This is a genomic window from Bacillus sp. UNC437CL72CviS29 (assembly GCF_000482345.1).
GTDB classification, from domain to species: domain Bacteria; phylum Bacillota; class Bacilli; order Bacillales; family Bacillaceae_G; genus Bacillus_A; species Bacillus_A arachidis.
The window spans coordinates 12,204-69,874 of sequence record NZ_AXVB01000021.1 but is presented as its reverse complement, the minus strand read 5'-3'; the positions used below and the strand labels follow the sequence as shown (position 1 = coordinate 69,874).

Genomic DNA, 57,671 nt, shown 5'->3' with positions numbered 1-57,671 from the left:
AATTAAGGTAGTAATTGGTGCAGGGGAATATAATAATAATCCAGGCTGGCTACATACAAATGAAGAGGAATTGAATTTATTAAAAAGGGAAGATTGGACAAAAAAGTTTGATCCTAATTCTTTAGCGGTAATTTTAGCGGAGCATGTATGGGAACATTTATCATATGAAGAAGGCATAGAAGCGGCGAAAGTATGTTATGAATTTTTAAAACATGGTGGTTATATTCGATGCGCCGTTCCTGATGCATTTTTCCCAGATGAAGAATACCAAGAGGCTGTACAAGTTGGAGGACCTGGACCTAAAGACCACCCCGCAGCTAGTCATAAAATAGTTCATAATTATGAAACTTTAAGGAAAATATTTGAAACTGTTGGATTCGAAGTGGAATTACTTGAATATTGTGATGAAGAAGGACATTTTCATTACAATGAGTGGGATGGAGCCGATGGGGTTATTTTTCGTTCAAAAAAATATGATCCACGAAATCAAGGGGATACACTTGTTTTTCCGTCGTTAATTATAGATGCAATAAAGTTTTAGTTATTAAGCTAAACAGGTGCTCTTCTTGAAGAAAAGCTTTAAAGTCGATTTCCAATAGGAGATCGGCTTTTTTAGTATCATAACTCAACAATCTTGATACCTCTTCATCATTATAAAGGTATATGCGGTTTCGTAACATATATTTATAAATCGCGTGACAGTTATATACAAGCACCCAAAATACTAAAATTGAAAGTTATATAAAACTCTCATTCTTAGGGCATTAGAAAAAATTAGCTTGATGGTCATTCCGTGAACCAGAAGAACGAAAACCTTATCCTGTCTGGCTTTATCCAAATGAAAAATGGTTTGATGCACACTATCAATATATCGATAAAAAAACACGGGGCACTATGTCAAAAAATCACTGAGCATTTACTTGCACTAATGAAACAAGCCTATTCTTCCTCCATATAAAAAGCTAGCAATTTGCTAGCTTTTTATCCCCTTTACATGCACTTTCACTCTTCAACTGTTTGTTCGAAAAGCTTTTCTATTAGTATATTGCCTTTACCTCGATATACATTCCCTTTATGCTCATTCATTATCCCAAAATATTCAGCTATTGCAACTCCAAATTCGACAAAACCATGCCCTTGTGCTGTTATAATATTTTTATAACTAACAACATTTTTATAAATAAAAGTCCCTATAGGAAAACAATCTATTTTACTATAATCCAACGTAACTGTATAAGGAATATCTTTTAATACACCAGCTGTTGCCAATACAAATGGTCCAGCACAAATAGCTGCAACTAATTTTTCTTTTTTATAGAATTGACGCACGATAGAAAACAGCTCTTTAGCATCTTTAATATGTTTGACATCCCCACCAGGAATAATCATCCACATGAACTTCAGTTAATTCCAAATGCGTTTGCACTTGCAATCCTGTTTCACTTGTGATGATATTTTTTGTTACTCCTACTGTTTCAATTTTATAGTCGTCTTTCAATAACGCTGTAGCCACGGTAACCTCGAATTCTGCAAATGTCGGATATACAAATAAAAGTATTTTCTTCATGTTCTCTTCTCCCTCACCCATTTCATAAAATACACCACTGTTTCCTCTACTGTCACTTCATCAGTATTCACATATGTAACCGAAAATTGTTTATACCACTCCCTTTCCACTTCTACCAATTCTAACTGCTCTTCAAATGAACTTCGTCTTCTCGACGTATCATTCTCTTTTCTCTCCTGCAATATCTTTTTAGAAACATCCAAATAACAAATCGCATCTGAACGACATTTCCTTAATTTATGTAATTCATCTTTTAATTCCTTTTCAATATCCCAATCCATTCCTATCAATTTTGGAAAATGTATTGTATAAAATTCAACATCTTCTGGGCCCCGATCAAATATCACAATATCTCCCATGACACTTTGAACCTGTTTAATCTTCGCTTCAATAAACATTTTTTGATTTGTAATAAATCCCTCTTTTGTGTAAATATCCAAATTTAATCTTTTTCTTTTTTCTACAATTTCATAAGGATTTTCATATATTACTTGAAAACCTCTTTGCTCTAATCTTCTTGCTAACGTTGTTTTTCCGCCTGCCATTGGTCCTTGAAGTGAAATTATATACGTCATTTTTCCCATCCTTTTCCACTAAAATAAACCTCTTTTTTACAATAAACGGAATTTTATAAACTATCAACAAAATACTTCCTACCTTGTTTCCTATTTCTATCTAGCTTATAATAAAAAATAGAGACGATTATGGACGCCTTTTGTGTAAGCTTGGATTTCCAAGCTTACATTATTTTTTGCTTTCCCTTTCATTAAAAACAGGGTATACTACAATAGAACATATGTTCTTAATGATTACATATAGTAAGGAGATAGAACAAATGGTATACGATACAAAAGTAATTTCTTGGAACGAATCTTTAAAACAACTACAACGTCGCTACACAAATCAAGCAGTAGATCGAAAACAATTTGAAGATGTTGAACTCATGGAGTTTTTCCGCGATAACGACTACATTTCTCTTCCTACACATATTAGCGGCCTATCAACAAAACGTTTTACTTCTTACTCTATTTTCACCACTGATGATAAAGATCGTAAAGTTGGAACACTCATTATTGAATATTTAGAAGATGATAATGATATATTACGTGTCGAACAACTATACTTTGTTTAATTCAGAACGCTTGGTCAAAACGGCCAAGCGTTCTTGCTTTCTATCAATCTCACTGCTTATAATACTAGTAAAAGCAAAACTGCTATCGCAAAGGGGGTATATACTTGCTTGAAGGATGGTTTAGTTGGTTTATTGTGATTTGGACCGTTATTTTACTAGGACTTATGTCTATTGGTGGATATTTCATGTTCCGAAAATTCTTAAAACGATTACCGAAAGAAGATGGCATGTCTATTTTAGATTGGGAAGAGCGTTATATTGATCAAACAAGGCACTTATGGGATGATGAGCAAAAACAATTGTTAGAAGAACTTGTAAGTCCTGTTCCTGAGCTATTTCGTGATGTTGCCAGGTCAAAAATTGCTGGTAAAATTGGAGAACTTGCATTACAAGAAAAAGCTTCAAAAATAACTGAAGATTTAATCATTAAAGGATATATTGTAGCAACTCCAAAACGAGATCATAAATTTCTCATTAAAAAATTACAAGAAAAGCAAATTGATTACTCTCGTTATCAATCACTGTTAGCCAAATAAAAAAACCTCAAGGAATCTTGAGGTTTTTTACGTTAACTTCATATCTTTCTCATTATAAAAACCATCTTCCTTTTCCATTTCCTTTTGCACTTTTGTAAATGAACGATACATAGCAATTCTCCATGATACAATCATTGCAAAAGCAAGTAAGAAGAACATACCACTTAGTTGCCCTAAATCAAGCGATTGACTTAAATATGTTTTAAAGACAATACGCACCACAAGCAAACCGATTAAAATAAATACGAAAGCTTTTGAACGTTTCAAGTAAATCTCTTGTCCACGCACTTCAAATTTAGATGTTTTAATAAGAAATATTGAGAAAAACAAACCTACACCGATCGCTTCTAACATTTCCGCTGGTGTCAGGCGAAATTCCGGAAAAATGTACATCAGTGCCCCCGTACTCATGAAAAATGGTGGGAGAATGATTTTTTTCAATGTTGCAGGTTTCTTCGCTGCTTTTAAACGAATGAACATCGCACCAACAGCCATACAAACAGCAACAATACTCGACAAAAGAACTATGTTCATACTTTCTCATCCTTTTTTGTGGCAATATGAAAATCTAGTTTCATTATATGCTTTTCTACTAGTATTTCCAACATTTTCACAGGATAATACTAAAAACCGGTGAAACCACCAAATAAACTTGAGAAATACGCAATAATTTTTGTCATCCAATTAAAGTATAAAAATATACCCATAACAATCATGATATATCCGCCTACTTTCACAAACGTTCCACTATGTCGTTTAATCCAAGACATTTTCGTAATAAAAAATGAAAGTATAAAGAACGGTATTGCAAAACCAAGTATGTAAGCAATCATATATAGCATTGCTGATTCTGGATTCGTACTAGCCAGTCCAATTACAGCTACTAAAATTGGTCCTGTACAAGGTGTCCAACCAGCAGCAAATGCCAATCCAATTAAAATAGATCCAATATAACCACTAGGACGACTTTTAAATGTAAATTTTCGATCTTGCATTAAAAACTTTGGTTTAAATACCCCCACAATTACAAGTCCGAATACAATAATGAATAGTGCCCCTAACTGTCTAATTAAATCTTTATAATCTTGAAAAAATGATCCAATAAAACTTGTACCAAAACCAATTGCGATAAAAACAATAGAAAATCCAAATAAGAAAAACGCCGTATGTATCATACTTCTTTTACGGAGCATCGCATTTTCTTCTTTTAATTCAGAAACCGACATTCCCGTTATGTAAGATAAAAATGCTGGATAAAGTGGCAAGCAACAAGGGGAAATAAATGATAAGAATCCCGCACCAAACGCTAAAAAAATATTAATATCTTGCATCGTTTCACTCCTCTCTTCTACAATATTGTAGCAAAAATGAAAGAAAATACTATGTACAATTCATGAATTCACTATTTACAACGTTTTAATAAGAAAAAATAGCTGTACACCGCTATTTTTCTAAAGCGTTTTCATTTTTCTTCTATTATAAATGTATTCTGTTATTCATTAACATATCAAAGCTTCTTTCAAACAACAAATGATTCGTCTACGATACCTCTGTATACAAGACATTCCCTATAAAAAAATATTTTTTTCAAATGATAACTTTATACAGCCCATTCCTTACCTTACAATACTTCTATAATTATAAATTTCAAGATTATGCATAAATATCATATTTTTATTATTATTCTATAAAATGTCACACTTTTCTTTCATTTGACCCTTCATTTTTAATTTTGTATACTTCCATCTAGTTATATATGTCCGTTTTAGAACAATTAAATATATAGGATGGGAGGGATTTTCATGCTTCGTTATTCTCTTTTAGTTTTATTAGGAGCATGTAGCTATGGAATTTTAGCTATCTTTGTTAAACTTGCATACGCAGAAGGTTTTTCACTTGGAGAAGTAATTGGTAGTCAATATTTGTTCGGTTGGTTTATTTTGCTTGGAATTACACTCCTATTTTCTAGGCACCGCGTTCCACTGAAACAAATGCTTATTTTATTTGTCGCTGGAACCTCTGCAAGTTTCACAGGAATTTTTTATTACGCTTCACTGAAAACTGTGCCGGCATCTATTGCCATTATACTGTTATTCCAATTCGTTTGGGTTGGTATTATCATTGAAGCTGTGGCAACAAAAACATTACCATCAAGAGAAAAAGTTATTTCTGTTCTCTTTTTACTTGCTGGTACATTCTTATCGAGCGGATTATTAGAAAAATCAGCAGGCGATTTCGATACAACTGGAATCATATTAGGTTTACTATCTGCTGTTACATTTGCAACCTACATTTTTGTAAGTGGTAGAGTTGCTGTCGAAGTACCATCATTACCACGAGGCGTTCTCTTAATGGCTGGTGCTTTAACTTTAGTAATGATAGTATTCCCACCAACATTTATTTTTAACGGGGCTATTTCACAAGGACTTTGGAAATATGGTTTAGGACTCGGAACGTTTAGTATTGTCATTCCATCCATCGCCTTCACAATCGGCATTCCAAAAATCGGTTCTGGATTAGCAACTATTCTTGGTGCAGCTGAACTACCTGTTACAACAATTATGTCTGTATTTGTTTTAAAAGAAGCGGTACTCTCTTCTCAATGGCTTGGTGTATCACTTATCTTGGTTGGTATTGCAATTCCACAAATTGCATTTGCGATGCGCGGACGATATCGAAAACATCATACACATAAGAAAGTTGCTGCATAAAAGAAAAGAGGCTTCTCATTTGAGAAACCTCTTTTTTTAGTATTTCCTATTATTTTTTAGCCCGATTCGCAATTTCTAAAGCGCGGTCTGTTTCTTTAGCTGCTTGATCTAATGCTTGTTTTACATCTGTTCCTTCTATAATACTTTCCATTGCCTTTTGTACTTTTTGACGCGATTCTGGAAATACTGTAATTAACGCGCCCTGTGTTGCAGGTGATACTTTCGAATCATGAAGTTGATTCACCGTTACTTGTAATTGTGGATATTTCTCATATTCTTTTTTAACTAATTCCTCCTCATACGCCTTTGGATTTACCGCGAAGTATCCTGTGTTTACATGCCATTCTGCTTGTATAGATGGTGTAGTCATATACTTCATAAACTCCCAAACCGCTTTTTGTTTCTCTTTCCCAATATCTTTGGCCATCCATAATGATGCGCCGCCAATAATAACACCTTCCCTTTGAACATCTTCAGGATAAGGTAGATACGCTACCCCAACTTGAAACGGTGCGCTGTTAATTATATCCTTCACACCAGCTGAAGAATCTAGGTACATTGCTGTTTTCCCCGCTAAAAAGGCAGCACGCGTATTATCCCAATCCGAACCGTAGTTACCATTAATACCTTCTTTATTAAGATTATTGACAAACTCTAAAATTCTTTGCCCCTCTTTCCCATTAAAAGTTGCTTTCGTTGCTGCTTTAGCACGACCATTATCATTATTTACATACGTTCCGCCTTGAACCGCTAACATTTCTTCAAAAAACCAAGTATCTAATAAATAAGTAAACCCGTAACGCTTTACTTGATTCCCTTCTTTTTTCGTTAATTTCTTCCCTGCTTCCTCTATTTCTTTAAATGTCTTTGGGGCTTGGTCTGGATCTAATCCCACTTCCTTAAATGCATCTTTGTTATATACCATAACAGGTGTAGAAGAGTTAAAAGGCATCGAATATTGCTTTTTATCTACTGTATAATAACTGCGAATATTTGGTTCCCATTGAGACACATCATACTTATCTTGATCGATGAACTTTTGAACCGGTTCAATTTTCCCGCTATCAATCATATATTTCGTTCCACCATCAAAAACTTGAATAACATCTGGTGCATCCTTTGTGCCTGCAATATTCTTGTACTTAATAAACGATTCATCATATGTACCTTGGAACAACGCTCTTACTTCAACTTTATCTTGAGATTGATTATACTTTTGAACAATTTGTTCTAAAACTTCTTTTGTTTTTCCACCCATTGCATGCCAAAATACAATCTCTGTCTTTCCACTGCTCATTTTTTCACTGTTCTCCTTAACTTTTGATTGCTCTTTCCCAGAAACATTTGAATTGGAGCAGGCTGTTACCAAAAACAAAATACATAATGATACAATAGTAAGAAATTTTTTCCCCACACTTCTCAACTTTCTCTCCCCCTTTTCATACAAAAAGACCATAAGTAACAATAGCGATTTTAAATCATTCTCCGCTGCGTTATACTATGGCCTCTACACGAATTTTGTATGTATTTGTGTTTACATGTTTTAGTATATCTTACATTTATGAATTTCTTGTAAATAACGATCATGTAGTGTAAAAGATACAATATTTTAATGTAAAAATTTGTTACCATTAACAAATTAAGATAGAGAAAAACCGTTAAGATTATTCTTCTTAACGGCTTTTTCATCTGTTATTACGTTAAATCGCGCTTTAAAAATACAGTATAAGAAATACCTAAAAATACAAGTAAGTAAATTAGAAGCATACAAGACGCAAATGATAATGTTACACCTTGAATGAAACTACCACCCTTTAAGATTCCATATAAATCTGTATTAGCTGGTAATAAAAACTTCATCCATTCGTACCTAGACGCTGGTATTAAAATAATTCCACCAGATAACGCCACGAATAAGGAAATACCAATTGCTCCCCCACTCGATCTCGTTAGAACAGAAATCATAAAAGCAAATGCTGCATACACAAGAGTTGGCAACCATTCTAATACATAATACTTACTCACATCAACAAATATATTTTGCTGAACGATATTACCATTTTGCATGATAAATTCCACCCATGCAGGTTGTTGAAATTTATAAATAATAAACCCGCATAAAAGTGAGAAAACCATATTAAATATAAATAATAATGCAGAGAAAATAACAATTGCAATATACTTCGCTGTTAAAATTTTAAATCGACTTGCCGGGCGAATCATTAAAAATTTATAAGTTCCCCAATTGTACTCATTCGCAAAAATTGTACTTGCATATACAAGAATAAATGGTAATAAAATTGGAAACACAATTAAACCTGTGTCCCTCATAAAAGTTAAAGGTGAATCGCCTGCTGGTGGAGTATTCGTATCTAAATGCTTCATTTTCAACTGATACTCTTTAACAAGCTCATCTCCTGATTTTTGATTCAAAATATCCTGTTTTGTACTCCCAAGTTTTTTTTCAATTTCTGCCGTTCTTTCTGTATAATCTATTTTCCAATCTCCCGATGAAGATGGAAAATATTTAACTGACACCCATCCCAAACCTATAACTAGAATTGTAATAATGGCAAATGGAATAATCGTTCGCTTCCGTTTAAAAATTTTATATATTTCATTGTAAACTAAATTAAACAATATCCTTTCCCCCTGTTAATTCTAAAAACTTCTCTTCCAGCGTTTTTCTTTCTTCATAAACACGATAAATACGAATACCTTGTTCTGTTAATGTACGAATCACATCTGGAATTTCTTCATTTTTCACAATCATAATCAATTCATTATCTTGAATCGTGACATCATGTTTTAAAAGTTCAGCCGCTTGCTTCACATCGTCCACGCGTATATGTATCATATCCATCTCTTCGTTTTCATTACGCTGAATATTTTGGGTTGCCACATATTCTCCGTGCTGAATAATAATAACTCGATCACACATCAATTCAACTTCAGATAATAAATGACTTGAAACAAGGACAGCTTTCCCTTGTTCATGAGCAATTTTCTTTATATACATACGCATTTCGTGAATCCCACTTGGATCCAGTCCATTGGTCGGTTCATCTAAAATGAGTACATCTGGATTATGTACGAGTGCTTGCGCAATTCCTAAACGCTGTCTCATACCAAGCGAATACGCTTTTACTTTACGATTAATAACCTGTCCCATACCTAATAATTGGACTACCTCGTCAATACGCTCTTCAGTAACATTACCATGCATACGTCCAAAATATGTTAAGTTTTCATACCCACTTAAAAAAGGATAAAATTCCGGATTTTCAATTACGGCACCGATTTTCATAGCTGTACCTTCAAACTCTTGTTTTACAGATTGTCCGTCAATCCATACTTCTCCTTCAGTCATACTTATCATACCGACCATCATTCGCATCAATGTTGTTTTTCCGGCACCGTTTGGTCCTAATAAACCAACAACTTCTCCCTTCTTTACTTCAAAGCTTATATTTTCTACTAATGTCTTTGAGCCGATTCGCTTTGTTAGTTGTTCTACTCTCACTATAGATTGTTTATTTACCATCCTATACAACCTTTCTCTCTAACACTTTTTTCAGTTCCTTACACTGTATCATGATTATTTTCTGCTGTAAAACGACGAAAAAGACATGATATCTCATGCCTTTCTCTCCATTTTATATACTTGTTCACATGGAAATTTCCGAATAAACTTATAACATTGCCATATGGATAATAAGATTATAATACTCACTAGCATCGTTACTACCAATAATGCGTATGATGTAATAGGTATGCTATTTATTCCATGAACTCCTGTTAGCTTTATAAAAATCACTGTAAATAACTTCAAAAATAACATTCCGTGAATTAAACCAAAAAGAATCGCTCCTCCATAAATCAAAACCTGCTCCTGAGATAACAAGCAAAAAATCGTTCTTTTTTTCATACCAGCAATTTCATACAACAGTAGTTCCTGTTTCCTATTTTTTAAGAATCTTTTTGTCATTTGGTATGTAACAGCAGTGCATACAAAAAACAACAGTACTTCCCCATAATATAACGTAGCTAGCAAAAACGGTCTATGTTGTATTTTTTCTATTACCGCTTCATTAGATCGGACAGATATAATAAAAAAATATAGCATGGTACTCATTGCTATCCATATAAATTGTTTTAATCTTTGGGCAGCGTAGTTCTGTATATTTTTCCTTGCTAACCGAAATAAAGACATAATTGATTCCCCCACCTTACTTCATAACGTCCAATCTTCTATATTACTAGTGTATAAAAATATGACCTTTTAAACATCGAACTATAATCGGAATATTTACTAGGTCTTAAGTCGCAGAAATGGCCGCTTCTGAAAATAGCTTACCTAATGTCTGCATTTAAAGAAATTAGTAGCCCCATAAAAATAAAATATAATACAAGAACAGTTCTTACTGCTTGGATAAAAACAAATAAAAATCATATATTTTCACTCTCTATGGATGATGAAAGCTCACGCCAACAATTAATTCTAGAAAATGAACATGTCTACCTATTCAGTATTGAAATAAAAAAGGAGATACACCACAATAGTATCTCCTCTTTTAACACATTTGTGCCACCTTACTTATCATTCTCCACTTCTATTCGCTTTTTCTCCCTTGCAATTTTTAAAAACTCTAGCAACTCAGGATTACTATTTGACTTCCGATATGCAACCGACATCTCTGCTACAAAATTAGAATCATATATAGCCTTATATACAACTTCTGTTTTATACAACTTATTCGCAGAAACCGGAATCACTGTTAATCCAATTCCCGCTGCTACAAGCCCCATAACAGTTTGGTACTCTGTTGCTTCCTGTACAATGTGTGGGCTGAATCCAGCGTTCCTACATAAGGATAAAATCGTATCGTATAATGCAGGCCAAACCGGTCTAGTTATGAACACAAATGGCTCATCTTGTAAATCTTCAATATGAATTTCTTCTTTCTCTGCTAGTGGATGCGCTTTTGGTAAACATAATGTACACGAAAGCTTTTGAATGGGTTCTAATTCTAGTAATTGCGTATTAATTGGTGGACGTAAAAATCCAACATCAATTCGATTATCATGAAGCGCATGAACCTGATCTGGTGTCGATAATTCATGCAGTGCAACAGATACTCTCGGGAACTTCTCTCGATACTCCCTAACAATAGACGGTAAAATATCATATATAGCTGCCCCTACAAACCCAATTGAAAGTGATCCAACCTCTCCCCTTTGTGCACTTTGTGCAACTTCTACCGCCTTCTCAATTTGATCAAATGCTTTTTTCACTTCTTTTAAAAACATTTCTCCTGCTTCTGTCAGCTCAACTTTCCGCTTCGTTCTTGAAAATAATGTAACCCCCATCTCTTTCTCTAATTGCTGAATTTGTTGACTTAGCGGTGGCTGTGTCATTTGCAAGCGAGCAGCTGCCCGCCCAAAATGTAACTCTTCTGCCACAACAACAAAATATTGCAAATGCCGTAATTCCATTTGGGATCCTCTTTTCGATTAATATGTATAATAAATTAATAACATATAATTTATATATTAGACAAATATTTCGAAAGGATTTATAGTAGAAATTGTTAATTTTTTTTACAATTTTTATGTAAAAAACGAAAGAGGTGTTACTGTATGAAATGGTGGAAATTAAGCGGACAAACCTTACTCTTATTTTGTTTCGCTTGGACAGGTGAATGGATCGCAAAGCAGGCACGCCTCCCAATTCCAGGAAGTATTATCGGCATTTTCTTATTGTTAATATCATTAAAACTTAACTTGGTGAAAAAAGAATGGATTCAAGATGGAGCAGACTTTTTATTAAAAGAACTTATATTATTTTTTATTCCTTCTGCCGTGGCTGTTATCCGCTACAAAGATACATTATCACAATATGGTATCGATCTCATTTTGATTATCATGATTAGTACCCTTTGTGTAACACTCGTCACTGGAATCTTAACAGAAATGCTATTAAAGCGGAAAGGATCAGCATAATGATCGGCTTTTTTTGTTTACTATTAACACTATTAACATATTGGATTTCTAAGAAACTTTATTGGTGCTGGAATTGGAGTATACTTTCACCACTTCTCGTTTGTCCAATTGTTTTAATTGCGTTATTACTTGGACTCGATACATCTTATGAAACATACAATTCTGGCGGTCAATGGTTAACTGAACTATTAAAACCAGCAACGGTAGCTTTTGCATGGCCAATCTATAAATATTTTGATTTATTAAAAAAACATGCAAGTGCAATTTTAATTAACGTCATTGTTGGTTCATTATTATCTGTTATTACTTCGGCTCTTCTGGCAGATGCTTTTCATATTGATTCATCACTGGAACAAAGCTTAGCACCGCACATTGTCACAACACCGATTGCAATGGCGATCTCAGAAATGATTGGCGGTATGTCACAATTAACAGCTGTATTCGTTGTACTTACAGCACTAACGGGAGCACTGTTAGGTCCTTCTCTTATTCGCATATGTCGCATTAAAACATCCATTGCGAAAGGTATTATGCTAGGTACTAGCGCAAACGGAACTGGTACTTCAAAAGCATTTGAAATCGGACCAGTTGAAGGTACAATTGCAAGTTTATCCATGCTTCTAACAGCTGGGGCAAGTTTAGTCATTGTGCCACTTTGCTTATCTTGGTTACAATAAACCACACGATTCTTTTATTTTATTTATCCCAATTAGTCGGGCTTTGGATAAAGTGAGGACTTACCGCCCACAAATAGTGAGATAAAAATAAATTATTACAAGAAAAAGGATAGAAACTGTAGTATAGCGCTACAGTTTCTATCCTTTTTCTTAATTTTAATTGAAATCTCGATTTAAATTTCTTTCTTATACAGACATAACTATAACTGTGCAATTTTATTAGGAACTAGTAATTTTTCAATACATATTGGTAACATATCCAGTAACGTTTCAAATGCGTAATTTATGTCTAAGCGCTCTGTCCATTGGTGTGCATCTCTTCCTACTGGTCCCATATTTAATACTGGAACATCAAATTTTTCTAATTCCTGAAGCGGAATTGAATAACCTTTATTCCATAATGGCATATTTTCAACAAGTGAGCTCATTGAATCAACTGGGTACTGTAAGCCCACATAGCTTAAATCTGAAATTCCGCCAAAATAATTTTGATTTTTAAAAGTAATTCCATGACTGTAGTGAGCATACCTTTCCATTTCTCCAACTACTTCTTTAATCAAAGAATTGTGGTGTGAGCTCACAGCTGGGTAGTATGGTGGGGCAAAGAAAAGTACAATCATTGGTGCCTTTTCTTTACATAAAATAGCCAATTTATCAACCAAATCAATTGTTACCTCACGATCATCTTTATCTTCTCTATTTTTTATAACAGTAGATTGAATACTATCTATTTTTTCTTGCCCATGTTGTTTAATTGCATAAGCGATAAGTTCTTCATACGTTAATACATTTACTTTAAGATTAGGCGGTATGAACGGATTATACTTAGAAAAACGATATGCTTGCTTCTCATACGACTCTTCAATTTTCTCTGCTACTTTCGTTACCTTTTGATGTAACAATGCAATTACATCCATCATCGTTTTTTCTAGTAAAAACAAATTAAATAATGTAACTGCACGATGAGGAATTTGTACAGAATAATCCTCCTTCAAGTCCCTCTGAAATAAATTAGTGGGCGGGGGACACGCTTCTCCTTCTACAATATCACAAAGTTCCGTATTCAATTCTAATTCAGCTGTTAATAATGAAGCCATATAATTTGCATTTAATCCTGCAAAAGGTTCACCTACATGTGTTTCTTTTCCATAGCAAAGAAAACCAGGCAACACCTTACCAATAGAGCCAGTGTAAATATACTTATTTTGATCACCTGGATATCGAGAAAACATAGGTTCTGAATTTAGGACTGTTTTATATTCTAAGTTATGTTCTTTTGCTAAATCTAATAATCTTGGAACAGCAGCCCTCATCCCTACAGAGTTCACTTCTTCATCTGGAACAGTCAATAAAAGGACATTTCCATCAAATCTTCCTTCACAAGCTTGCTCAACCATCGCCATTTGCAAAGCTAGACCACATTTCATATCCATTGTTCCTCTACCAAATAACCAATCCCCTTGTGCTATATCTTCACGTACATGATCTGGTAATTCATCTTTGTGAGAATAAAACATAGATGTTAATTTTTTAGGATTAAATGCATCTGCTTTCCACACTCCATAATCTTGTACATCTACAACATCAAAATGACTAACAAGAATTACTGTATTTTTTGTACTATTATTTTTCTTTACTAGAGCCGTAACAAAATATCGTCCATCCCCAGTCGGATTTTTTTGCAAATGATGCGGGTTTTGTTTGAAATAGTGTAAGTCAGATAATTGTTCTACAACAAAATCAGGCAATATAACTTCAGCTTCCGAGCCAGTAATACTAGGAATTTCAACAAGATTGCTTAATAATTGAACCAATTGTTCTTTTGATTGCCATTTTGACATATAAATCCCCCTGTTTTCCATATTATGAAATCCATTTCCGCTATATGAATAAAAAATAACGACAGGCTATCAAAATTATTATTCTGATGTTCTGCCGATTTTTATTGATATTTCACTAGCCGCTTGTTTTACCTTACTAATAAGAAATGATAGTCGATCATTATTAATGCGATGACTAATTAACCCAATACTTAATGCTCCTACTACTTTATGATTAAATCCTATAATTGGTGCAGCTACTGAAGCTGTCCCTTCTGTTTTTTCACTATAACTCACAGCATATCCTTCATTTCTTATCTGCTTTAGTTGATTAAAAAGAACTTGCTTTTGTTCTGGTAAAGAAGAAAGTAAATGTTCTACAATGTGTTCCATTTCATTCGTTTTCATATTAGCAAGCATCGTTTTATTTGCGGCGCCAATCGAAAGAGGAATCTGTTCCCCTAAGTTATCGATAACTCGAATTTTTAAAGGACTATCTATTCTTTCAATAATAATAGAATGTGTTCCATTTGGAATATTCAAATAAACACTTTCTTCAACTTCAGCAGCCAAACGCTTCATCACTTCTCTTGCAACAGATCTGTAGTCTACCTTCTCTAATTGACGTAATCCTATTTCCATCCACATTGGTCCAGTTGTGTACTGTTTTGTTTCTGAAATTTGTGTAACTAATCCGTGCTCCATTAGAGAGTTAAGTAACCTATGTACTGTACTAACCGGGAGATGTGTTCTATCAGCTATATCAGTGATAGCCCAATACTCTTTTTCATTTGTAGAATTTAATAACTTAATAATACCTATCGCTCGATCAATGGACTGTACCATAACTCGCCTCAACTTTACTTGTAATATATTAGTAACCTCAATTAACTATCAATTTAGCAAAAATCTAAACTGAAATCAATTAAATTGTCGAATTTTCCAAAAATAAAAATAACAATTTAAAAACGGAAACACATCAATTTTCACCCTATCAATTATGAAATTGAGGAAAACAATGACGCAATTAAGCAATACAAATAATGAACTAAAACGTACTATGAAAAGTAGGCATTTATATGCCTCACTAGCAACTCATAGTCTTCTGGAAAAGATAAAGAAATATCCCCTAATTCAGTAACATTCTTCCAATCAATCTCGTGAATTAATCCGTCTGGATCCTGTATATTCATAAACCCTCCTATTTGTTTCACAAGATAATAATATACATGAACAGGTACACCGTATGTTATACCCTTTTTTTCATATATTTTATTTATAATTTCTACCTGATATCCAGTTTCTTCCCATACTTCTCGAACGCAACACTCCTCTAATGTTTCCCCTTTCTCTTGTCCCCCACTTGGCACTGACCACCTTTTTGGTTCGTCTTTCTTTCCTTGTAATACCATCAAAATTTCATTTTTCTGATTTATACATATAGCTGCTGTCCCAATCCATGTTTTCATTTCCTCTCCCTCCTATTCCTAATATTCTCTTTTCTTTATTCTTCTCCTTTGAAATAGAGGGAAAATTAATTTTTACAACGAAGAACTATAACAACTTCAAAGATAGCTCATTCCTTGAAATTCAGACGAAAGGATGAAAAGATGATTTCTAAATATGTTGTGGAATGTGTCTTTTGTGAAGAAAATCGAAAATCTAGGCGAGCAACTGTCATCGTGTCTGCTACCTCCCATGCGCTTGCCGTTCAAAAAGTGACAGATGAATGCAAACGCCGATTTGGAAAAGCACTTCTATTACAAACAGAAATTACAGAGGAATTAGTTGGAAACAAAAAAGAAAGCTGACCATATGTTGGTCAGCTTTCTTTATCCGATCATATTTTCACATGAAGATTAGGGGCATCCTCTTTAAGGATCGGGATTTCACCATTATGTACGTTCCATAATGGGCATCGAACAATATATTTCTATACAATAAAATATTGAATAGAATAGGGCAAAACTTGTTCGCATTTTTAGAAAAGGGATAGGGATATAATACTAGTAATACGTCGAATACTCGAACGTTACACTCATTATATTATAGCAAATCCTTTTATATGAGAAATATGAATTACTTACATAATTCATACGTAAAACATATTAATAAATTACTATATAGTTTCCTTACTACGGAAAACTATCAGTGCTAATATCGCTCCAATTAATGCAAATGTCATATCCCATTGTGTATCCCAAACATCTCCTTGCGTTCCAAGAAATGCTTCTGCTCCTGTCCCTGTTAATTTTGCAACTGCAAACTCTAACAATTCATATAGTGCACTAAATGCTAAGCAAACTGATATCACAAGTAGTTCTAACCACCCTTTTTTCTGAACCTCAACTACTTTTACAAGTATTTCTTTCGCTATTAAAGCTGGAACAAACCCTTGCATGAAATGCCCAACACGGTCGTAATAATTTCTTTCTAAATCAAATGTATCACGAAAATAGTTGAATAGTGGTACTTCTGCGTATGTATAATGTCCCCCAATGAGCAATATTAACATATGAATAAAAATCCATACATATGTGAACGTTGTAAATCGAAAACGTCGATATGTAATCATTAAAATGAGTACTACAATAAATGCTGGTGCGACTTCTAAACACCATGTAAAAAAATCTTTTGGACATATTCCTGATATAAGTAACGCAATCCAAAAACTTGCACATAACAATTTATGAAGATGAACAGACACACCACTTTCCTCCTCAATATTCTTTATAACTTATTCTATTAATAACATACATCCAGCTAGAATGGGCGTCATAATCATCGAAAATTTCAAAATAATACGAGGTGCATAATTGGTAAACTTCGCTCCTATATATGCTCCAAGCATTGTTCCAATTAAAACTTGTACTAATAATAGATAATCTAAATACCCCTCAGAACTATATCCAAATCCGCCCCCAATGGCAATTGGTAAAATAATAAGCATTGTAGTCCCGACTGACTGTTGAATTGTTAAACCTAACAACACCATTAGTCCTAGTTGAATAAAAGGCGCTGACCCTATCCCAAATGCACCTGCTAATCCTCCAGTTACTAGCCCTAACAAAATACATTTTCTAATGATAGATAATTTCTTTACTATGTTCATAGACAATTTCTTTTGATTTTGAAAAAAAAGTAATCGAATGAACATAAATATTGCTGATAAAAACAACATACCAGCCGTAAACCAATGAAGAAGGTGTGCTGGAATCACTGCACCAAATTTAGAACCAATATATGATCCAACTGCTCCAAATCCCCCAACAATACTACCAATTTTCAATACAACATTTCCTTCTCTATAATGACTCACCACTCCTGAAAATGTTGTAAATGCCATTGCGGTTAATGATGTTGCAAGGGCTACATGAATTGGAACTTGAAATATGAGAGTCAGTACCCCAATAATAAATCCAGCACCGCCTGCTCCAACAAACCCTAATAAAATCCCCATTAAAAACATTGTTATAATAATAGCCACTTTCTTTCCCTCCAGTAGCTCTATTATCTGATATATATCTTTTTTTACGCAAACAAAAAAGCATCCACATAGGACGCTTTTCATTATTTTCCTATATTCATCATATGTACTCAACTAATCTTGATTAATTAAAATGACAGCTGGTCCAGATACCACCACTCCAGCTACTTCAATCTTCTCAAATTCTTTAACTGTAATTGATATAACACCTTTTCGTTCCATTAATTCCTTACTCAGGACTTCAGTCGGTACGTTTTTCACCGTCTTACCTCCTTTTCATTCTTGTTTCCTAGAATCTTTACTTTTCATTGATAATATTTCGTCACGGAACTGGAATCTAAAATTATAAAATTGTTCCAATGCATCTATATATACACTCTCCCTCCTATTTTCATTCCTTAAATTCCATAAAGAATGTATGATTCCTTTTTATAACATATTGAAAAAAAAATAAAAAAGCATCCTGTACGGATGCTTTCATCATTTTGATTCACGTGAAAACTTTGTATACACACCAAAACCTGCAAGCAGTACTCCTAATCCCGCGAACATAGTACCTAGGCCTAAAAAGAATGAACCGAGTGTTTGTAAATCTTCCATATATACATATATCCCCTTCCCAATATCTCTATATTTAACATAATTAATTATACATCATTTGCCATTTTTGTTGTATTTATCTTTCACTCAATTTCTTTCACAATCCTAATCGATAGCAATTAGTCTTTGTGAATCTTATATTCTATTACTCTATCTTTTTCATCAAAATTAACAATTAAACGCTCACTATCAATTCGAATCAAGCCCCGTTCATCTCCTAGATAATAAACAATTTGATTCGTTTTCATAAAACGCTCTGTTTCTGTTGGCTTACCTAACAATTGTAATATTTCTTGCTTTGATTTTCCTACCAATTGATGTTTTTCTAAAAGGTCATCTACTATATACACTCTTTTGTTTTCTTTCTCTATCCATACATCTCTATCGAATTTTGAGTTGTATTCATTTATTCCAAGTTGCATAGCACAACACAAAAATAGGCTCGCCCCAACAACTGTTATAGTTTTGAGATCTCCCTTTTGCTTTTCATTCTTTTTATTTAAAGAAACCTTCCAAATTATCCATTCAATAAACAACAAAATAACAAATGGTAATATTACAATCGATATACTCTCTACACTATAAGTTAAATGACTGATAGCAATTAAAAGAATGAAAGCAAGATATATGAATAAATACACAAAAACATAAAGATATAATATTCCCCACAATAAAGTATTTTTATGTTTCTTCAAGAAAGAACCACCTTCATTTTAAATTTGAACTTTTAACCCCCTCAGAGTTTCATATAATTCATACGTTCAATGACTTCTTTTATATCTTCTAATTCTTTTACCGTATATAATTCTTTTTCTTTTAATTTTTCATTTCTAAAATAAGTAACTAGCTGCTCTCTTCCCTTCAGCCGTGGGAGTGCTTCATTAGAAAGATCAATCACTTCATTCCTATTTCCGTTCGTCTCATTACCGAAATATAAAAGAGGCTTAATTTCTTCTTTAACTTCTTGCTGATAGCTTTCTTTAAGGCAATCATATAAAACAGAGGACGCATGTTTTATTTTATATGCTGGATTTCCTTCATTCTCGACTCTTAAACTCAATGAATTTCCGTCTGATGATCGCTCTGAAACAAAAGTAAACGTCTCTTCCTTTTGATACTTACCAATCTCATCAATCATAAACGAATATACACCGGCATTCTCTTTCGTCACTCCATGTATCAGTCGTCCCTGCCATTCTTTCGTCTCAATAACATAAATTCCAGTCGTACATAATACAAGATGATCAATTCGAGTATAGCCACTTTTATTTTCTGCCTCACTATCGGTATTTAGTACAAATACATTCGGAATAATATAGAGCTCCTCTCCAGTTATAAGGCCTTCCTGAACAAATCCCCGTTTCATATAAGTTAATATTTCATGTGTATTCATTTCTTCGCTATTTTTGGAATACGCTCTTAACTCTGTAACAAGGTTTTGTAGCAAATGAATCTCATTACTATGTTTTTGTTGCATCTCATTACGTTCCTTATTATGCTGCACAGCTAATTGATTTTTCATCATTCTCACATTTTCCAGTTCTCTTGCTGTACTCTCTTTTAAATTGTTATACTTTTTTCGTTCTACACTTTTTAACGTCTCTTGTTTTTCCTCATAAGTAGCTACTGTTGCAGCAATTTCACTTTGGTAGTTTTCTATTGATTGTGTCCTTTCAAACTCCACTTGTTGCTTGTCAGATTCTAACTGTTTATTCTTATAAAACAATACAAATATTCCAACTAGCAATGCTAAAATCACACATATGAATACATATTCCATCTTTTTTCTCCTTTATAGATTAGGTAGATATCACCTAAAATTTTAAAAATATTTTCAATCTATTATACTATGTATTATAATAACGATCTGTAAAATTTGGATAAATTTTGCATACTTTATTTACTATAAAAAGTGAACAAGTTATCTCTCAACTGATTTAAGACCAGAGGAAAACATATGTAGAAAAAAGTCAAGAACTTAAGAAGAATCAATCATAAAAAAGAAGCCCTCGAAACCTCAACATTACAAGGTTTTTCGAAAGCTTCTTTTATTGTAAAGTAAAAACATCCCATCATGTAGGAGATTTTTCATAAACGTTTATTACACTGTACTTAGACCAAAACGTTTACAGTCTTCTTGCCATTACCTCTATCTTTAAAAAAGAATAACAGCACATGATGGCCATCAAACCGTACTTTTTTCGTAATTACGATTTATTTTTCAATATACACAGAACGCACAATTGTACGAGTATAAGCTTTACCTTCTGCGTTAATACCTTTAATATCAATCGTCATATTATATACATCTGATTTTTTTATATGATCCAAAAGGCCTTTAAATGCAGCCTCATCTAACCTTTGCAGCTGGTTCGATTGTAATACTAAATTCCCTTCTCGATCAACAACTCGAACAGTAAAAGAAAGATTCTCTTGTTTTCCTAGTTCTTTAGTAGATTGCTTCAATTGAAATTCAACTTTATCAGCTTTAATTTTCCCTGGCATTTTCAATGTAAACGGCGCTGTTTGTTTATAATCACTAACAACCATATAGGCATCTTTTGTATGTGTGGTCATTAGTTTAACATGCCATTCTCCGGTTTCCATTTGATTAATTTTAAATGTCCGAATGGACGCCCCCTTAAAGTAGGAAGTTTCGTCTCCAACCGTAAACTTACTATCTTTATTCGTATATACTTTGCCCGACGGAGAAATAAGTTGTACTTTCACTTCTGAAGATGCTGTCAACACAGAGACCACACCTTCTGTTTTTGTATCTACCGCAATTGTTTGATCAATCCATTTATTCGGCTCCAGTTCTCCACCTAAAATGCTTTGATTAGATGTAGTATTTAAATTATCAACAAATTCTCTATTATTATTTAAAGTATAAGGAGGAACGAATGTAGCAGTAGAAGTACGTAAATACGATTCAATTCGAGAAAAGACGGCTGAACCTTTTCGAATATTATCATGATCAAATCTAGAATCAGTAAATAAATGTGTTCCATACGGTAATTTTGTACTCCATTCATTCACTAAACCATCATTAGAGCCATACGCAGAAAGATATAACCCACCTAAAGATAGAGCAGAGAAAGCCGGTCCCCAACTTGTACCTGCAACTGTATAATAACGATTTAATTTAGCGTTTGGATTGTTATCTATTACAGAACGAAATTGTGCCATTTCACCTGTTTGTAAAGAATAAGTGCCATCGTCTCTTTGTCCGAGTAATGAAGCCAACCACCCCGCCCACCAACTATAGGATAAGTCTGCTAAATTTGACCCATAATGCGGCGAAGCTAGTGTAATAACATTTCCTACAAAACGATTCGCACCGTATTGAATGAGCGCTGCTTGGGTGTCAATTCCACCTTTACTATGAGCCACAATATTCACTTTTTTACCAAAATGATTATAAATCTCTTCTAGCTTTGCAGCCAATAATTTACCATTATCCCACTGACTTGCAGATCCCTTTCCAGCTGCATCATATAGTTGAACAAACACCGTTTGATATCCCGCACGATACGCATAATCATACATATCGTTTACATCGTGATAAACTGTTTTTCCATACCAACTATCTGCACTTCCATTTCTCCCTTGTACAAAAACAATCGGTGGCCTATTTTCATCATAATTTAAAGGCTTCTCACCTAAAAACCAATCTCCTGGATTAAATGTTTCTTTTGGCGGAAGCACCCCACCATAATTCGGCGTAGTATTTGCTTCAGCGCTTGCAATACTAATAGGAGTAACGAGTAAAATGAATGTAGTAATCAACATCATGCATCTTTTAAACGACGCGTACATAATAACCCCTCCTTTTTTCAGAAAGATGACGCAGAGTTTATAAATTGCTATGCTATTGCAATACCATTACTTCTATAATTCCCAAGACTCCTTTGCTTCTAAAATTTCTAAGGGTCATATTTATTCAATTAATGAGTATGATAGTTTGAACACATCGTCTTATTCTTTATAAACAGTATTCTTCCTATGCATCTTAATTCCTTTCACTCATCAATAGTACAAATGTTTCTCAATAAAAAGCTCACAGATTTTCTTGATAATAATATTAAATTAAGAAAGACAACTGAAAAAAGCAGTTATAATCGGTATGATAGGAACTCTCTCAAAAATTTTATTTAGTTGGAGATAATGTAGCATTCGGTGTATGTATTGAACGAACAGAGTATCACTACGAATTCAGTATGTGGGGCATAACAAAAATTACAGAGATAGAGGCATTTTTAAGAGAATAAAAAAGAGGCCTTCAAAACCTCAATATTATAAGGCATTCTGAAGGCTCCCTTTATTCTGAAGTAAATACATGTTGTAATACAATCCTTGCTTACTCAGTAATTCTTGATGCGTTCCTCTTTCTACAATTTCTCCATCATGCATAACAAAGATTTGATCAGAATCTTGAATAGTAGATAAGCGGTGCGCAATCGCAATTGTTGTTCTACCTTTTCGCATGCGCTGCAGTGCTGTTTGAATCGCTTCTTCTGTTTCTGTATCAATATTTGCTGTTGCTTCGTCTAATACTAATACTTTCGGATTTGTAGCAATTGTTCTCGCAAACGCGATGAGTTGCCTTTGCCCACTTGAGAACGCAGCTCCTCTTTCTACTACTTCTGTATTATATCGCTCTGGTAACTTTTCAATAAATATATTCGCTTGCACAAATCTAGCAGCTTCTTCTACCTCTTCATCCGTAATACTTTCATTATACATACGAATGTTTTGTTTTACGTTTCCAGCAAACAAGAATGCATCTTGAAGTACAAGCCCAATTTTCTTTCGAATTTCCTGCTCTTCATATTTTTCTAAGTTTACCCCGTCTATTAAAATATTGCCTGACTTAATATCATAAAAACGCATCAATAAGTTCATAATCGTGCTCTTCCCACTTCCAGTATGCCCAACAAAAGCAACCGTTTGCCCAGGCTTCACATGAAAAGATACATTTTTCAAAACATCACGCTTTCCATCATAGGAAAATGTAACATCTTTAAATTCAATTTCTCCTTCATCCACTTTTGACTCTCCATTTCCTTGTTGAACAGGGGCTAAATCTTTTTCATCCATCAAATGAAAGACACGTGAGGAAGAAACAAGCGCTTGCTGAAAGAAAGAAAGTTTCATCATCATTTCATTTACAGGTTGGAAAAAACGATGAATATAATTAACAAAAGCATATAATACCCCAACTTCAACTGGACTATTCAAGGCGTTAAAGCCAAATAATGCAAGCACTAAAGCGATAGCCATAATATGAACAAGGTCTGTTGCTGGGCGTAAAAATAACGCATCTAGTTTTAACGTACGGCGCCCAGCACCGTAATGCTTATCGTTCACTTCTTCAAATTCTTTTCGCATCCGTTTTTCTTGGCGAAATACTTGCACGATATTCATCCCTTGAATCGATTCATTGAGCTTAGCATTTAAAATACTTAATTGATTCCGTAGCTCCAAATAAAAAATAGAGCTTTTCTTGCGATACATCGTCATAATTGTAAGCATAATTGGAATTAATATAAGAGAACATAAAGCAAGCTTCACATCAAGTAAAAACATTGCCACCAAAATCCCGATTAAAAACACAACATTTTTTACAAATGTTGATAACACACTCACATAGAAATCTTTAATTGCTTCCGTATCATTAGTAATACGAGATACGAGAGTACCAATTGGCGTACGATCAAAAAAGCTTAATGACAACTTTTGTACATGTTCATACACTTCAACCCGCATGTCTTGCACAATTTTAAACGCAATATTTTGGAAATATAGTAAATTTAAATACGTAAATAAAACCTTTAATAAATGAGCAATCATATATACAACAAATAGGGTTACAAGTGCTGATTGTTCAAAGTTCCGTGGAACTAAATGTTCATCAAGAAACTGCTTAATTAAAAATGGCCCCATCATTTCTGTGAAAGTTGCACCAACTAGAAATAGAAATGCCAGTGCTAATAAGCCTTTATATGGTTTCATATAAGAAAGTAATCGCCATAAATCGCTTCTTTTTTTCTCAGCCATTATATGCCTCCCTTCTCAACTAACGCTTCTAACTGCTGACTTTCATACATCTCTTTATACCAACCTTCTTGCCCCATTAGTTGTTCATGCGTACCACGCTCTACAATTTTCCCTTCATCAACAACAAGAATAAGATTTGCATGTTGGATAGCACTTAATCTGTGTGCTGTAATTATTGTTGTTTTTTGTGCTCTTTCTCGTTTCAATGCCGTTAAAATTGTTTCTTCTGTTTTTGCATCAACTGCAGATAAACAATCGTCTAAAATTAAAATTTCAGCATTTGTTAATAAAGCACGTGCAATTGAAATCCGCTGTTTTTGTCCACCTGATAAAGAAACCCCGCGTTCCCCTACTACCGTGTCATACCTTTCTGGAAATTGCATAATATCATCATGAATACAAGCAATATTCGCAGCATGCGTAATGTCTTTATGCATAGCATCCACCTTTCCAAATGCAATATTTTCACCTATACTTGCTGAAAATAAGAAATGGTCTTGAGGGACATACGAAATAGCCGATCGAATACCGTGAAGCGTCATATCACGAATATCTTTTCCTCCAACTTGCAATGCTCCATTAAAATGATCATATTCTCGAATTAAACATTTTAGTAATGTCGTTTTCCCTGCACCAGTTCGGCCAACAATACCTAATGTTTCACCCTTTTTTAGCGTAAAATGAATATCTTCTAAATTAATTATTTCATTTTTCTTATAGGAAAATGTATCGATTGCAAACGTAATGTCACCGCTTGCTACATTTTGTACTGCGCTCTCCTTATTCACCACATCTGAAGTTTGAGATAATATTTTTTCCACACGGTCATATGAAGCACGACCACGTTCCATAATATTAAATAGCCAACCAAATGCAAGCATCGGCCAAACAAGTGTCCCTAAATATGTTGTAAATGTAATTAATTCACCAACTGTCAGTTCTCCACGAACAACTAATAGTGATCCATAACATACAGCGATTAAGAATGAAAAACCGACAATAAGAGAAATTGTTGGATCAAATAGTGAATCGATACGTGCAACTAACATATTTTTATGTACAACATCTTCTGATTTTTTTCTAAATGCTTGTAAATCTTCCTTTTCTTGACCGAGTGAACGAATCACTTTCATCCCACTCATGCTTTCTTGGACTTTATCATTGATCTCAGAAAACGCTTGCTGTGCTTTATGAAAGCGTCTATGTAATAAAGTACCATAATAATTAGTTGAAATCGCTACAATCGGCATTGGAATTAGACTTAACAATGTTAACTTCCAACTAATTGTAAGTCCCATAGCCACAAGTACACATCCACCTACGGCTAACGAATCCACAAGTGTCAAAACGCCCGACCCAGCTGTTTGTTGAATTGCTTGAATATCATTCGTTGCATGTGCCATTAAGTCCCCTGTACGATGTGATTGATAAAATGACGGACTCATGTTTGTAAAATGTTCATATAATTTCTTTCTTAATTGGCGTGCGAGCTTTAAAGAAGATCCAAAAATCATAATACGCCATATGTAACGTAATATATACATTGTAATCCCAACAACTACTAAAAGAACAACCCACTTTAACAACTTTTCAAATGTTAGCGTCTGGTTGTTAATTTCGTCTACAATAATCCCAATGACTTTTGGTGCCACAAGCTCAAGAAGTGCTACGCCAAACAACAAAATAATCCCCGTTATATACGCCCGTTTTTCTTGTTTAAAAAACCACGCTAAATTAAAAAATACTTTCATCATATCCTCCTCCCCTGAAATGAGCGATGTTTTCAGTGTATCAAAATCACAGAATTTTTTAAAGTTTTCAACACTAAAGTTTTCCAAAAAGAAAGGACACTCTTATCGAGTGTCCCTTTAGCGCTTATTTCATTTGTTGCTTGTTCATTGCGCTCATCATTTGATTGATTTTCTTTTGGGATGGTTTTTGTCCCATTTGCATCATCATCATTTTTAACATTTGTTCATTGATTGGTGGATTTTTTTGTAAATAATTCATCATATATTTGCGGGCGATGAAAAATCCTAACGCCACGCCTGCTACTAGTGCTAATACGCCCACTAGAACAACTACCCAAATTGACATATATTTTCCTCCTTCATGTTGTCTACCTTACAGTGTACTAAAACCTTTTCAATAAGACAAGATTGTATTCGACATTTTTTACACATATGTTCGCGCTTGTTTCAAAGGATTTAGCCAACCATACTTTTTATTCTCATAATCCATTGCCAAAAATGTCAATTCACATTTCCTAAGAACCTCAAAGAAAGTCGTTTCCATCGATACATTCCCAGATGTATTCATTTGAATATATTGTGATTTCACCGTTATTTCCCCATATTCTGCACCCGTAGATAATATGTGCGTATGGTGTATTCTCTTATACTTTCCAACACTACGTAATGCTTGTTCTAATTTATGGTGAATTTTCATTACTTGTAATGGCATCGTAATATACATCATCTGCTTATATAACACTTTCTTTTCCGAAAGGGAACCAGATTCTGAAAATCGAGCAAATAAATCGAAAAACAAATACTCCCGACCAAAGTATGCCTTCGCAATATCTTCTTGAATTAAATACAATTCATACGTTTTCATACTTTCCCTCCCGCACTGGACAACCTTTTTCTCTACATTATATAAAAGATAATATGCAATGATTGTCTGACTGCGGAGAAAGAAAAAACTTTTTCTGTCGAATAAACTCATTTACATAGAAAAATCTCTCCATGCCGGAGAGATTTTTCACAAATCATTAAAGCATTTCTTTTACTTTACGAACAACATTTTCTACAGTGAATCCATACTCTTCCATAATCTTTTCACCAGGAGCAGAAGCACCAAATGTATCGATACCTAACACATCTCCCTCAAGACCAACGTAACGGTGCCATCCGAAAGTAGCACCCATTTCGATTGCGAAGCGTTTTGTTACTGCTTTTGGTAATACAGATTCTTTATATTCAGCAGATTGTGCTTCAAAGCGATCCATAGATGGCATGCTGACAACAGCTGCATCAACACCATTTTCTGCTAATACTTTTTGCGCTTCAACCGCTAAACTTACTTCAGAACCACTTGCAAGTAAGATTACATCAGCAGTTTCTTTCTTGCTTGCAGAAATTACATACGCACCTTTTGCAACTTTTTCATACGTATCGTCTAATGCACCTTCTAATGTTGGAAGATCTTGACGAGTTAAGATTAATGCAGTTGGTTTGTTTGTAGATTCTAAAGCCAATTTCCAAGCTGCAACTGACTCGTTACCGTCAGCAGGACGAAGAACAGATACGTTTGGCATCGCACGAAGCGCCGCTAATTGTTCAACTGGTTCATGCGTTGGTCCATCTTCTCCAACAGCGATACTGTCATGTGTAAACACATATGTTACAGGCAATTGCATTAATGCTGCAAGACGGATTGCTGGACGTAAGTAATCAGAGAATACGAAGAACGTACCACCGTAAGTTTTTAAGCCACCATGAAGCGCGATACCGTTCATTGCTGCGCCCATTGCGAACTCACGTACACCGTACCAAATGTTTTTACCACTGTAGTCAGCTCTTGTGAAGTCTTTTTCGTTATTCATGTATGTTTTGTTAGAACCAGCAAGGTCTGCAGATCCACCAAAGAATGATGGTACAGCTTCTGCAATCGCGTTAATTACAGTACCTGAAGAAGAACGAGTTGCTGTTTTTGATCCTAATTCATAAGTTGGTAAGTTTTTATCCCAACCTTCTGGAAGAAGACCTTTCATTGCTGCTTGTAATTCATTAGCTAATTCTGGATATGCTTGTGCATATTCACCAAGCATTGTATTCCATTCAGTTTGAGCTGTTTCGCCAACATCTTGTACCGTTTTACGGAAGTTCTCATATACTTCTTCTGATACATGGAAGTCTTGTTCAGCCGTCCAAGCATACGCTTCTTTTGTTAATTTTGTTTCGTCTACACCTAGTGGAGAACCGTGTGAAGCTGATTTTCCTGATTTATTTGGAGAACCGAAACCGATTGTTGTTCTTACTTCAATTAGCGTTGGGCGGTTTTCATCAGCTTTTGCTTCCTCAATCGCTTTTGCAATCGCTTCAACATCGTTTCCATCCTCAACACGGATTACTTGCCAGCCGTATGCTTTATAACGATCTTCTACACTTTCAGAGAATGAGCGATTTAAATCACCATCTAATGAAATATCGTTAGAATCATATAATACAACAAGGCGACCTAATCCTAAGTGAGCAGCTAATGAAGATGCTTCAGCAGAAACGCCTTCCATTAAATCACCATCACCGCAAATTGCATATGTATAATGATCAACTACGTTGTATGCATCACGGTTATACTTCGCTGCTAAATGTCTCTCAGCCATTGCCATACCAACTGCTGTTGAAATACCTTGTCCAAGTGGACCAGTTGTTGCATCTACGCCTGCTGTATGACCATACTCAGGATGTCCTGGAGTTTTACTTCCCCATTGGCGGAAGTTCTTTAAATCATCCATTGTTACATCGTAACCAGATAGATGAAGTAAACTGTATAATAACATTGAACCATGACCTGCAGATAATACGAAACGATCACGGTTAAACCACGTTGGGTTATTTGGATTATGTTTCATAAATTGCGTCCATAATGTATAAGCCATTGGTGCTGCACCCATTGGCATTCCTGGATGACCAGAGTTTGCTTTTTCAATCGCATCAATGGATAATGTGCGAATCGTGTTGATAGAAAGTTGTTCGATTGAATGTGACATGCTATTCTTCCCTTCGCTTATATTAGTAAACGTTTTACACATTTATATGATAGCTTCCCACGCAAGATTATACAACATGTATCGACAAATATGTTGATGTTTTTTCGAGTTTGTTCAAAAAAAATACGAAATTCCACAATGTATAGGGTTTCAATCTGCTATACTTTTTTATTATTCATTTATTAACAATAAAGGGAATTATCTATATTTTTTATACGTGACTCGTAAAAATTTTTAGCAAATATTCTATCCACTCCATATCGTCCCCTCTATTCACAACATATCATTAAAATGAATATATATTAATTTTAATCGTATAGATTAAATAAAAACGGAGGAATGCGAAATAATGAGTGAAGGAATAGCTTCTTACACCTTTATAATGGTTTTGACCCTCATTTCAATTCTTTCTATTTATTTTTCAGTCAAATTAAAATCACCCCATAAATACATCCCAGGTGTCCTCATGCTTATTTTCTCCAGCGCTACATTTTGCATACTATATTTTGATCAGGGCGCAATTATAATAAGTGAAGGATTAGGATATCTATATAGTTTCATGGCGATCCTCTTGTTTTTTATTGCCGTTATTTCTTTATTTATTGCAACTGCTATTTCTTTTATTTCAGCTTTATTTAGAAAAAAATAATGTTTTTATATGTGGTCACCCCGATGGAAAAAAGATTACATTCAAAAATGCAAAAGGTATCCTTCATTATCTTTCACTTTATGAAGGAATTTAGCCAAAGAGTCTAATTCTGAACAAAAACGAGCAAAATAAGTGAACCACTATTCCTGCCCCCTTCTTCTCGTTTTTGGTAATACCATAATAAACAATTCTATTAAAATCAAAAAAGATGGGCTTCGCCCATCTTTTAATTCAACTTTGCATTATCTTGTTTTTTTAATGCCTTTAATTTCGCCGGTGTAACATCTTTACCTTCTTCATTAACGATTTTAATGCCTTTTAATTCGTTTAACATATTTTGGCGAAATCCTTTTAAATATTGTTCACGGAGCGATTGGCGCTCACGTTGTTCTTCTTCAGTTAATCCTTCAGCTTTTGCTTTTTTCGCTAAGAAATTAATGCGTTCAATGAGTTCGTGACTTAGCATCTCGAATCCCCTTTCTACTTAAAACTGATTATTATCATACAATAGTTAGTCTTGTTTATCAAGCAGTTGCTTCGTGTATTCCACGTATCTGCGATGTACTGTTGCTTTGGATACATCATGACCAAAACCACGAAGTGTTGCAGCAATTTCCTCAAATGTTAATTCATTACGACGAAGACGCACAATTTCTTCAATCGGTACTTCTTTCTTTTCACGGCCTGTACTTAAATGACGATTTGTTAAATTTTTTTCTGGACGAAATCCCCTATCCACCGCTCGCTGCATTCCACGTTTAATTTTCAAATTATGAATCTTTCTCTGATATTCTTCAACTATACCAATAATATCTAGTACCATAGAATCTGAATCAGAAAGTTGTAATTCGCCATTATGTGTATGCGTATATACCTTTATCCCTTCTTTATGTAAACAGTGCATTAAAGCAATCTTTGCATTTCCTCTTCCAAGCCTTGTTTCATCTTGAATAAGAAGCACATCGACCTGTTCAGCTCGAATCATATCCAATACTTCTAATATACCATCTCGTTCAATTGTATAGCCGCTTGCCTTCTCCTCAAACACCTTTATAACATTCATTTGATACCGCTTAGCTAAATGCAATAATTCATCTTTTTGACGTGATAATGACGTTTCTTGCGCTTCTTTTGTTGTGCTTACACGGGCATAAATAATTGCATTCATTTTAAAACCCTCTTCCTCACTTCAATTTTTACTTTAGTGTATCACAAATCACTTTTTTGTTCGAACTTATGTTTGTAGAATGTTTTTTCCCATGTTATACTTATAAGTAAGAAAATTGAAAGAAAACGAGGTGTTAAAAAACATGGAAAAGTTAACAAAACGCCAGCAAGACATTCTCGACTTCATTAAGCTAAAAGTACAAGAAAAAGGTTATCCACCTTCCGTACGCGAAATTGGTCAAGCGGTTGGCCTTGCTTCTAGTTCTACGGTGCACGGACATTTATCACGTCTAGAAGAAAAAGGTTATATTCGACGTGATCCAACAAAACCGAGAGCTATTGAAATTTTAGGAGAAGTAAAAATCGAAACAGAAACACAATCAGTTGTTCAAGTCCCAATTGTCGGAAAAGTTACAGCTGGTTTACCAATTACAGCAGTTGAAAGTGTAGAAGAGCATTTCCCACTACCTGCAAGCGTTGTTGCTGGAGCAGATCAAGTGTTTATGTTACGAATTTCTGGGGATAGCATGATTGAAGCAGGTATCTTAGACGGAGATTTAGTTGTTGTTCGTCAGCAACATTCTGCATATAACGGAGAAATTGTCGTTGCTTTAACAGAAGATAACGAAGCAACTGTAAAACGTTTTTACAAAGAAAAAGATCACTTCCGTTTACAACCTGAAAACTCTTCTTTAGAACCCATCATTTTAGATAGAGTTTCTGTTATCGGAAAAGTAATCGGTGTATATCGTGATTTACATTAAAAATAGACCAGTTAGCCTGGTCTATTTTTAATTCGATTCAATTGTATCGTCTCCTGCAGATGTTTGTCCGCTAATTTTCACTCTACCATTTCCTAGTGTTACATTTCTTTAAACCAAATCAGTTAAATACTCACGTTTTTCCATGGCTATGAAAAAACGTAACAACGGGGATATCTACTCTAAGTCCTTCGCCCCCATATGCTATTTCAAGAATGTTACTTTTTAACATTTCATATGTAATAAAAAAAAGACCGTCTCTTTAACGATCTCTTTAAGCTAAATTTCCGGCTACTAACATTGAACAATTTTGAAGGCTTTTAGAACGTAGACTATACGCGACCACTTTCTTCTTATACTGCTTGACTACATCAACGTGATCGTCATACCTGTACACAGAAAACCTAACATCATTTTTCCCTTTTTTCGTATCAATAACCAATGGCGTTCCACTGCTGTGTGGAGGAAAATAATATTTTTCTAAAAATATCGCTTCGTTAAAATAATCAACAATTTGAATTTTTTCTTCCCCTTCTAAACGCTTTCCATCAATCGTTACGGTAACAGCCTCATTATTCAATTGCGGGTGCAGTTCAAATCTACCGATAATAGACTCTATAACAGAAGTGGGCATACTCGTCACTACTATTTTTAAAGCACCGAAAAGAATTAACATAACTATAAACCAAGTCGTCATATTTTATCCTCCTCATCATATTCTAAATTCACATTATTACATTAATAATATTACCATAGTGTAATTAGTTAATTTTTGTACATTGTGTGAAACTTAATATAGTGAAGCTTCCATCAGTGGTGGAGAGCTTTATCTCTCACTGATGGAAGGCCTTCACCAGTCCAGCTTTTACGAGCAGTTATCAATTCATTCCCCTATGAACCTTAAGCTGTAGTGCTTACTGCCCATGGATAGTGGGATAAAATTATGCAGAAATGTCAACAGTACTTCGTAATCTTACCACATCTTGAGAAAGCTAAGACTCAATAAATTCCTCAAAATAAAAGGATGCATTTTTCATATTTAATTATGAAAAGTAACATTTTCCTTTTTAAGTTGAGCGGTTAATGCAGCCTTATATACTAAAGAGATTTACGGAACAATTCTAGTACATCTTTCATAACAAAAGGACCATCTTTTTTTACATGCTCAGCAAATTCAGAAACGAGACGCAATGTTTTAACACTTTCAATTGGATGACCACCTGATGCACTTTCAGCAGAAAGCATAACCGCATTCGTTCCATCCAGTACAGCCTGGAATACATCAGTCACCTCAGCTCTTGTAGGAATAGAATGATCCACCATAGATTGAAGCATTTGCGTCGCTGTAATCACATATGTATTTGTTCGATTGCACTCATGAATCATCATTTTTTGCAAAAGCGGAATAAATTGATACGGTAATTCCACACCTAAATCCCCCCTTGCAATCATAATTCCATCCGCTTCTTTGCACATATCTTGAAAATTCTCGATTGCTTCTATCGTTTCTATTTTTGCAATTAAATTGGGGGAAGTTTCTTTATATTGATGTATAAAGTTTCGAATTTCCTTTATATGAGAAGGTTTTCTAACAAATGAACACGCAATAAAATCCACACCCTCACCTAGAAGAAACCGAATATCTTTTTGATCCTTCTCCGTAATAGCCGGCAAGCTAACGTTTGCTCCTGGTAAATTCACCCCTTTATGCGAAGCGATATCGCCACCTATTTTCACTTTCGTTTCTATTTTTTCCATACTAACCTTTTCAACAATTAATTCAACTTGTCCATCGTTAATAAGGATTCTATTTCCAACTTTCACATCATTAGCAATCCCAGAATAATCAACACTCGCTCCTTCTTTACTTCCAGTAACGGATTGAGTATATAAAATAAAAGGATCCTCCGCTTGAAGGGTAATTTGTTCCTCCTTGATTACACCCAATCTTATTTTAGGCCCTTGTAAATCACCTAGGATTTTTATGGAATCATCTAAAGACTTTACTAAATGAATTATTTCTTGATGACTTTCATGTGAACCGTGTGATAAATTTAATCGAACAATTTTCATACCCTGTTTTATTAACTGAGCTAATGTCTCTTTATTATTGCTTGCTGGACCAATTGTACAAATTCGATCGATTGTCATATTTCCACCATCCTTTTTAGCTATGATTCCCATATAAAATGAAAAAATAATATTTCTCATACATGATTTATAATTAAATACCTGTGCTAGCTTTTTTCTCCATCACCTACTGATTATTTCCCTTCACCAATTGGACTTTCACAGGCAGTTAATCTTCCTACCCAATTTTTTCCCTTGCTGACTTTTGAGATAAGAGTTTTACTGGCCGCAAATAACGAGATAAATTTATGTAGAAAAATAAGTATACGAAAAAGGGTAGTAATTTCCTCTCATAGAAATCACTACCCTTTGCATGATGAAAAAGTGAGCTTTGCAGTAAACGTGTCTGATAGATACATGTTCTAGTATATAGTACTCTTGATGACAGAACACTCATTCCATCGATTGTTGCAATTATTTTTGTTTCAATCTTTCTTCTAGCACATGAATCATAAATAAGAAATGTTCAGCTTCCCTTGTAACATGATCAGCTAGTAACGGATTAATTACACTTTTAATTTGGCATGTCTGGATAAGCTCTAATCCAGCTTTTTTGAAGTTCCTCAACTCAACTGTTGCATTTTCACTATCTTTATTCATCTTTCCAATAATCGGATATATCGGTTGTTTTTGATACAACATTGATTCAACGTCTCCCGCTTGACCGAGTAAGACTTCAAAATCATCACCAAATTTTAAAGCAGTATGAACTAAATTCCGCTCGGATTGATCAAGTAAAGAGGCAATAAAACGAGAGTGCTCCATCATAATTCTGAGCCAAAACACATTTTCACTTATTATCGCGTCCTGAATTGGATCCATTTTTCCTTCATTAAATTTCTGAAGGGTCCGTATAAAATATTCTGCTTCTCTCGCAACATGATCTACTGATAATGGAAAATTGAAACCACTTACCTTACAATTAATAATCAAAATTAAAAGGTTTCTTTTATAATTACGAAATGCATAAACTAGTTGAATACTTTCTTCATTTAATTGCCTAACTGCTTGAACAGTTTGAAGAATAGAGAATGCTTTTTGTAAATGTCGATCAAAAAGATGATAAAACTGCTCTACTTGTTGAATTAGATTTTTATCTTTCCGATTAAATCCTTCACTAAGAAAAAGCGCATGTTCCTTCATAATCTGTAACCAAAATTGATTTTCAGTTAAGGACCTTTCAATACATAATTGTTCTGTTAATGATTCAGAAGGTGCAGCTTTCAATTCCGGCGGAAGTAACATAGCCCGCTGTGTATCCATAACAAAGTGACCAGGAATAGGTTGTTGCCCTTTAGTCATTCCCCCCTAATGCCCTTAAAAGCATCTTTACTATAATTGTGTATATTAATCGGTAATATTTACTATACCCCCAAAAATAACAACTTGAATTCCGAATATACTGTTTTCAAAAACAATATATAAAATGCGAAAGCTCATATTCTGCTAACATGTGAACTTTCCTTTATTCTATTTATTACCTGAAGCTGATTAGGTACAAACCCTGAAACAAAATCAGCTTTTCCTATCCTACTCACCACTTGTCCATAAAGATAGAATTTATAAACTTATATGCTTAAAAGTAAATTTCATACCTATTTGCTTACTATTGAGAATTAAGAATAATGAAGTAGTTTAAAGCAAATATTATTACTGTTATAAGTCAAAAGGAGGTCATTATAATGAACAAACAACGCGCACAAGAGATTGCAGCTTCACCGATTATGGCTAATGTAACCTATAATGGAGTTGCAATTTACATTCAAAATGTAGATGAAAATAATGAAACAGCTAGAATTTATCCCCTTAACGAGCCTCAAAATGAGCAAGAAATTCCTTTATCTAACTTAATAGAACATTAAACAAACAGTAATTTTCAATACAAACTCTACTCAAAGTGGTGTTTGTTAGGGACAGCTCATACAATTGCTTGTCCCTCCCTATTTTTATAAATTCAATTATCTCACCTTATCCTCGACACAAAATGGTAGCTCAACGTTATTTGCTGAGAAATATTTCACTAGTGCACCTCGCTTATTAATTTCCACACAACCGAAGAACCAAATTTCATTTATATACGACTAGATTCAAAACAATATAATTTAAAAACGTAGAGTAGGATTTCTTTAAATGACATAGAACTTATTATGTAATAACAAGAAATCAATTCCTCAACAGTACCAACCGTTTCAGGAAAAGTTTCTTCAATTGCTCCTTAGGTTGGATTTTTTCTGCAACAAATACCTAAAAACAAATTTTGTTTTACACGAGTTATTTACATAGACCATACTTATCACAATAAAGTGAAACTTTAATCAGCGATGGTTTTCTTCATCCCCCACCTAACCTCTCTGTTTTCGCTGAATTTTGAGGTGGGATTTTACCGTCCACAAATAGTGGGATAATTTGAATGAACTAAAAAGAAAATGAAATTGGGAGGAGTACGATGACGCAACTCGATTCTTTACATCCAGTTGTAGAAAAGATAATCAATAATATTGAGAAAGCGATAGTCGGAAAGCGGAAGGAAATCACCCTTACCTTAGCGGCTCTCTTAGCTGAAGGTCATGTACTATTAGAAGATGTTCCAGGTGTTGGGAAAACAATGATGGTGCAAGCCCTTGCCAAATCCATCGATGCAGATTTCAAACGAATTCAATTCACTCCTGATTTACTGCCATCAGATGTAACAGGTGTTTCTATTTATAATCCGAAAGAATTTCAATTTAAATTTATGCCAGGACCTATTATGGGAAATATCGTGCTAGCTGACGAAATTAACCGTACATCACCGAAAACGCAATCAGCCTTGCTTGAAAGTATGGAGGAAGGCAATATAACAGTAGATGGGACAACAAGACCTTTACCGAAACCATTTTTTGTAATAGCTACCCAAAACCCAATTGAATATGAGGGAACATATCCTTTACCAGAAGCTCAGCTTGACCGTTTCTTACTAAAGCTAAAAATGGGCTATCCCACACCGGAAGAAGAGTTTGAGGTTTTAAATCGTACAGAAAAAACAAAGCCTATTTCTCATTTACAAGCCGTTATTACAATAGGAGAATTGCTACAATTACAACAAAACATACGAGAAATATATACTTCCAAGGCCATTAAGCACTACATCGTAAAACTCGTTAACCAAACCCGCTCTTATAACTCCGTTCAATTAGGAGCTAGTCCGCGTGGTTCCATTGCTTTGATGAAAGCTTCACAGGCGTATGCGCTCATAAATGGCAGGGACCATGTCATTCCGGATGATGTTAAATTTTTAGCTCCATATGTTTTGTCCCATAGAATCATTTTAAAAATAGAGGCGAAATTTGAAGGGCTAACGCCAGAAAGCGTCATTACAAAGATTCTCGCCCGGACTCCAGTTCCGGCTCAAAAGGCAAAAAACTCCTGATGAAACAGCTATTACGAGCAGCTCATAATGTCGGAAAAATATCGTCAATTGTTTTATTCGTTGCTTTAACATTTATATACGCAATGTTACAAGGAGAATTCGTAAGTTGGTTTCTATTTTACAGCTTTATTCCATTCAGTCTTTATTCATTATTGTTGCCCTTTTGTGCCCTATGGAACACTGAAGTGAGACGTATAACAAATCAAAAGGAGTACACAGCTGGACAACAATTCGTAGGCACTATTACAATAAAACGAAAAATTCCCTTTCCCTTGCTGTATTTAATTATAGAAGAGGTGCTCCCCATGGAGTTTAAAAATCGCAAACAAACAAAAAGTGCAAAAGTGATATTATTTCCAGGATTCAAACGAAATATTTCATACCAATATATAATCGACGCAATCCCTAGAGGAGAACACACCTTTTCGAATGTGCGTGTAAAAACTGGTGATGTATTCGGGATTATTGAAAAAGAGACAATCTTTTCAGTTCCCGATAATTTTTTAGTGTACCCTCAATATGTAGACATAGCTTATAGACAAGTGGAAAACTATTTCGAACAAGGTGCACTCTCCTCAAATGTGAATGTAGCAAGAGATACAACAGTCTCAGCTGGTGTCAGAGGTTATAAACCCGGTGACCGTTTTTCATGGATCGATTGGAAGGCAACTGCTCGAAAAAATAATATTATGACGAAAGAGTTTGAACAACAGCGAAGTCATGATGTCGTGATTGTTATGGACAGAACGCCCTCTCCCCTGTTCGAATTGGTCGTTACGTTTACAGCTTCTCTCATGAGATCTATCTTAAAACAGGATTCACAAGTATCATTCATATCCACCGGAAAAGAACAAACCGTACTCCCTTTACATCATAGAGAGACACAATTACAGAGAATTTTCTGTCATTTAGCAAGAGTACAAGCAGACAGTATGCTCCCGCTCTCTCAAACTATAGAAATGGAGTTAAAGAAAATCTATCAACCAGTAACATTCGTACTTGTAACAAGTAATCTTTCTCCCGATATCCAAAAAATTGCTGAAAGTATATCATTGAAAAACAGTAAGCTGATGGTATTTGTCGTCAAGGAAAAAGCACATCAACTCTCAAATCGGGAACTAAACGTACTCGAAACACTGCGAAAACAAAAAATATTTGTGAAAGCGGTTTATGAGAATCATTATGCAAATGTATTTTTCGAGGTGAACCAATGATCACATTACCTTCAACTAATAAACGAGATATTAGCAGTTTCCTAATGCATATATTCGGTTTTCTCATTTTATTAGAATGGTTACAGCCGCTTATAGAGGTTACAGATATGGTAAGACTGAACCTCTTTAAAGGATTTGTAGGAATTTGCTTCGCTCTCTCTTTTTTTCAAGTACGATTCCAAATTTCTGTAAAGGTTGTAATCATCTTATTTATGATTCATTCGGTAGATTATAAAGGAGCTTTTATTAATCCTGCCTGGTTGATGGAATTTTCGGCTGATTTTTTTCATAATATCACTCTACTCTTTCAAGCAAACTGGCAGGGGCTTTCCAAAGCTTTTCAGACCTTCTTATTTTTTCTATTTCTCTGGTTTTTGTGCTTCCTTATCCTCTATTGGATTATTCGTCAAAAACGCGGGCTCTTATTTCTTACATTAACCATTATTTATATCACGATTTTTGATATATTCGGCTTATACGACATGAATAACGCGATCATTCGTACAATTATAATCGGCTTTTTCATGCTCAGTCTCCTCCATGCTGAACGCATAAAAACATCCGAGAACTTGCAAAAGCAGAACAAATTTACATCGAAATTGCTCGTACCGACTGCTGTATCTATTATACTTGCGATCACCTTTGGATATTTTTCTCCAAAACCTGCCCCTCAATGGCCTAATATCGATACTTTTTTTAAATTCGATTCACCTTCAGCGAATAAAGAAGCAGGAATCAGCAAAGTCGGTTACGGTATAGATGACTCTCAATTAGGCGGTCCTTTTAAATTGGATGACACAATTGTTTTCACGGCGCAAATGCAAAACAGCCAATATTGGAGAGTGGAAACAAAAGACTTTTATACCGGTAAAGGTTGGGAAATTTCTGAAAGCCCCAAAAAAATTTCTTTTAAGAATAAAAACAACGTAGTGACTTGGTATGAGCGGAATACAAAAACAGAAGCTGCCGAAGCGATTATCATTATGCAAAAAGACTCCCCTCACCTTATTTATCCCACAGGGTTAATAGCGGTTGAGGCTGCTTCTGATGTATCATTCAGCGCAGATCTTTTTTCGGAAAAAATTGATATAATGAAAGAAAGATCTTCCACCACCTTAAATAAATATAAGGTGGCTTATGAGACTCCTCATTTTTCCATCGAAAACTTAAAAGCTGTAAAAGCGGCTGAGGATTTAGAGGCAAGCCCTTATTTTATAGCAAAGTATACACAACTACCCAACTCGTTACCAAAGAGGGTAAAAGACTTGGCAATACATCTTACAAAAGATAAAAGCAATCGCTATGATCAAGTATTGGCTATCGAAAGCTATTTCACAGATCATTCCTTTGTATATGAAACAGAACAGGTTAAGATTCCAAGAACAGATCAAGATTATGTAGATCAGTTTATATTTGATACAAAAAGCGGATACTGTAATAACTTTTCAACATCTATGATCGTTTTACTTCGCTCTATCGGAATTCCTGCACGCTGGGTAAAGGGATATACAGGAGGCACTCTTGAAAACAAATTAACTAATTCAGGGTATGAGAACATGTACACAATCACTAATAACAATGCACACTCTTGGGTGGAGGTATACTTTCCAGGATACGGATGGGTCCCATTCGAACCAACAAAGGGCTTCAGCAACCCTTATAACTTTACACAAGACACTTCAGCTTCCACTTCATTAAATAGCGTAACCACGATACCTAGCAATGAACAGGTTCCACAGCGAAACCAAGAAGCAAAACAAAAAAATTTAATAGAAGATACAGAAATCCCATCTAACGAAAAAATTATTAAATCAAAAAAAGAATTTTCATGGTGGTACTTGTTCCTTTGTATCATATCAATGAGCATAATTGGCTATACCCTTTTTACTACTAGAATAAAGTGGTTCGTATTTTTTATCATTTTCTTCTATAAATACCGAAAGGGAGATGCTGTTTATTCAAAAGCGTACAGCGCACTTTTAAAACAATTGGCAAGAACCGGCATTCCCCGTAATGAAAGTCAAACATTGAGAGAATACGCAATCCTTGTAGATACTCTTTACAATTCGACTGACATGCAAAAGCTCACTCTTAGTTATGAAAATGTTATTTACCGAAACCATCATGCCACATCAGAATGGAACAAATCCGTACAATTATGGGAGAAGCTCATGAAAAAAGCATCCACTCCGCCCAAATCTAATGAGTTTGATACGTTTATTTAAAGGCGTATGGTGATTTCTATCATTAGAATGAAACCTGTTTTTTCAAAACCATATGGAGGCATCGAATAATGGATGTTAAACAGTCATTGTTAAAAGAAATATATAATATAGAGGATTCTTTTCAAGTCAATTCAAAATTTGATAACTGGCATAAAAAGCTTTTAAATAAAACAATTCAAGAATTTACATTAGATGATGTTTACACAATGTTAAGACAAAATAATTTATTAAAATTAGCTATAGAACAAGCTTATATCTTTATAAAAGAGGATCGATTAGCTGGAGTTATGTATGATGGTCAGTTACTAGAAGTATGATCAAAGTTATCGCCAGAAGCAATTAATAATAAAAGAAATTGTTTAGACAATGCTTGCATAGAAAATTTCTTTGGACACCTCAAATCAGAATGTTTGTACTTACACAACTTCCAGACAAAAGAAGAAGTAATGAAAGCCGTACAAGAGTACATTTATTTTTATAACACAGAACGATTTCAAGAAAAACTAAATCACCTGAGTCCGATAGAATATCGAACTCAGGTGATAAAAAGTGCATAACCATATAGGTCTTTTCTCTAATGTCTACTTGACAGGGGTATATTCACGTAGTATCAAGGCCTCTCACTCTTAGTATAGAGACATATATTGATCGCGTTCCCATTGGTGAACTTGCGTGCGGAACATGATTCCCATTTAAAAACATTTCCACATGATTCGATAAATCTCATCATATCAACGTTTTCGCAATTTAGCTTTTTAAAATATACCAAACCTTTTTAAATAAAGCGGGGCAAAGGTGGGGCGTATCCCCTCAAATTTCAAACTTATCTTACGTAATCACAACCACAATTATGGTCCTTCTTTTTTGGAACTGTTATGTTAAAGAAGACATTAGGATTATCCCGTTGAATAGCGCCTTGAATAATCACGTCGCGATTATCACCCCAAGAGTGAAGTAAGCAGTTTCCGGGACCAGTAATAATTTGATTGTAATCCCCCATATAACAATCGGCAGTATCAGGGCTTGGATGTGTAACCGGAACTGGAGAAAATGCAGTACTTACCATTTTCTCTTTACTTAATCCATCACAAAGAGAAAAGCTTTTCAAAAATACCGCAAATGTCCCATCACCTATACCGGCAAGAGTGCCTCCCCGGTCATTAAAACGATTATACTGAATATGAGCTCCATTTTTATTAGCTGCAACGGATGGGAAAAACGTAAAAGTGCTATTACTTGGAGTAATATCTACTATATTCCAAGTATTTCCTTTATCTGTACTATAAGCTAAAAAGATATCGATAAAGGTCGTACCTCCAATGACTCTGCCAGCGTTCCATACGACATATAAAGTGCCATCTGGTCCAATCGCTGCCTGAGGGAATTCATTCATACGAATCCTTCTGACGTTATCAACACCGATAGATGGGCGGTCACAAAGTGCTGTATCAGTTGCAGCCGCAGCAAATGGGTTTGAAACTGCCACGCGAATCGGGAAAGTATTCCCACCGTCAACTGATTTAACCATACGAATGGTCCTGTTAGGCGTATTTAAATAATTCTGAGGCCGTATCATATCTGCAGGGTTAGGGTCTGTTATTTCTTCGTAAAAGACATAGATACCACCGAGATTATCTACAAGCACAAAAGACCCACTAACAAAAGTATTTGCTGCCGGAGGAATAATAACTTGGTCTGTAATGATAGGTGCTAAGTTGACTCCTGTTGTATATTTTGAAAAAAGGATGCTAGGTGTAGGCGTCGTAAAATCAGTCCACGTAATATACAGTGCTTCATTACCTGGATTATTCGCATCAGGTCCTACTGTAATCCACTCTTTATCTTGCAAAAATGTGTTGGGATTATCCATAGCAGGAGGATTTTGTCCCCGCCCAACGATTTGAGGTCGATTCATTGTTATTGCTCCGTTAGGATTAATAGTTCCTGTTGAAACGCTGATTACATCTTGTCGGCGACCGGGTATATTTTCTGTCCCAATTTGACCATAATAGAAAACACCATTTCTATCTACAGTTATCACAGGATCACCAGCATTGATCCCTCCTGGATTTACTGGTATAAAACCACCATCAGTCCAAGTATTACCTAAATCGTTAGAGAAAGCGAACCCTGAAAAGCTTGGAGGACTATTATTACTATCATTAAATCCATAAAGTATAAAATTTTTAAAATGAGCAAGGCTTGTCTCACTTTGGGTTATTCGTGGGAAATTTGTTACATCATTTGCGGAGTTATTAACCTGTCTCTCTAAGCTTATATAATTACAACAGGAATCATTATGTTTTTTATGATGTTTTTTCTCATCTTTAGTGTAATCAGAACAACAGTCATCCTGTTCCCTATAATGCTTTTTCCTAGCTTCCTTGCGCTCAGAACAATTATCGACATTAATATTAATAGTGGGATTTCCTACATTTGATATAGTATCTGTATCATTTTGTGTCTGTGCCTGGTTTTGTTCTTGGCGCTGAAGTTGAGCTTGAAGTTGTTTTTGTTGTTGTTTTTGTTGTTGGAGTTGAAATTGAAGGTCTTCTAATTCTACTTTTATATTTTTTATATATTTCTTTTTATATATCTCGTACTCGTCATCGCAATACATAGTTTTCCACCTCTTAAAGTTATTTATCGGCTCTGAAATCAAGTTTGAATTTACTCTGGTTGGGTATCAAACATTTTGATATAAAAACCAATATACAATAAAATATGAAAGTCAAAAAAAAAGGACAAGGCTATTAGCCATTGTCCTTAGCACATTTTCAATAGGAATTAATGACACCTGATATCTCTAGCATCCTAATGAAACATAATATCAATTATCTATTAAATTCGCTCAAAGCAAGTAAACAGAGAATGAGAAATCTTAGATAATCCTCCGATTTCAGTTTGTATAAGTGTAGTAAATACGTTTCGAAAGAAGGCTATATAAACTAAGCTAAACCATTGTTTAAATCCCTCAAGACTTAATGAAATTCCTTTTAATTTTAGAAACAAAAAATTCTCACTAAAATTTCGAATGAAGAATTGTATATAGAACTAAGTCAGAATGCTCTAGCAAATGAGTATGGATATAGTAAGGAATATATATAAAAACATTCCTGAACTGTGGAATATAATATCTAAACGGTATAAGCATTTTAAAGATAATTAAAAGGTCCCTTGTAGTGAAAGGACCTTTTCTGAAATACGAGGGACTGCTATTGCATTACACAATAATGATAAGTATCCATCTATTAATAAAATATCAGGAAAATTAAATAGAGGTTGGATTTTTAACAGTGATGAAATAAGGTTATTTTATAAAAAAAGTGTTAAAAGAATTAGAGTATAAAGAAATGAAATAGTTCTTACCAGTTACGATGTATAAAAATGACGTATTTACGGAAAGTTTATGAGTTAATAAAAAGGGGCTGGCAATATTATACTTCAAATTTCGCGGGAATAGTTTCTAAAAAACTTTGGTTCACGGTAACATTATGGTTCAAAGTGCGGCTGATTTTGTTGCTCACTGGGTTCCAGAACGTTTCGTTTCTTTAACTAGCTCTTTTTATTCTGAATCAAAAACAATTCAAGAACTGTGGAAGGTCGTAAGACAGTGTAATAAAACTACTAACTTCTCTACAGGTGATAAAGCATTTACTAAAGACCAGGAGCTTACTATAGGCTTAAAAGCTATTAAAGAGTTTGTTATGAAAATTAAATCCGGAGCAACAATGAATAAGGGTAAATTCGCTTACTTCAACGGTATTGTAAATAACTTAATGGATAAGTTCTACTTTGATAGTGAGTTTATGGGAGCATAAAAAAAGCCCCCAAACACTAAATGTTCGGGGGCGAATAAGGGTAAAGAAGAAAAACATGCAGAGAGGGATTCTCTACAACCGTAATACATTTTTTCATATTGTTAAAACACTCAAAATTTCTCTTAAGGATGGAAAATCTTTATATCTTATTTATATAATTTATGTTATGGTACAATATGTTAATTAATTACAATACTTCCTAAAAGGAGGATACATAATGAAAGCAAAGAAACTAGTAAGTTTAGCACTTCCAATCATGTTACTAGGGGGTTGCGGAACAGACAATATAGAGAAGAAAGCAGACACAAAGGTAGCAAAGATAGAAGTAAAAGAAGAAGACAAGGAAAAGTTATCGAACGAAGCATACCCTTCTCGTATGTCAAACTTACATTATGAGTTAAAGTTGAAGATGGAAGAACTAACTGAAGTATCAAAAGGAAAAGACAAGGATGTAAAAGAGCAAAACAAGAAAATCTTAAAAAGTGCAGATGGGTTACAAGAAATATATGTTAAGTTTTACAAGATAGACCCACCAAAAGAGTTTGAAGAACAACACAAATCTGTTTTAAAAGCAATAGACTGTTATAAAGAAGCGATTGACACACAATTAAGTCTAGCAAAAAGTGGTTCTGTAACAAAGAATAAGACGGAGCAATTAAAAGACTTAATGTACAAAGGTAATGACTACTTAGAAAAAGGTATGAAACCAATTGAGGAAGCTGTAGAACATACCAAAAGACCTGACGCTATCCCTTTATCAAAAGACGGTAAAGAAATAGTAGGTGAATGGGGTAGTTATGTTGGTGATAAATTCACTAAAGGAACAGAGTTCCGTCAAGATGGTACATACACTATATTTGATGATGTAGACAACACACCTTATGAGAACTCACATATGGATGGAAAATGGTCTTACAATGGAGACACGAGAGAAATGACATTGACAATAGACGAATATGTAAAAGACGGCAAAAAGGCTGAACCTGGTGAAATGAAACAATCTATGACCTATAAAATGGAGAACTTTACTGATACGGGATACAAGATGGTAGGAGACGATGGTAGCGTGATGCGTCAAGTAAAACGTAGGTAATAGTCAATAACAGTATTCAAACAAAGGAGTTTTACATATGGGACGAAAAATACTAGTGTTCGTAATCATAGTTCCTGCTCTCTTTTTCGCTCTTGCAGGGGCAATAGCTAGTTTAGGAACTGGGGAAACATCGGTAGTGGCTAGAGTAATGTCCATAGCAGTACCTATTCTTCTACTAACATGGATAATAAAGAGATACACGAATAAGAAAAAGAAGTCTAACAACATTGCAGTAAGCGAAAGGGTATTTGAGACAGACGAAGAAGGTAGACTAACGAGTAAAACAGATTACGTTTTAAAAGTACAAAACATATCTATGGTTTGGGTACAAGCACAAAATAAATTCAGTGAGTTAGAAAAGAAAGACCCTACATTCCTTAACACACACGATGAATTAAAGCAAGTAGTAAGTGAAATGAAGTCAGCAAACAAGAAATTAAACCACCAGTAGAGTACGATAACTTGCAATCAGAGTTATCTCAATCTCTATATACTTTTGATAAAGGTCTAGACATAATGGTAGAGGGGTTTACAACATTAGATGAAACAAAGATTAATAAGTCAGGTGAACTGATTGATGAAGGTAGTGACGGTCTTATGGAGTCACTTGGAGTTATTTTAAGCTTAACAAAATCGTAAAACGAATAATAAGAAACCAAACAAAGGGGTATATAACAATGAAACGTAAACTATTATCTTTAGCTATTCCAATGTTAATTCTAACTGGGGTTGGTTGTGAGTCAACGAATAAGAAGGAAGACGAAGCAATGAAAGTTTCAGTTGAGCAGAATAAGAAAGAAGACTATAGAAAGAACGTATCATACTTACTTGAAGATTTTTCTGAACAATCTAAAGAAATAGATGACCTTCTAGATAGTAGAAAGTCAATGAAGAAGAAAGCGGTTAAGCTAAAAGAATTATCTAAACCTTATTTTGAATTAGTAGACAAGATAGAAAAACTAGATTATGTATCATCAAATGATTATGAAGTACAACATAACGTAGGAAAAGCAATGATTTACATAAAGAACGCGGTAGAAAACATTCAAAAAGGTTTAGAGGAAGAAGATAAAGACATAGTTGAAATCGCTAAGGAAGACTTAAAAACGGGTGCTGAGTTAATAGACAAGGCAACAAAAGAAATGAATAAAAACAAATAATAACAGCGGGGTATATGTTTATGAAACGTAAACTATTAGCAGTTGCATTGCCAGTTATGTTAATTAGTGGGGTAGTTTGTTCTAAAGACAATGCAGAAAAAAGAAGACTGATAGTTTACAAGTAGCAGTAGATTATAAAACTTCTATACTTGACTTAAGTAAAGAGTTAGAAAGCAAATTATCTACAGAAGAATTAAAAGAGTTACTTATGAATGCTAAATTTAATACATAGTAAAAAAGCCGACTCAATTAATGATGTGCACCCCAATTGTTAGACACACTTAACAATTGGAGGTGCACTTTTTTACTTAATTATTTAATTTTTACATAATAAGAACTAGCAGTAATGTAATACACATTACCTCGATTATTTTTCACTTTATATTGTTGTGAGCCATTCACAGAGACCTTATCAATGATATGCACTTGTCTTATCTCCTTTTTGCAGCATAGGATGTGCCATCCAGAAAGTACCGTTTTGTAATACATATGCTCTTAAACCGACTTTAGCTGCATCGACTGGAGCTTTCAATGTGTGAGATTGTCTAACCCATGTATCATTAGGAATAGCGAAATCGTTAGTTGCAGCTTTTAATTGTGTTCCATCAGACTTCAAAAAAATCGGTACCATTCTAATCTTACCGCGGTCATGTTCTGCTATATCTTTAGTGTAAAAATATGCAGAAACAACAACATCCTCACCCGGTGTTACAGGAACCCTATTTGACGTAAAGCTGTTATAGGCAGGTGCGGTTTCTCCAGTAACAGCTAATCTTAAACTAAAATCTCCTAAATGTGTTACGTTATTATCAACAACTGCTGGAAACTTAGAACTCAATCCCCAATATTTCGTCCCTTGATTGAAACGAGTATTCCGAAGTTCATTGTTTAAACCAACCCCACTTACATATCCCTCTAGTTGCTTTATATTTACAGCTAGTTCGAGCGCTTCCGAATGCTGTTGAATGGTTGACTTAGCATCATTTTAAAGAAAGCGAATCTGCCACCTTTACCAATTCATTCATTAAGACATACACACGCAGTACTTCAACTTGAAGCTGGTGTCAGCATGAAATATTTACAAGAACGTCTTGGACATGGTAGTATGCAAATTACATCTGATGTTTATTCACACATCAGTAAAAAATTAGATAAAGAAGCTATGAATAAATTCGAGGAACACATGAGAAATGTCCTTGAATAATTTTTTTAATTAAACCCGGGCAGTTATCGGGCAGTTGATAAAACAAACAACCGCTCAATAAAATTGCCCGAAAGAAAAAAAGACCCCGATACCGTAGTATCAAGGCCCCTCACTCTTAGTAAAGAGACATATATTGATCGCGTTCCCATTGATGAACTTGCGTTCTGAACATATCCCACTCAATTTCTTTCGCTTCAATGAAGTGCTCAAGTAAATGTTCACCTAATGCACCACATACAACTTCGTTAGATTGTAATTTAACTAACGCTTGTGCTAATGTTGCTGGTAAATCAACGATACCTGCTTCTTCACGTTCTTCTTTAGTCATTACATAGATGTTACGATCTACTGCAGCTGGCGGAGTTAATTTATTTTTAATTCCGTCAAGACCTGCTGCTAATAATGTTGCCATTACTAAATATGGGTTTGCAGCTGGATCGACACTACGCACTTCTACACGTGTACTTATGCCACGAGATGCTGGGATACGTACTAACGGACTACGGTTTTGTGCAGACCATGCTACGTAACAAGGCGCTTCATATCCAGGTACTAAACGTTTGTAAGAGTTTACAGTTGGGTTAGCTACTGCTGTAAATGCTGGCGCGTGTTTTAAAATACCTGCGATAAAGTGGCGCGCATCATCACTTAATTGTAAGTCACCATTTTGGTCGTAGAATATGTTTTCTCCATTTTTAAATAATGACAAGTTACAATGCATACCAGAACCGTTCACTCCGAATAATGGTTTTGGCATAAACGTTGCATGTAAACCATGTTTACGTGCGATTGTTTTTACAACAAGTTTAAATGTTTGAATATCGTCACATGAACGAAGTGCATTCGCATATTTGAAATCAATTTCGTGTTGTCCTGGTGCGACTTCATGGTGAGATGCTTCAATTTCAAAGCCCATTTCTTCAAGTTCAAGAACGATATCACGACGACAGTTTTCCCCTAGATCCATCGGCGCAAGGTCGAAGTATCCACCATTATCGTTTAGTTCTAATGTTGGATTTCCTTTTTCATCAACTTTGAATAAGAAGAATTCTGGTTCTGGTCCAAGGTTGAATTCAGTAAATCCTAGTGCTTCCATTTCTTTCAACATACGTTTTAAGTTATTACGTGGGTCACCTTCAAATGGAGTGCCATCAGCATTGTAGATGTCGCAAATTAAGCGGGCTACTTTACCTTTTTCAGCAGTCCAAGGGAAGATTACCCAAGTATCTAAGTCAGGATACAAGTACATATCCGATTCTTCAATACGAACAAATCCTTCAATAGAAGATCCATCAAACATCATTTTGTTATCTAGAGCTTTTGTTAACTGACTAACTGGAATCTCTACGTTTTTAATACTTCCTAAAAGATCCGTAAATTGTAAACGGATATACTTTACATTCTCTTCTTTCGCTAAACGGAAAATATCTTCTCTAGTGTACCTTGCCATTATAAATTCCTCCTTAGTCCCTCTAAACACCTTCAGAATCAGTCATTTCTAGTGAAAAAACCTTGAAATATCACCTTGTCGTAATGAAGTTCGATTAAATCTGCCTGTATGTTGCAGTTCATCTCGAAGAATTTTACGAAGCTCGGATTTTGAAATTTCTTTCGTTTCTCCTTTTGTTTGCACTGCTTCTGTTTGATTTTCTTTCATTTGTAACACTTGTTTAATACCAGCCATATTTAAGCCTTGATCTAACAAATCTTTAATTTCTAACAACTTATCTACATCGTTAAATGAAAACAACCTACGATTTCCCTTTGTACGGGTTGGAAAAATTAAATTGTGCTCTTCATAATAGCGAATTTGACGTGCAGATAGTTGTGTTAAATCCATTACAATACCAATAGGAAACAGCGGGGCAGAACGTCTATCTTCTTTCATTGTTCAGTTCCTCCTTCGCCTTAACTGTCTCTCATTTTATACCATGTTATGTTTAGTGTCAATAGATGTTAGCTTTTCTTACATGATTTTTTTATTCTTTTTTAAAATGGTACAAATCCCTTCTTCTATGCAAAAAAGCTGTCGAAATCGACAGCTTTCCCTTACGAAATTGTTAATAGGTTTTTTTCAATTAATGCATCAATTGCAGAACAAATTGCGATCTTCACATGAGAATACGTTAATCCACCTTGCACGTAAGCAACATACGGAGGACGAATTGGACCATCTGCTGACAACTCAATACTTGCACCTTGAATAAACGTACCTGCAGCCATGATGACATCATCTTCATAACCTGGCATATAGTTTGGATACGGTGTAAAGTGTGAATTAATTGGAGATGCATATTGAATCGCTTGGCAAAATGCAATCATACGCTCTTTGTCATCAAATTGAACAGACTGAATTAAGTCTGTTCTTGCAGCATCCCAAGTTGGTGATGTATTCATTCCTAACTTTTCTAAAAATGCAGCTGTAAAAATTGCACCTTTTAACGCTTGACCAGCAACATGCGGAGCTAAGAAGAAACCTTGATACATTTCTTGTAAGCTATATAAAGACGCCCCCGCTTCCGCTCCAATCCCTGGAGATGTTAAACGATATGCACAAGCTTCTACATACTTTTCTTTACCAACAATATATCCACCTGTTTTTACAATTCCACCGCCCGGATTTTTAATAAGAGATCCCGCCATCAAATCCGCACCAACATGACACGGCTCTAACTCTTCCACAAACTCTCCATAACAATTGTCTACAAACACAACAACATCTGGTTTAATTTCCTTTACAAATGAAATCATCTCTTTAATTTCCGCAACGGTAAATGAAGGACGAGTCGCATAACCTTTTGAACGCTGAATCCCAATCATTTTTGTCTTTTCATGAATAGCCGCTTCTACGGCTTTAAAATCAACACGCCCCTCAACTGTTAACGGAATCGCACTGTAACCAATGTTATATTCTTTGAAAGAACCAACACCTTTACCACGTACGCCAACAATTTCTTCAAGCGTGTCATACGGTTTCCCTGTTATATATAATAACTCATCATCCGGACGTAATATACCAAATAAAGCTGTTGAAATCGCATGTGTACCTGAAATAATTTGCGGGCGAACAAGACCTGCTTCCGCCCCAAATACATCAGCATACACTTTTTCTAATGTATCACGACCGATGTCATCATAACCATATCCTGTTGTTGGGATAAAGTGCGAATCACTAATTTTATGCTCACGAAAACTTTCTAATACACGGAATTGATTACTCTCAATTACCTCATCCACGCGTTTATGTATATCTGTAATTTGACTTTCTACTTCTTTTACGATAGGAGCAATTCTTTCTCCATTTTTTAGACGATCAAACATTTCTATTCTCTTCTCCTTTTTGCACTAAAAATCTCTTTAATTGTCCATTCAATGTTGAATGAACAAATATATAACCTGTACACTCATACAAGAATTCATCCTCTTTGAATTCCATCCCAGTTAATACCGTTTCTGTTTTTAAAAGTGTTAGCAGTCTACCCTCGCTTGGAGGAATCATAACCTTATACGTTTCCATTTCTTCCATCATCTTCATCTCTACCGATTCTTTCAAGTGTAATAAATCCGTTTTTTCAAAAGCACTTGTCATAAGAAACTCACTTTTTGGAAACGGGATGAAATTTTGATGTAATTGATCCTTCTTGTTGTAAACCGTAATAATTGGAATATGATTAATTTCAAGATCTTGTAGTAATTGCTTCACTGTCTGTTCATGACCTACATAATTGGGATCTGCAGAATCAACGACATGCAAGATTACATTCGCTTCACCTGCTTCTTCCAATGTAGAGCGAAACGCAGCAACTAATGACGTCGGTAAATCCTGAATAAAACCTACCGTATCAGTTAGCAATACAGTATACCCACAAGGCAATTGCATCTTTCTTGTCGTTGGATCTAACGTCGCAAATAGCAGGTTTTCTTCAAATGTATCAGCTTCTGTTAATCTGTTAAACAACGTTGATTTGCCAGCATTTGTATAACCAATCAATGCAACTTGAAATACATGATTATCCTTTCGGCGCTCACGATACCTTTTTCGGTGCTCCACAACAACCACTAGCTGTTTCTTAATTTCATCAATACGAGAGCGAACATGCCGACGATCTGTTTCTAACTTCGTTTCACCAGGACCTCTCGTACCAATCCCGCCCCCAAGACGCGATAGTGCTAGTCCCTGCCCCATAAGACGCGGCATTGTATATTGCAACTGAGCTAATTCTACTTGAAGCTTACCTTCTTTTGATTTCGCACGCTGAGCAAAAATATCCAATATCAGTTGTGTGCGATCAATTACTCTTGCATCTAAAACAGAGGATAAATTGCGGATTTGACTCGGTGTTAACTCATTATTAAATATAATAACAGCTGGTTCCAGTTCTTCTGTCAGCGCTGCAAGTTCTTCTAATTTCCCTTTACCTATGTATGTTGCAGGATGAAATTTCGGACGTTTTTGTGTTGTAGATACTAAAACTTCCGCACGAGCTGTCTTCGCAAGCGACGCAAGCTCTTTCATGGAATGCATAAACCGTTCATCATCATCTTGAGGCAATTGGCAGCCAACTAATATGACTTTTTCTTTTTCTTCCATCAAATATGTTCACTCATCCTTTTCGAAATTTAAACCTTCTAATATAATAGCAGAGGAAGCACATTTCATCTAGTTAGCGGGGGAGAAAATTCATGGCATGGGAAATTTTTAGCATCATTGGCACAATTGCCTTCGCACTCAGCGGAGCTATTGTCGCAATGGAAGAAGATTACGATATTTTCGGGGTATATATTTTAGGAATGGCAACTGCTTTTGGGGGAGGCGCCCTTCGTAATTTATTAATTGGTTATCCAATCGGCGCTTTTTGGCAACAAGATATGTTATTTCAAATTGCACTCTTATCAATGACGATTATCTTTCTATTTCCAAATAAATTAATTACACACTGGAAACGTTGGGAGAACATTACAGATGCCATTGGCTTATCGGCATTCGCTGTACAAGGAGCGCTTTATGCGCAAAAACTCAACTTACCTATTAGCGCTACAATTGTTGCATCTGTATTAACAGGAATTGGTGGCGGTATCATTCGTGATTTACTAGCACGCCGTAAACCTCTTGTTCTTCGCTCCGAAGTGTATGCATTTTGGACGATTTTAGCAGGGGTTTTAATCGGTGCCAAAATCGTTGTTAGCGATTGGGCATTGTACATTTTATTCATTTTAATTGTTTGCTTCCGTATGATCTCTATTCATTACAAATGGCATTTACCACACAAACGCTTAGATAATAAGGAGCGTTCTCTTCATAAATAGCAACTTCACCCCTTTACATATCGTAAAGGGTTTTTTCTTTTCTGACGTGTTTTTCTGTCCATAGTGTCCATACTAAATTTTAAAGAGAGGTGAACATAATGACAAATCACGTAAACAAAGGAGCTCAAAAAAGCTCAGTCAACCAAATTAACTTCGATCCAAAATCAGCACATGAAAAAAGTGAAAAAATGGAACGATATCATAGGGCATATCAACAAAAAGCTAAAGAAGAATAGAGGTGACAAAAAATGGCAAAAGGAAATAATAACCGTAATCGCGGACAAAGCAGTAGCGTTAATCCACAAGGACTTGCATCAGATGTAGCTGATACAAGTCCAAAAAGCAAACTAGAACAACGAGCAAAAACAAAAAACACAAAATAGCACCTGACGTATTACACTTACCTTCATAAAGCAAACGCACAGTTTATGAACTGTGCGTCTCTTCTTCAAGCGTTAAATCGCCACTTGATATTCCCATTAAATCATACTTATCGTATGCATCCTCTTGCAATAATCGCATCGCCTGTGTACGAATGGATTTCTCAACAATATTCCGGACATAGCGCCCATTACTAAATGATGTAATTTGTGATGAATATTTCACCGCATGTAAATGATCACGGAATTTCCACTCCGCCTCTTTTGATAACTGATATTCTCGTTCATCATACATTCTCTTACCAATTTCGAGCAACTGATTCACTGTATAATCCGCAAACTCAATAATAAATGGAAAGCGCGATTGCAAGCCGGGATTTAAAGAAAGAAAATGATTCATCTCTCTTGAATATCCCGCTAGAATTAAAACAAATCCATGTTGCTTATCTTCCATATGTTTGACAAGCGTATCAATCGCTTCTTTTCCAAAGTCTTTCTCTCCACCACGCGCAAGCGAGTACGCTTCATCAATGAACAATATTCCACCCATGGCTTTTTTAATTAAATCTCTTGTTTTTTGTGCTGTATGCCCAATATACTCTCCAACAAGATCCGCACGTTCTGCTTCGACTAAATGCCCTTTTGATAAAATGTTCATCTCAAATAATAATTTCCCAATCATTCTTGCAACAGTTGTTTTCCCCGTTCCCGGATTCCCTTTAAACAACATATGAAGCACTTGTTTTTCTGACTTTAAGCCGATTTCTTGCCTTTTTTTATTCACATAAATCCATGCATAAATTTCTTTTATTATTTTTTTTATATCTTCCATCCCAACAAGCTTACCCATTTCCTCATCAATCCGCTGTAGCATCTCATGCTTCGTAGACGTTTCACTTGAAATTACCATTTTTTTTTCTGAAGCAGGTACTGAAATTTTTTTCCGGTGATTTAACACGATATTAATTTGATTATTATTTTTTTTTCGCATCGATTGTTCCATACAATCACCTCTTTTTATCGACTCACCAAATAATATTATTAATATTTCCACTCCCCCAATAAATAACTATTTTCAGAAAAATTTGCTATAATATAAGAAAAAAGGGTGGTGGGAATATGGAAACAAAGGAACTTCATGATACAGTACAAGCTTTTTCTGCCTTTTTATTAAATAAAGGTCGAAAACCTTCAACCATTAAACGTTATGTCTATGATATTGAAGATTTCGGTCATTGGTTAGGAAAAAATAAAAAACTTCCCTCTAGTAATATATGGGCTACACTTTGTACAAAAGACTACGAAGATTATTTTTCCGACTTAAAACAAAAACGAAATTACTCTGAAAAAACAATGCACCGTGTATTTATTGTCTTAAATAGACTATATCAGTTTTTAAACCTCCCAAACCCATTAAAGGATATGGAACTCATCATCCAACCGAATCGCGCGTTACGTGATGAAGATTTCATTTCAAAAGAAGACGAAAAACGTTTAAAACATACCCTCACTTCATTAGAAGGGTTATCAGAGAAGCAACGCCCTGTCCGACCATTATTAATGGATCGTAATATTTCTATCGTTAACTTACTCATTGACTACGGCTTATCCCTCCAAGAATTGGTGTCATTAAATATGCATCACGTTCATTTTGAAACGAATACAATTTCTATTCCAGCTGTAGCAGGTATTGAAAGAACCATTAATTTAACTCACGATGACAAACAACAACTATATAACTATTATAAAAAAATCCCTGAACCAGTTCGCCCAAAATACCATAGTGATGATCCCCTATTTGTGGCATTCGATTTCAATCGCAACACATATCGGTGGGTGTACGAAAACGATGCACCAAAAGCACTAACAGAAATAGCAGTTCAAAAAATGATTCGCCTTGAGGTAGCTAGGGCAAATTTACGCAAAGGAATTTCCAGCCAGCATTTTCGAAACACCTTTATTTTACGATTAATTGAACAACACATTCCAGAACAAGAAATAATGAAACGCATTGGTTTTAAATCAAAAATTTCCTTAAAAAGGTATTATCAATATGTAAGACAAAAAGAAAACGCCTCATAAATAGGCGTTTTTGCTATTTTTTATATAAACAGCCCGTTTTCCTATTCCTTTTTATACCCAACTCGCATCTACTATGATAGGTTTTTACCACCTTACTTAGAAAGGAGCATTTTAATGTCTTACTTTAATGAGAATCCGAAAAAAGTTTCAAAACCTTATTTTCCAACACAACCTCGTCGTACCCCAGCAGTCCATTATACTCCTATCCCCGAACTATACATGAAACTTTTCTCTGATACCTTAAGTGGCTTAACTGATAGTATTCCAACTGTATTTTCTAACCCAACACCATCTAACATAACAGAACTTATGAACCTATTAGAAATAATAAACGGGTTCCTAAAACGCTTAAACTTATCACTTGCGCAACGAGAAACTGGCATTGCAATTGTCGAAAATTTAATTACGATTTTGGATAATCAACCATTTGTAGCAAATGCAACATATATTGAATTACAAAACTTACTAAACTTTTTACTGTACATTACTAAATTATTTAGAGTCAACCGTCTTGCACTGAAAGGACTCCTTGGACGAATCGAAGAATTACAAATTACCTTACTACAAATTGCATCAATTAGAATGACGGGACCTCAAGGCGAGCAAGGACGTCGGGGCGAACAAGGACCTCAAGGCGAACAAGGTTATCATGGCGAGCAAGGACCTCAAGGCGAACAAGGTTATCAGGGTGAGCAAGGGCCTCGGGGTGAGCAAGGACCTCAAGGCGAGCAAGGGCCTCAAGGCGAGCAAGGACCTCAAGGCGAGCAAGGACCTCAAGGCGAACAAGGGCCTCAAGGCGAGCAAGGACCTCAAGGCGAACAAGGTTATCAGGGTGCGCAAGGGCCTCAGGGCGAACAAGGGCTTCAGGGCGAACAAGGGCCTCAGGGTGCGCAAGGGCCTCGGGGTGAGCAAGGGCTTCAAGGCGAACAAGGTATTCAAGGAGAGCAAGGGCCTCAAGGCGAGCAAGGGCTTCAAGGCGAACAAGGTATTCAAGGTATTCAAGGAGAGCAAGGGCCTCAAGGCGAGCAAGGGCTTCAAGGCGAACAAGGTATTCAAGGTATTCAAGGAGAGCAAGGGCCTCAAGGCGAGCAAGGGCTTCAAGGCGAACAAGGTATTCAAGGAGAGCAAGGGCCTCAAGGTGAGCAAGGGCCTCAAGGTGAGCAAGGGCCTCAAGGCGAACAAGGGCCTCAAGGTGAGCAAGGGCCTCAAGGCGAACAAGGGCCTCAGGGTGCGCAAGGGCCTCAAGGCGAACAAGGGCCTCAAGGTGCACAAGGGCCTCAAGGTGAGCAAGGACCTCAGGGTGCGCAAGGGCCTCAAGGTGAGCAAGGACCTCAAGGTGAGCAAGGACCTCAAGGCGAACAAGGTATTCAAGGCGAGCAAGGGCCTCAGGGTGCGCAAGGGCCTCAAGGCGAACAAGGGCTTCAAGGCGAACAAGGGCCTCAAGGTGAGCAAGGACCTCAAGGTGAGCAAGGACCTCAAGGTGAGCAAGGACTTCAGGGCGAACAAGGGCCTCAAGGCGAACAAGGGCCTCAAGGCGAACAAGGGCCTCAGGGTGAACAAGGGCCTCAGGGTGAACAAGGACTTCAAGGCGAACAAGGACCTCAGGGTGAACAAGGGCTTCAAGGCGAGCAAGGACCTCAGGGCGAACAAGGACTTCAGGGCGAACGAGGACCTCAGGGCGAACAAGGACTTCAGGGCGAAC

At 35.3% G+C, this 57,671-nt stretch carries 57 protein-coding genes and 8 pseudogenes (1 of these 65 only partly in view); 28 read left to right on the top strand and 37 right to left on the bottom strand.

The annotated features are described in order from the left end of the window. Positions 1 to 541, top strand: the 3' portion of a protein-coding gene (locus tag M014_RS0116230) for a class I SAM-dependent methyltransferase (protein WP_026592680.1). It extends 20 nt beyond the left edge of the window; only the last 541 of its 561 coding nucleotides appear in the window; its start codon lies beyond the left edge, outside the window; the stop codon is at positions 539 to 541. A 461-nt stretch (positions 542 to 1,002) separates the two neighbouring features. On the opposite strand, the pseudogene M014_RS27105 reads toward M014_RS0116230, so the two are convergent. Further along, positions 1,003 to 1,567 (bottom strand): annotated as a pseudogene (locus M014_RS27105) (DJ-1/PfpI family protein). After that, positions 1,564 to 2,142 (bottom strand): AAA family ATPase, encoded by a 579-nt coding sequence (locus M014_RS0116215; protein WP_026592679.1) that lies wholly within the window; start codon positions 2,140 to 2,142, stop codon positions 1,564 to 1,566. Before M014_RS0116215 ends, M014_RS27105 begins: the two are co-directional and overlap by 4 nt. Positions 2,143 to 2,402: 260 nt before the next feature. On the opposite strand from M014_RS0116215, the gene M014_RS0116210 reads away from it, so the two are divergent. After that, positions 2,403 to 2,699, top strand: a complete 297-nt coding sequence (locus tag M014_RS0116210) for a hypothetical protein (protein ID WP_026592678.1) — start codon at positions 2,403 to 2,405, stop codon at positions 2,697 to 2,699. 104 nt (positions 2,700 to 2,803) lie between these two features. Next, positions 2,804 to 3,235, top strand: coding sequence for a DUF2621 domain-containing protein (locus tag M014_RS0116205; RefSeq protein WP_026592677.1), 432 nt, complete (start codon positions 2,804 to 2,806; stop codon positions 3,233 to 3,235). 27 nt (positions 3,236 to 3,262) lie between these two features. Here the strand turns inward: M014_RS0116205 and M014_RS0116200 are convergent, their stop codons facing one another. Beyond that, positions 3,263 to 3,769, bottom strand: coding sequence for a CcdC family protein (locus M014_RS0116200; protein ID WP_026592676.1), 507 nt, complete (start codon positions 3,767 to 3,769; stop codon positions 3,263 to 3,265). Positions 3,770 to 3,858: 89 nt separating this feature from the next. Further along, positions 3,859 to 4,566 (bottom strand): cytochrome c biogenesis CcdA family protein, encoded by a 708-nt coding sequence (locus M014_RS0116195; RefSeq protein ID WP_026592675.1) that lies wholly within the window; start codon positions 4,564 to 4,566, stop codon positions 3,859 to 3,861. Between the two features lie 471 nt (positions 4,567 to 5,037). Between M014_RS0116195 and M014_RS0116190 the strand changes: the two genes are divergently transcribed. Then, a complete protein-coding gene (locus tag M014_RS0116190) occupies positions 5,038 to 5,946 on the top strand; it encodes an EamA family transporter (RefSeq protein WP_026592674.1) in 909 nt (302 codons plus the stop codon). Between the two features lie 49 nt (positions 5,947 to 5,995). Here the strand turns inward: M014_RS0116190 and M014_RS0116185 are convergent, their stop codons facing one another. From M014_RS0116185 to alsR, 5 genes are all read right to left on the bottom strand, one after another. Beyond that, a complete protein-coding gene (locus M014_RS0116185; RefSeq protein WP_026592673.1) occupies positions 5,996 to 7,369 on the bottom strand; it encodes an ABC transporter substrate-binding protein in 1,374 nt (457 codons plus the stop codon). Between the two features lie 272 nt (positions 7,370 to 7,641). Next, positions 7,642 to 8,586 (bottom strand): ABC transporter permease, encoded by a 945-nt coding sequence (locus M014_RS0116180; protein WP_026592672.1) that lies wholly within the window; start codon positions 8,584 to 8,586, stop codon positions 7,642 to 7,644. Next, positions 8,579 to 9,490 (bottom strand): ABC transporter ATP-binding protein, encoded by a 912-nt coding sequence (locus M014_RS0116175; protein ID WP_026592671.1) that lies wholly within the window; start codon positions 9,488 to 9,490, stop codon positions 8,579 to 8,581. The genes M014_RS0116180 and M014_RS0116175 overlap by 8 nt, the downstream gene beginning before the upstream one ends. A 93-nt stretch (positions 9,491 to 9,583) precedes the next feature. Beyond that, positions 9,584 to 10,159, bottom strand: coding sequence for an ABC transporter permease (locus M014_RS0116165; protein WP_026592670.1), 576 nt, complete (start codon positions 10,157 to 10,159; stop codon positions 9,584 to 9,586). A 380-nt stretch (positions 10,160 to 10,539) separates the two neighbouring features. Next, complete coding sequence (alsR, locus tag M014_RS0116160) at positions 10,540 to 11,442, bottom strand: acetoin biosynthesis transcriptional regulator AlsR (RefSeq protein ID WP_026592669.1); 903 nt, start codon at positions 11,440 to 11,442, stop codon at positions 10,540 to 10,542. Between the two features lie 144 nt (positions 11,443 to 11,586). Between alsR and M014_RS0116155 the strand changes: the two genes are divergently transcribed. Together M014_RS0116155 and M014_RS0116150 are read left to right on the top strand one after the other, a co-directional pair. Then, positions 11,587 to 11,949, top strand: coding sequence for a CidA/LrgA family holin-like protein (locus M014_RS0116155; protein WP_026592668.1), 363 nt, complete (start codon positions 11,587 to 11,589; stop codon positions 11,947 to 11,949). Then, complete coding sequence (locus M014_RS0116150) at positions 11,949 to 12,626, top strand: LrgB family protein (protein WP_026592667.1); 678 nt, start codon at positions 11,949 to 11,951, stop codon at positions 12,624 to 12,626. Before M014_RS0116155 ends, M014_RS0116150 begins: the two co-directional genes overlap by 1 nt. 200 nt (positions 12,627 to 12,826) lie before the next feature. Here the strand turns inward: M014_RS0116150 and M014_RS0116145 are convergent, their stop codons facing one another. The 3 genes from M014_RS0116145 to M014_RS0116135 all read right to left on the bottom strand — a co-directional run bounded on the left by M014_RS0116145 (position 12,827) and on the right by M014_RS0116135 (position 15,915). Continuing rightward, positions 12,827 to 14,467 (bottom strand): M20/M25/M40 family metallo-hydrolase, encoded by a 1,641-nt coding sequence (locus M014_RS0116145; RefSeq protein WP_026592666.1) that lies wholly within the window; start codon positions 14,465 to 14,467, stop codon positions 12,827 to 12,829. A gap of 78 nt (positions 14,468 to 14,545) precedes the next feature. Then, entirely contained in the window at positions 14,546 to 15,292 is a 747-nt protein-coding gene (locus M014_RS0116140) for an IclR family transcriptional regulator (RefSeq protein WP_026592665.1), read from the bottom strand. Between the two features lie 212 nt (positions 15,293 to 15,504). Then, positions 15,505 to 15,915, bottom strand: a complete 411-nt coding sequence (locus tag M014_RS0116135) for an NUDIX hydrolase (RefSeq protein ID WP_026592664.1) — start codon at positions 15,913 to 15,915, stop codon at positions 15,505 to 15,507. 141 nt (positions 15,916 to 16,056) lie between these two features. Here M014_RS0116135 and M014_RS0116130 point away from each other — a divergent pair, with 141 nt between their 5' ends. Then, the gene (locus tag M014_RS0116130) at positions 16,057 to 16,257 is read left to right on the top strand and encodes a DUF3903 domain-containing protein (protein WP_026592663.1); all 201 of its coding nucleotides are present in this window, start codon (positions 16,057 to 16,059) and stop codon (positions 16,255 to 16,257) included. 308 nt (positions 16,258 to 16,565) lie between these two features. On the opposite strand, the gene M014_RS0116125 is transcribed toward M014_RS0116130, so the two are convergent. From M014_RS0116125 to M014_RS0116095, 6 genes are all read right to left on the bottom strand, one after another. Next, positions 16,566 to 17,153 carry a DUF2238 domain-containing protein gene (locus M014_RS0116125; protein WP_026592662.1) on the bottom strand — a complete coding sequence of 196 codons (588 nt, stop codon included), beginning with the start codon at positions 17,151 to 17,153 and terminating at the stop codon, positions 16,566 to 16,568. 30 nt (positions 17,154 to 17,183) lie between these two features. Then, the gene (locus tag M014_RS0116120; RefSeq protein WP_026592661.1) at positions 17,184 to 17,933 is read right to left on the bottom strand and encodes a sulfite exporter TauE/SafE family protein; all 750 of its coding nucleotides are present in this window, start codon (positions 17,931 to 17,933) and stop codon (positions 17,184 to 17,186) included. Positions 17,934 to 18,047: 114 nt separating this feature from the next. Next, entirely contained in the window at positions 18,048 to 18,194 is a 147-nt protein-coding gene (locus tag M014_RS29270) for a BC1881 family protein (protein WP_035415214.1), read from the bottom strand. 458 nt (positions 18,195 to 18,652) lie between these two features. Further along, positions 18,653 to 19,228, bottom strand: coding sequence for an outer membrane protein assembly factor BamE domain-containing protein (gene bamE, locus M014_RS0116105; RefSeq protein ID WP_026592660.1), 576 nt, complete (start codon positions 19,226 to 19,228; stop codon positions 18,653 to 18,655). Between the two features lie 41 nt (positions 19,229 to 19,269). Beyond that, positions 19,270 to 20,313 carry a nuclease-related domain-containing protein gene (locus M014_RS0116100; protein WP_026592659.1) on the bottom strand — a complete coding sequence of 348 codons (1,044 nt, stop codon included), beginning with the start codon at positions 20,311 to 20,313 and terminating at the stop codon, positions 19,270 to 19,272. Between the two features lie 434 nt (positions 20,314 to 20,747). Continuing rightward, positions 20,748 to 22,352, bottom strand: coding sequence for a lipase family alpha/beta hydrolase (locus M014_RS0116095; RefSeq protein WP_026592658.1), 1,605 nt, complete (start codon positions 22,350 to 22,352; stop codon positions 20,748 to 20,750). A 329-nt stretch (positions 22,353 to 22,681) separates the two neighbouring features. Between M014_RS0116095 and M014_RS30670 the strand changes: the two are divergent. Then, a pseudogene (locus tag M014_RS30670) lies at positions 22,682 to 22,804 on the top strand (YxiF family protein); the annotation flags it as partial. A 25-nt stretch (positions 22,805 to 22,829) separates the two neighbouring features. Here the strand turns inward: M014_RS30670 and M014_RS0116090 are convergent. The 5 genes from M014_RS0116090 to tkt all read right to left on the bottom strand — a co-directional run bounded on the left by M014_RS0116090 (position 22,830) and on the right by tkt (position 29,367). Then, the gene (locus M014_RS0116090) at positions 22,830 to 24,593 is read right to left on the bottom strand and encodes an ABC transporter ATP-binding protein (RefSeq protein WP_026592657.1); all 1,764 of its coding nucleotides are present in this window, start codon (positions 24,591 to 24,593) and stop codon (positions 22,830 to 22,832) included. Beyond that, the gene (locus tag M014_RS0116085) at positions 24,593 to 26,344 is read right to left on the bottom strand and encodes an ABC transporter transmembrane domain-containing protein (RefSeq protein WP_026592656.1); all 1,752 of its coding nucleotides are present in this window, start codon (positions 26,342 to 26,344) and stop codon (positions 24,593 to 24,595) included. Before M014_RS0116085 ends, M014_RS0116090 begins: the two co-directional genes overlap by 1 nt. A 124-nt stretch (positions 26,345 to 26,468) precedes the next feature. Then, complete coding sequence (locus M014_RS0116080) at positions 26,469 to 26,690, bottom strand: YneF family protein (RefSeq protein WP_003199214.1); 222 nt, start codon at positions 26,688 to 26,690, stop codon at positions 26,469 to 26,471. A gap of 78 nt (positions 26,691 to 26,768) precedes the next feature. After that, a complete protein-coding gene (sirA, locus tag M014_RS0116075; protein WP_026592655.1) occupies positions 26,769 to 27,209 on the bottom strand; it encodes a sporulation inhibitor of replication protein SirA in 441 nt (146 codons plus the stop codon). Positions 27,210 to 27,366: 157 nt separating this feature from the next. Beyond that, positions 27,367 to 29,367, bottom strand: coding sequence for a transketolase (tkt, locus tag M014_RS0116070; protein WP_026592654.1), 2,001 nt, complete (start codon positions 29,365 to 29,367; stop codon positions 27,367 to 27,369). A 349-nt stretch (positions 29,368 to 29,716) separates the two neighbouring features. Here tkt and M014_RS0116065 point away from each other — a divergent pair, with 349 nt between their 5' ends. Then, positions 29,717 to 30,016 (top strand): hypothetical protein, encoded by a 300-nt coding sequence (locus M014_RS0116065; protein WP_026592653.1) that lies wholly within the window; start codon positions 29,717 to 29,719, stop codon positions 30,014 to 30,016. 226 nt (positions 30,017 to 30,242) lie between these two features. Here the strand turns inward: M014_RS0116065 and M014_RS0116060 are convergent, their stop codons facing one another. Continuing rightward, positions 30,243 to 30,482, bottom strand: a complete 240-nt coding sequence (locus M014_RS0116060; RefSeq protein ID WP_026592652.1) for a DUF896 domain-containing protein — start codon at positions 30,480 to 30,482, stop codon at positions 30,243 to 30,245. Positions 30,483 to 30,527: 45 nt separating this feature from the next. Beyond that, on the bottom strand, positions 30,528 to 31,184 hold the full coding sequence (locus M014_RS0116055; RefSeq protein WP_026592651.1) for a YneB family resolvase-like protein: 657 nt from the start codon (positions 31,182 to 31,184) through the stop codon (positions 30,528 to 30,530). A 142-nt stretch (positions 31,185 to 31,326) separates the two neighbouring features. Between M014_RS0116055 and lexA the strand changes: the two genes are divergently transcribed. Further along, entirely contained in the window at positions 31,327 to 31,947 is a 621-nt protein-coding gene (gene lexA / locus M014_RS0116050) for a transcriptional repressor LexA (RefSeq protein WP_026592650.1), read from the top strand. Positions 31,948 to 32,218: 271 nt separating this feature from the next. On the opposite strand, the gene M014_RS0116045 is transcribed toward lexA, so the two are convergent. From M014_RS0116045 to M014_RS0116035, 3 genes are all read right to left on the bottom strand, one after another. After that, positions 32,219 to 32,641 carry a YfmQ family protein gene (locus M014_RS0116045; protein WP_026592649.1) on the bottom strand — a complete coding sequence of 141 codons (423 nt, stop codon included), beginning with the start codon at positions 32,639 to 32,641 and terminating at the stop codon, positions 32,219 to 32,221. Between the two features lie 401 nt (positions 32,642 to 33,042). Beyond that, positions 33,043 to 34,128, bottom strand: coding sequence for a pyruvate kinase (locus M014_RS0116040; protein ID WP_081811059.1), 1,086 nt, complete (start codon positions 34,126 to 34,128; stop codon positions 33,043 to 33,045). Positions 34,129 to 34,488: 360 nt separating this feature from the next. Next, positions 34,489 to 35,376 carry a DUF2935 domain-containing protein gene (locus tag M014_RS0116035; protein ID WP_026592647.1) on the bottom strand — a complete coding sequence of 296 codons (888 nt, stop codon included), beginning with the start codon at positions 35,374 to 35,376 and terminating at the stop codon, positions 34,489 to 34,491. A 380-nt stretch (positions 35,377 to 35,756) separates the two neighbouring features. Here M014_RS0116035 and M014_RS0116030 point away from each other — a divergent pair, with 380 nt between their 5' ends. The 6 genes and pseudogenes from M014_RS0116030 to M014_RS28495 form a co-directional block, all read left to right on the top strand. Further along, the gene (locus M014_RS0116030) at positions 35,757 to 35,936 is read left to right on the top strand and encodes a small acid-soluble spore protein H (protein ID WP_026592646.1); all 180 of its coding nucleotides are present in this window, start codon (positions 35,757 to 35,759) and stop codon (positions 35,934 to 35,936) included. A 584-nt stretch (positions 35,937 to 36,520) separates the two neighbouring features. Beyond that, positions 36,521 to 37,483 (top strand): AAA family ATPase, encoded by a 963-nt coding sequence (locus tag M014_RS0116025; RefSeq protein WP_026592645.1) that lies wholly within the window; start codon positions 36,521 to 36,523, stop codon positions 37,481 to 37,483. Further along, on the top strand, positions 37,483 to 38,697 hold the full coding sequence (locus M014_RS0116020) for a DUF58 domain-containing protein (protein WP_026592644.1): 1,215 nt from the start codon (positions 37,483 to 37,485) through the stop codon (positions 38,695 to 38,697). Before M014_RS0116025 ends, M014_RS0116020 begins: the two co-directional genes overlap by 1 nt. Beyond that, complete coding sequence (locus tag M014_RS0116015) at positions 38,694 to 40,922, top strand: DUF4129 domain-containing transglutaminase family protein (RefSeq protein WP_026592643.1); 2,229 nt, start codon at positions 38,694 to 38,696, stop codon at positions 40,920 to 40,922. Before M014_RS0116020 ends, M014_RS0116015 begins: the two co-directional genes overlap by 4 nt. 68 nt (positions 40,923 to 40,990) lie before the next feature. Further along, entirely contained in the window at positions 40,991 to 41,239 is a 249-nt protein-coding gene (locus M014_RS27095; RefSeq protein ID WP_035415229.1) for a contact-dependent growth inhibition system immunity protein, read from the top strand. Positions 41,240 to 41,263: 24 nt separating this feature from the next. Continuing rightward, positions 41,264 to 41,479, top strand: a pseudogene (locus tag M014_RS28495) (IS3 family transposase); the annotation flags it as partial. Between the two features lie 266 nt (positions 41,480 to 41,745). Here the strand turns inward: M014_RS28495 and M014_RS27090 are convergent. Continuing rightward, the gene (locus tag M014_RS27090; protein ID WP_231503953.1) at positions 41,746 to 43,542 is read right to left on the bottom strand and encodes an exo-alpha-sialidase; all 1,797 of its coding nucleotides are present in this window, start codon (positions 43,540 to 43,542) and stop codon (positions 41,746 to 41,748) included. A gap of 224 nt (positions 43,543 to 43,766) precedes the next feature. Then, positions 43,767 to 43,916: pseudogene (locus M014_RS30480) on the bottom strand (IS4 family transposase); the annotation flags it as partial. A 515-nt stretch (positions 43,917 to 44,431) separates the two neighbouring features. Between M014_RS30480 and M014_RS27080 the strand changes: the two are divergent. The 5 genes and pseudogenes from M014_RS27080 to M014_RS0115980 form a co-directional block, all read left to right on the top strand. Further along, positions 44,432 to 44,743, top strand: a pseudogene (locus tag M014_RS27080) (helix-turn-helix domain-containing protein); the annotation flags it as partial. A 217-nt stretch (positions 44,744 to 44,960) separates the two neighbouring features. Next, the gene (locus M014_RS0115990; RefSeq protein ID WP_026592642.1) at positions 44,961 to 45,836 is read left to right on the top strand and encodes a DUF7018 domain-containing (lipo)protein; all 876 of its coding nucleotides are present in this window, start codon (positions 44,961 to 44,963) and stop codon (positions 45,834 to 45,836) included. 37 nt (positions 45,837 to 45,873) lie between these two features. Next, entirely contained in the window at positions 45,874 to 46,287 is a 414-nt protein-coding gene (locus M014_RS27075) for a hypothetical protein (protein WP_231503952.1), read from the top strand. An 11-nt stretch (positions 46,288 to 46,298) separates the two neighbouring features. Then, the gene (locus tag M014_RS30665) at positions 46,299 to 46,475 is read left to right on the top strand and encodes a hypothetical protein (RefSeq protein WP_231503951.1); all 177 of its coding nucleotides are present in this window, start codon (positions 46,299 to 46,301) and stop codon (positions 46,473 to 46,475) included. Between the two features lie 38 nt (positions 46,476 to 46,513). Further along, positions 46,514 to 46,996, top strand: coding sequence for a hypothetical protein (locus tag M014_RS0115980; protein WP_026592641.1), 483 nt, complete (start codon positions 46,514 to 46,516; stop codon positions 46,994 to 46,996). Positions 46,997 to 47,308: 312 nt separating this feature from the next. Here the strand turns inward: M014_RS0115980 and M014_RS30175 are convergent. Together M014_RS30175 and M014_RS29265 are read right to left on the bottom strand one after the other, a co-directional pair. Next, a pseudogene (locus M014_RS30175) lies at positions 47,309 to 47,416 on the bottom strand (N-acetylmuramoyl-L-alanine amidase); the annotation flags it as partial. Next, positions 47,409 to 47,834 (bottom strand): hypothetical protein, encoded by a 426-nt coding sequence (locus M014_RS29265; RefSeq protein ID WP_026592640.1) that lies wholly within the window; start codon positions 47,832 to 47,834, stop codon positions 47,409 to 47,411. The gene M014_RS29265 and the pseudogene M014_RS30175, both read right to left, overlap by 8 nt. A 138-nt stretch (positions 47,835 to 47,972) precedes the next feature. Here M014_RS29265 and M014_RS0115965 point away from each other — a divergent pair. Continuing rightward, positions 47,973 to 48,200, top strand: a pseudogene (locus tag M014_RS0115965) (tyrosine-type recombinase/integrase); the annotation flags it as partial. Positions 48,201 to 48,315: 115 nt separating this feature from the next. Here the strand turns inward: M014_RS0115965 and glnA are convergent. The 4 genes from glnA to hflX form a co-directional block, all read right to left on the bottom strand. Next, positions 48,316 to 49,650, bottom strand: coding sequence for a type I glutamate--ammonia ligase (glnA, locus tag M014_RS0115960; RefSeq protein ID WP_026592638.1), 1,335 nt, complete (start codon positions 49,648 to 49,650; stop codon positions 48,316 to 48,318). 48 nt (positions 49,651 to 49,698) lie between these two features. Continuing rightward, complete coding sequence (gene glnR / locus M014_RS0115955; RefSeq protein WP_000656778.1) at positions 49,699 to 50,088, bottom strand: transcriptional repressor GlnR; 390 nt, start codon at positions 50,086 to 50,088, stop codon at positions 49,699 to 49,701. 161 nt (positions 50,089 to 50,249) lie between these two features. Beyond that, a complete protein-coding gene (locus M014_RS0115950) occupies positions 50,250 to 51,521 on the bottom strand; it encodes a methionine gamma-lyase family protein (RefSeq protein WP_026592637.1) in 1,272 nt (423 codons plus the stop codon). Further along, complete coding sequence (gene hflX, locus M014_RS0115945) at positions 51,514 to 52,791, bottom strand: GTPase HflX (RefSeq protein WP_026592636.1); 1,278 nt, start codon at positions 52,789 to 52,791, stop codon at positions 51,514 to 51,516. The genes M014_RS0115950 and hflX overlap by 8 nt, the downstream gene beginning before the upstream one ends. A 92-nt stretch (positions 52,792 to 52,883) precedes the next feature. Between hflX and M014_RS0115940 the strand changes: the two genes are divergently transcribed. The 3 genes from M014_RS0115940 (at position 52,884) to M014_RS30365 (ending at position 53,890) form a co-directional block, all read left to right on the top strand. Next, positions 52,884 to 53,507, top strand: coding sequence for a trimeric intracellular cation channel family protein (locus M014_RS0115940; protein ID WP_026592635.1), 624 nt, complete (start codon positions 52,884 to 52,886; stop codon positions 53,505 to 53,507). A 98-nt stretch (positions 53,508 to 53,605) separates the two neighbouring features. Beyond that, positions 53,606 to 53,743 carry a hypothetical protein gene (locus M014_RS29700; protein WP_170833591.1) on the top strand — a complete coding sequence of 46 codons (138 nt, stop codon included), beginning with the start codon at positions 53,606 to 53,608 and terminating at the stop codon, positions 53,741 to 53,743. A 12-nt stretch (positions 53,744 to 53,755) separates the two neighbouring features. Next, a complete protein-coding gene (locus M014_RS30365) occupies positions 53,756 to 53,890 on the top strand; it encodes a hypothetical protein (protein WP_001051869.1) in 135 nt (44 codons plus the stop codon). A gap of 43 nt (positions 53,891 to 53,933) precedes the next feature. Here the strand turns inward: M014_RS30365 and spoVK are convergent, their stop codons facing one another. Next, positions 53,934 to 54,890, bottom strand: a complete 957-nt coding sequence (gene spoVK / locus M014_RS0115925; RefSeq protein ID WP_026592634.1) for a stage V sporulation protein K — start codon at positions 54,888 to 54,890, stop codon at positions 53,934 to 53,936. 116 nt (positions 54,891 to 55,006) lie between these two features. On the opposite strand from spoVK, the gene M014_RS0115920 reads away from it, so the two are divergent. The 3 genes and pseudogenes from M014_RS0115920 to M014_RS30660 all read left to right on the top strand — a co-directional run. Beyond that, positions 55,007 to 55,969 (top strand): tyrosine-type recombinase/integrase, encoded by a 963-nt coding sequence (locus M014_RS0115920; protein WP_026592633.1) that lies wholly within the window; start codon positions 55,007 to 55,009, stop codon positions 55,967 to 55,969. A 114-nt stretch (positions 55,970 to 56,083) separates the two neighbouring features. Next, a pseudogene (locus M014_RS30170) lies at positions 56,084 to 56,524 on the top strand (collagen-like repeat preface domain-containing protein); the annotation flags it as partial. A gap of 94 nt (positions 56,525 to 56,618) precedes the next feature. Next, a partial coding sequence (locus M014_RS30660; RefSeq protein WP_442852739.1) for a hypothetical protein occupies positions 56,619 to 57,671 on the top strand: 1,053 nt, incomplete at its 3' end.

What these genes read in the sequence shown, in the direction of transcription:
- M014_RS0116215 (WP_026592679.1), bottom strand. Translation starts at nt 2,142, where the DNA reads ATGACGTATATAATTTCACTTCAAGGACCAATGGCAGGCGGAAAAACA.
- M014_RS0116210 (WP_026592678.1), top strand. Translation starts at nt 2,403, where the DNA reads ATGGTATACGATACAAAAGTAATTTCTTGGAACGAATCTTTAAAACAA.
- M014_RS0116200 (WP_026592676.1), bottom strand. Translation starts at nt 3,769, where the DNA reads ATGAACATAGTTCTTTTGTCGAGTATTGTTGCTGTTTGTATGGCTGTT.
- M014_RS0116195 (WP_026592675.1), bottom strand. Translation starts at nt 4,566, where the DNA reads ATGCAAGATATTAATATTTTTTTAGCGTTTGGTGCGGGATTCTTATCA.
- M014_RS0116190 (WP_026592674.1), top strand. Translation starts at nt 5,038, where the DNA reads ATGCTTCGTTATTCTCTTTTAGTTTTATTAGGAGCATGTAGCTATGGA.
- M014_RS0116175 (WP_026592671.1), bottom strand. Translation starts at nt 9,490, where the DNA reads ATGGTAAATAAACAATCTATAGTGAGAGTAGAACAACTAACAAAGCGA.
- M014_RS0116165 (WP_026592670.1), bottom strand. Translation starts at nt 10,159, where the DNA reads ATGTCTTTATTTCGGTTAGCAAGGAAAAATATACAGAACTACGCTGCC.
- alsR (WP_026592669.1), bottom strand. Translation starts at nt 11,442, where the DNA reads ATGGAATTACGGCATTTGCAATATTTTGTTGTTGTGGCAGAAGAGTTA.
- M014_RS0116155 (WP_026592668.1), top strand. Translation starts at nt 11,587, where the DNA reads ATGAAATGGTGGAAATTAAGCGGACAAACCTTACTCTTATTTTGTTTC.
- M014_RS0116150 (WP_026592667.1), top strand. Translation starts at nt 11,949, where the DNA reads ATGATCGGCTTTTTTTGTTTACTATTAACACTATTAACATATTGGATT.
- M014_RS0116145 (WP_026592666.1), bottom strand. Translation starts at nt 14,467, where the DNA reads ATGTCAAAATGGCAATCAAAAGAACAATTGGTTCAATTATTAAGCAAT.
- M014_RS0116140 (WP_026592665.1), bottom strand. Translation starts at nt 15,292, where the DNA reads ATGGTACAGTCCATTGATCGAGCGATAGGTATTATTAAGTTATTAAAT.
- M014_RS0116135 (WP_026592664.1), bottom strand. Translation starts at nt 15,915, where the DNA reads ATGAAAACATGGATTGGGACAGCAGCTATATGTATAAATCAGAAAAAT.
- M014_RS0116130 (WP_026592663.1), top strand. Translation starts at nt 16,057, where the DNA reads ATGATTTCTAAATATGTTGTGGAATGTGTCTTTTGTGAAGAAAATCGA.
- M014_RS0116100 (WP_026592659.1), bottom strand. Translation starts at nt 20,313, where the DNA reads ATGGAATATGTATTCATATGTGTGATTTTAGCATTGCTAGTTGGAATA.
- M014_RS0116095 (WP_026592658.1), bottom strand. Translation starts at nt 22,352, where the DNA reads ATGTACGCGTCGTTTAAAAGATGCATGATGTTGATTACTACATTCATT.
- M014_RS0116090 (WP_026592657.1), bottom strand. Translation starts at nt 24,593, where the DNA reads ATGGCTGAGAAAAAAAGAAGCGATTTATGGCGATTACTTTCTTATATG.
- M014_RS0116085 (WP_026592656.1), bottom strand. Translation starts at nt 26,344, where the DNA reads ATGAAAGTATTTTTTAATTTAGCGTGGTTTTTTAAACAAGAAAAACGG.
- M014_RS0116080 (WP_003199214.1), bottom strand. Translation starts at nt 26,690, where the DNA reads ATGTCAATTTGGGTAGTTGTTCTAGTGGGCGTATTAGCACTAGTAGCA.
- sirA (WP_026592655.1), bottom strand. Translation starts at nt 27,209, where the DNA reads ATGAAAACGTATGAATTGTATTTAATTCAAGAAGATATTGCGAAGGCA.
- tkt (WP_026592654.1), bottom strand. Translation starts at nt 29,367, where the DNA reads ATGTCACATTCAATCGAACAACTTTCTATCAACACGATTCGCACATTA.
- M014_RS0116065 (WP_026592653.1), top strand. Translation starts at nt 29,717, where the DNA reads ATGAGTGAAGGAATAGCTTCTTACACCTTTATAATGGTTTTGACCCTC.
- M014_RS0116060 (WP_026592652.1), bottom strand. Translation starts at nt 30,482, where the DNA reads ATGCTAAGTCACGAACTCATTGAACGCATTAATTTCTTAGCGAAAAAA.
- M014_RS0116055 (WP_026592651.1), bottom strand. Translation starts at nt 31,184, where the DNA reads ATGAATGCAATTATTTATGCCCGTGTAAGCACAACAAAAGAAGCGCAA.
- lexA (WP_026592650.1), top strand. Translation starts at nt 31,327, where the DNA reads ATGGAAAAGTTAACAAAACGCCAGCAAGACATTCTCGACTTCATTAAG.
- M014_RS0116045 (WP_026592649.1), bottom strand. Translation starts at nt 32,641, where the DNA reads ATGACGACTTGGTTTATAGTTATGTTAATTCTTTTCGGTGCTTTAAAA.
- M014_RS0116040 (WP_081811059.1), bottom strand. Translation starts at nt 34,128, where the DNA reads ATGGGAATCATAGCTAAAAAGGATGGTGGAAATATGACAATCGATCGA.
- M014_RS0116035 (WP_026592647.1), bottom strand. Translation starts at nt 35,376, where the DNA reads ATGACTAAAGGGCAACAACCTATTCCTGGTCACTTTGTTATGGATACA.
- M014_RS0116030 (WP_026592646.1), top strand. Translation starts at nt 35,757, where the DNA reads ATGAACAAACAACGCGCACAAGAGATTGCAGCTTCACCGATTATGGCT.
- M014_RS0116025 (WP_026592645.1), top strand. Translation starts at nt 36,521, where the DNA reads ATGACGCAACTCGATTCTTTACATCCAGTTGTAGAAAAGATAATCAAT.
- M014_RS0116020 (WP_026592644.1), top strand. Translation starts at nt 37,483, where the DNA reads ATGAAACAGCTATTACGAGCAGCTCATAATGTCGGAAAAATATCGTCA.
- M014_RS0116015 (WP_026592643.1), top strand. Translation starts at nt 38,694, where the DNA reads ATGATCACATTACCTTCAACTAATAAACGAGATATTAGCAGTTTCCTA.
- M014_RS27095 (WP_035415229.1), top strand. Translation starts at nt 40,991, where the DNA reads ATGGATGTTAAACAGTCATTGTTAAAAGAAATATATAATATAGAGGAT.
- M014_RS27090 (WP_231503953.1), bottom strand. Translation starts at nt 43,542, where the DNA reads ATGTATTGCGATGACGAGTACGAGATATATAAAAAGAAATATATAAAA.
- M014_RS0115990 (WP_026592642.1), top strand. Translation starts at nt 44,961, where the DNA reads ATGAAAGCAAAGAAACTAGTAAGTTTAGCACTTCCAATCATGTTACTA.
- M014_RS27075 (WP_231503952.1), top strand. Translation starts at nt 45,874, where the DNA reads ATGGGACGAAAAATACTAGTGTTCGTAATCATAGTTCCTGCTCTCTTT.
- M014_RS0115980 (WP_026592641.1), top strand. Translation starts at nt 46,514, where the DNA reads ATGAAACGTAAACTATTATCTTTAGCTATTCCAATGTTAATTCTAACT.
- glnA (WP_026592638.1), bottom strand. Translation starts at nt 49,650, where the DNA reads ATGGCAAGGTACACTAGAGAAGATATTTTCCGTTTAGCGAAAGAAGAG.
- glnR (WP_000656778.1), bottom strand. Translation starts at nt 50,088, where the DNA reads ATGAAAGAAGATAGACGTTCTGCCCCGCTGTTTCCTATTGGTATTGTA.
- M014_RS0115950 (WP_026592637.1), bottom strand. Translation starts at nt 51,521, where the DNA reads ATGTTTGATCGTCTAAAAAATGGAGAAAGAATTGCTCCTATCGTAAAA.
- hflX (WP_026592636.1), bottom strand. Translation starts at nt 52,791, where the DNA reads ATGGAAGAAAAAGAAAAAGTCATATTAGTTGGCTGCCAATTGCCTCAA.
- M014_RS0115940 (WP_026592635.1), top strand. Translation starts at nt 52,884, where the DNA reads ATGGCATGGGAAATTTTTAGCATCATTGGCACAATTGCCTTCGCACTC.
- M014_RS29700 (WP_170833591.1), top strand. Translation starts at nt 53,606, where the DNA reads ATGACAAATCACGTAAACAAAGGAGCTCAAAAAAGCTCAGTCAACCAA.
- M014_RS30365 (WP_001051869.1), top strand. Translation starts at nt 53,756, where the DNA reads ATGGCAAAAGGAAATAATAACCGTAATCGCGGACAAAGCAGTAGCGTT.
- spoVK (WP_026592634.1), bottom strand. Translation starts at nt 54,890, where the DNA reads ATGGAACAATCGATGCGAAAAAAAAATAATAATCAAATTAATATCGTG.
- M014_RS0115920 (WP_026592633.1), top strand. Translation starts at nt 55,007, where the DNA reads ATGGAAACAAAGGAACTTCATGATACAGTACAAGCTTTTTCTGCCTTT.